Origin of the sequence: Serratia sp. H1w, from assembly GCF_000633355.1 — a bacterium.
Lineage (GTDB): Bacteria > Pseudomonadota > Gammaproteobacteria > Enterobacterales > Enterobacteriaceae > Chania.
Window position 1 is genome coordinate 1 of the sequence record NZ_AYMQ01000050.1, and the last position, 57284, is coordinate 57284.

Here is a 57284-nt window from a genome sequence, read left to right on the forward strand (position 1 = left end):
ACGATGTCCCCGGTCTGTACAGAGAGAGGGCTAGGGTGAGGGGCAATTATTCGGCGTCTTTGACATACTCGATCTCATTGACCGTCCAGTAGGCAATGCCCGCCGGGGTTTCAACCGTCGCCGTATCCCCCACCTCTTTTTTCAGCAAGGCACGTGCCATTGGCGAGTCGATGGAGATGTAGTCTCTGCGGCCAAAGATCTCATCATAGCCAACGATGCGAAAGCGTTTGGTATCGCCATCGTCGTTTTCGATCTCCACCCAGGCACCAAAGAACACCTTGCCCGCCTGCTGTGGCGAATAATCCACAATTTTCAGTTGTTCAAGGCATTTGGTGAGGTAGCGCACCCGGCGATCGATCTCACGTAGCCGCTTTTTATTGTATTGGTAATCGGCGTTTTCACTTCTGTCACCCAGGCTGGCGGCCCAGGTGACATTCTTGGTCACTTCCGGGCGGTCTTCACGCCACAGGAAATCCAGTTCTTTTTTGAGCTTGTTGTAACCCTCACGGGTGATCAGCAATGTTTTCATCGTTATCCATCATCAAATCACAGGAAGTGGGCGATTCTCGCATAAAGCGGTCACGATATCCGGTGGCGTTTTTTTTATAAACCTGAGGTACACTGCCAATTCGCCAGCATTGCGGTTTTCTGCCAAGAGTGTACATCATACCCAGTGGGAAGTTTTTTACCGATCGGCGACCCTGATTTAAGTGAAAATTGTTGATATTTGGGCAAAAGAATAAGCTTTGTAACAATTTCGTCTAGAATATATACCATTAAACGCTGTCAGTAATGATGGAGTTTTTGAACAATACAGGCTGTTGCCAAATAACCGCCAGCGGTAGCGATGCATAAGTGCGGGCCACAGTCTAGAATCAGGCAATAAAGCCTTTGGGAGTCAGACAATGCAAGAGAATCACAAGATTCTGGTCGTCGATGATGACATGCGCCTGCGTGCGCTTTTAGAGCGTTACTTAACCGAACAGGGCTTCCAGGTTCGCAGCGTGGCCAACGCTGAGCAAATGGATCGTTTGCTGACGCGTGAGTCTTTCCATCTGATGGTCTTAGACCTGATGTTGCCGGGCGAAGACGGGCTGTCTATTTGCCGTCGTCTGCGCAGCCAAAGCAACCCGATGCCGATCATCATGGTGACCGCCAAGGGTGAAGAAGTGGATCGTATCGTCGGGCTGGAAATCGGTGCCGATGACTATATCCCTAAACCGTTCAACCCACGTGAACTGCTGGCCCGTATCCGTGCGGTGTTGCGCCGTCAGGCCAACGAGCTGCCGGGTGCGCCTTCGCAAGAAGAGGCGGTAATCGCCTTCGGTAAATTTAAACTGAACCTCGGCACGCGCGAGATGTTCCGTGAAGATGAACCTATGCCATTAACCAGCGGTGAGTTCGCCGTGCTGAAAGCCTTGGTCAGCCATCCACGCGAACCGTTGTCGCGCGATAAGCTGATGAACCTGGCCCGTGGCCGCGAATACAGTGCGATGGAGCGTTCCATCGACGTGCAGATCTCGCGCCTGCGCCGCATGGTTGAAGAAGATCCGGCACATCCACGCTATATCCAGACCGTTTGGGGTCTTGGCTACGTCTTTGTCCCGGACGGCAGTAAGGCATGAGGAGATTACGCTTTTCACCGCGTAGCTCGTTTGCCCGAACTTTGCTGTTGATCGTCACCTTGCTGTTCGTCAGCCTAGTGACGACCTATCTGGTGGTGCTTAACTTCGCCATCCTGCCCAGCCTGCAGCAGTTCAATAAGGTGTTGGCATACGAAGTTCGTATGCTGATGACCGATCGGCTGCAACTGGAGGACGGCACCTTGCTTGAGGTGCCGCCAGCGTTCCGCCGCGAGATTTACCGCGAGCTGGGCATCTCTCTCTACACCAATGCGGCTGCGGAAGAGAGCGGCCTGCGCTGGGCACAACACTACCAATTCCTCAGTCAGCAGATGGCCCAGCAACTGGGAGGCCCGACCGACGTCCGCGTCGAGGTGAATAAAAACTCCCCGGTGGTCTGGCTGAAAACCTGGTTGCAGCCGGATATCTGGGTGCGCGTCCCGCTGACCGAAATCCATCAAGGCGATTTCTCGCCGCTGTTCCGCTATACCCTGGCGATTATGTTGCTGGCGATAGGCGGGGCCTGGCTGTTTATCCGCATTCAGAACCGCCCCCTGGTGGAGCTGGAGCATGCCGCCTTGCAGGTAGGCAAAGGCATTATTCCGCCGCCGCTACGAGAGTATGGTGCCTCTGAGGTGCGCTCCGTGACCCGGGCCTTCAACCAGATGGCCTCCGGGGTGAAACTGCTGGCTGACGACCGCACATTGCTGATGGCAGGGGTCAGTCACGATTTGCGCACGCCGTTGACGCGTATTCGGCTGGCAACGGAAATGATGAGTGAGCAAGACGGCTATCTGGCGGAGTCGATCAATAAAGATATCGAAGAATGTAACGCCATCATCGAACAGTTTATTGATTACCTGCGTACCGGCCAGGAGATGCAGACCGAAATTTGCGATCTGAATTCTATTCTGGGCGAAGTGGTGGCCGCAGAGAGCGGCTACGAGCGGGTAATTGAAACCGACATCCTACCGGGTGAGCTGATGGTGGATGTGCATCCGCTATCGATCAAACGTGCGGTAGTTAACATGGTGGTAAACGCGGCGCGCTATGGCAACGGCTGGATCAAAGTCAGCAGCGGGCGTGAACTGCAACGCGGCTGGTTCCAGGTGGAAGATGATGGCCCTGGTATCAAACCGGAAGAGTTGAAGCACCTGTTCCAACCCTTTGTGCGTGGTGACAGTGCGCGTAGCACCAGCGGCACCGGGTTAGGGCTGGCGATCGTGCAGCGTATTATCGATGCTCATGCCGGTGTGCTGGATATCGGCACCAGCGAGCGCGGTGGGCTGCGTATCCGGGCTTATCTCCCATTACCGATCGAAAAGAAAGAAGCTGCCAGCGGCAATCCGCCTGCCAAAGAAAACGCCTGATATCCTGACTTATGGTCGCAGCACTGTGGCCAGGTCAGGGCTTCTCGTTCTCATCATTTTCATCGCTAAAGGTGGCAATGCGCGCTAGATCCTCATCGCGCGGTGGGATATCCAGCTCAACGCCGCCGAATTCTGCAAAGTGTTGATGCAACCAGGTTCCTAATCCATAACGTGGCGGCTTCTTCATTAACGCCTGTTTTAAGTCCATATGTACCTCCTCCGGTTTTTAACGGGCGCAGCATGCAGCGCCCCTACAAATCAGCCTTAAGTGCAAATTAGCCGCTGCAAATAGAAAAGGCGCGGAGTTCGCGCCTTGGCTTAGGGGGTAATTAACGCTATTACAGTTTCGGACCGGAGCTGACCAGTGCAGCGCCTGCCGGGGTATCGGTGTACTTGTCGAAGTTGGTGATAAAGCGGTTCGCCAGATCGTGCGCCTTCTCTTCCCATTGTTCCAGGTTGGCATAGGTGGCACGTGGGTCGAGGATCGCCGGATCAACGCCTGGCAGGGCGGTTGGCATCGACAGATCGAAGATTGGCAGCGTAATGGTTTCTGCCTTATCGATTTCACCGTTGAGGATGGCGTCGATAATGCCGCGTGTATCTTTGATCGAGATACGTTTACCGGTACCGTTCCAGCCGGTATTCACCAGGTAAGCCTGCGCTCCGGCCGCCTGCATACGCTTGACCAGCACTTCGGCATACTGGGTTGGGTGCAGCGACAGGAAGGCAGCACCGAAGCAGGCAGAGAAGGTTGGCGTGGGTTCGGTAACGCCGCGCTCGGTGCCGGCCAGCTTGGCGGTGAAGCCGGACAGGAAGTGGTACTGGGTCTGGTTGGCCGTCAGGCGTGATACCGGCGGCAGTACGCCGAAGGCGTCCGCAGTCAGGAAGATCACCTTGGTGGCATGGCCCGCTTTGGACACCGGCTTGACGATGTTCTGGATGTGGTAGATCGGATAGGAAACGCGGGTGTTCTCGGTTTTCGAACCGTCATTGAAGTCCACGGTGCCGTCGGCCAATACGGTGACGTTTTCCAGCAGCGCATCACGCTTGATGGCGTGATAGATATCTGGCTCGGCCTCTTCCGACAGCTTGATGGTTTTGGCGTAGCAGCCACCTTCGAAGTTGAACACGCCATCGTCGTCCCAGCCGTGTTCGTCATCGCCGATCAGTTGGCGTTTCGGATCGGTGGACAGCGTGGTTTTACCGGTGCCGGACAGGCCGAAGAATACCGCCACGTCGCCTTTCTCGCCCACGTTGGCCGAGCAGTGCATAGAAGCGATGCCTTTCAGTGGCAGCAGGTAGTTCATGATGGAGAACATACCCTTCTTCATTTCGCCGCCGTACCAGGTGCCGCCGATCAGCTGCATGCGTTCGGTCAGGTTGAATGCCACGAAGTTTTCCGAGTTCATTCCCTGCTGCTGCCAGTTCGGGTTGGTGCACTTGGCGCCGTTCATCACCACGAAGTCAGGCTCAAAACCTTGCAGTTCTTCATCGCTCGGGCGGATAAACATGTTTTTGACGAAGTGCGCCTGCCATGCCACTTCTGTGATAAAGCGGACTTTCAGGCGGGAGTCTGCGTTGGCGCCGCAGAAGGTATCGACCACGAACAGGCGCTTGCCGGAGAGCTGTTCGGTGACCAGTTTTTTCAGATCTGCCCAGACTTCAGGGCTGAGAGGTTTGTTGTCGTTCTTGCCTTTACCCTGATCGGCCCACCAGACGGTGTCCCGGGTAATATCGTCACGAACGATGTACTTATCTTTTGGCGAACGGCCAGTAAAGATGCCGGTATCGACGGCAACGGCACCCAGATTGGTGACTACACCACGCTCAAACCCTTGCAGAGAAGGGTCCGTTTCTTCCTTAAACAGTAATTCATAACTCGGATTGTGAACGATTTCACCAACGTTATGAATTCCATAAGCGGCTAGATCCTGGTGGGTTATACCATTAACACGCATGTCACTACTCCTTGATCACAGAATTTCTGGCGACAATTGTAGGGATCCATGGCGATGTAACCGCGATAGGTATCAAATATTTAACGTATTAAACGTTTTTTAGTTACGTTATGAGATGTAGACCACGGAATAAAGCAAGCCTGCAAACGGCGGAGGCTGACGTACGTCACAACTCGACGCACGTCACAGTGCGGTATTGATTAGTGCAGCTGGGTGTTACCGTCGGCATTGCCGCTATGAAGGGCGGCGATATCTAGCGAGTCGAATACATAATGATTACCACAGTAATCACAGTGCATATCGATGTTGCCATCCTGTGCCAGCATATCGGCCACTTCTTCCGCTGGCAGGGTAATCAGCGCATCGGCACAGCGCTGGCGCGAACAGGTGCAGCGGAAAATCACATCCTGAGGCTCGTACAGCGTGACCTCTTCCTGATGGTAAAGGCGATACAGCACTTCGTTAGCCGGCAGGGTGAACAGCTCCTGATCCTTGATGGTGGCGGTCAATTGCACCAGATGATCGAAATCATCGGCATTGCCATCCTGAGCTGGCAGTACCTGCAGCAGCATGCCAGCGGCCGCTGGTTTGCCTTCGGCTTCGCCAGTTCGGATAAACAGGCGCGTTGGCAACTGTTCGGACTGACGGAAATACCCTTCCAGACACTCGGCCAGCGTTTCGCCTTCCAGACCTACCACGCCCTGATAGCGTTCACCTTCAGATGGGGTGATGGTGATCACCATAATGCCGTTACCCAGCATCTGGTGCAGAGTGCTATCGGCCGCAATTTCGCTTTCTACACGGGCTACGCCACGCATTTCCTGGCGATTGTTGCCGTTGATCACTGCCAGCTTCAGCGGGCCGTCACCTTGCACCTGAACGGTAATGTCACCGTCGAACTTCAACGTGGCGGTCAGCAGGCTGGTGGCGACCAACAGCTCGCCCAGCAGCTTTTGCACCGGGGCCGGATAGTCGTGGTTGGTCAGGATGTGCTGATGAGTTTCGCTGACGGTAACCAGCTCACCGCGCACCGCGTAGTTCTCAAACAGGTAACGGTGTAATTGGTCATGGTTGGACATAGTTTTCTCTCTGTGCAGCGAGGGATTATTCCTGCTCGCCAAATTTAAATTTGATCAAATCGCGCCGCTCTTTCTTGTCCGGGCGACGATCCGGATGCGGCATGGTCAGCGCATTCATCTTGCGTGCCAGCGCCACTTTCTCGCGGTTGGCAATGCTGGCCTCGGTTTCCTGATACATCAGCTGCGCCTCGTCGGCCCCGCGCCGCTGGCTGTTGAGGGCCAGCACGATGACGGTACGCTCGTCATTCCCCTGGCGCAGCTTGATTTCGGCGTTGAGCTCAACGGCTTTACTAGGCTTGCCGCGCTGCCCGTTGTAGTGCACCTTGCCGCCGTCGATCATGTCGCGGGCCAGTGCGCGGGTTTTATAAAAACGGGCGGCCCATAGCCATTTATCCAGGCGGACGGTCTCATCCGGTGTTGCTTTGGCTTTCATTGCTCCCTCCGCTCCAACGCCGGTATCAACTGGCGGTAGTCGCTCATTGACGGATAACGCTGGAAAGTTTTACTCGCCATGCTGGAATCCGGGTTCTGTACGCCAAGGCAGTAGCGGATGCCAAACTTGCGGGCGGCATCCAGAATGGGTTCACCATCATCCACAAACAGCGTGCGCTGCGGATCAAAACCGGTTTGCTGCTGTACGGCCTGCCACAGACGCTGATCTTCCTTCGGATAACCAAATGTGTGGGTGGAAAGTAATAAATCAAGGTGTCGATCCAAACCCGTGTGCTCAACCTTCACGGCCAGACTGTGTGGATGCGCGTTGGTTAGCAGGATGGTGCGCTGCCCGGCATCGCGTAGCGCCTGCAAAAACGGTTGGGTATCTTCACGTAGCCGAGCACGGTTGCCGACTTCGCTGGTCATCTGGTAGATATCCAGATCCAGCCGTTCGCACCAGTAATCGAAGCAGTACCAGTTCATGGTGTGCTGTACGGCCAGGTATTCGTCGTTAATAATTTTGCTGGCCACGTCGAAGGGGATCGAACGCTGTTCACTCAGTGCCTGCGGCACCAGCTTGAGCCAAAAATGGCTGTCGAATTCCAGATCCAGCAGGGTGCCATCCATATCCAGCAGTACGGTATCAATATCGTGCCAGTCAAACTCGGGAACCATGTAAAAACTCCATAGCTGGGGCCGTGGCAGCCCACAGATGATAAAACATACAGAGCCTAGTATAAGCGGTTGGCGGGATGGAGGCTACGCCGTCGGGCGTATGGATAGCGGAGTGAGCTGCGGGTTGAAGCAGCTTTCATAGTAGCGCTGGATATCGGCGAGGCGGTGTTGGTTTTTGCGTCTGCGCTGCACCAACTGCCAGGAGTTGTAACCCAGCACAACGACCAACACTAGCAACAGCAGGCTGGTGCCAAGATAGCGCCACAGGGTCACGATATCCGGCTCACTGTGCAGGGCGATATGCCGGGTGCCGTTGGCATCGACAAAGATATTGGTGATCACCCCGTTGGCCTTGAACGGCGTATGCAGCAACAGGCTGCTAAGGCGCTGGAGTTCGTTCCATTGATCGAGTGCGTTGTATTCGTTCAGCGGCTGCGCGGGCAGGGGATAGTCCACCAATTGCTTGCCTTCGTCACTGGTGATCAGAAAACCGCCCGGCGGCGGGCTGTTGAGGGCGGCGGCGGCCTGGCGGGTTTCCCGCACCACAAAGGCAGAGGTGGCCGCGTTGCTCAGGTTTTCCAGCGATTCGGCACTGACCGGCCGCAGCAGGACGTTAACGCCTTCCAGCGCCCCGGATTTGGCCCGTTTCACCAGGCTGGCCCAGTTCTTGACGTTACCCAGGTTGACCAATGCGTTCTTCAAGCGCACACAGTCGGCCTGCGTGCCACACAGATCCTGCGTTTTCAACACGATATCCGCAAAGTCGTCCAGCAGGATCATGCCCGATTTTTCAATCGCACTGGCCAACTGCGGGTTCACTTTCTGCTCGGCACCGCTTGGGTGCAGTTGCCGGTTGATGTTGGCCATCAGCGCAGCGGCTTTATCGATCACTTCCGACTCGGGCTGTGGCAGCGGGGTGGCGGTATTCCAGTAGATCCCCGAACAGTCGAAAGGCATAAAGCTTGGCGCGGTGGCGTTGTTGTTACCAGAAGGGACGTAGCACATCCCATTGCCCTGGATTTTCAGCCTGTCGCCGATATGCAGTGGGATGGCCTCCAGTGCCTGAACGCTGGTGACTTCCGTTTTCTGGGCCCCTTGCAGCCACGCGGTGCTCAGTTTAGCCGGCAGGCTGAGTGGAATGTAGATTAACAGTAACAACAGCACCACGAGCGAACTGGCCGCCAACACGGCGTTCTTGCCCCATTGTTGCAGGGGGAAGTTCTTCACTTCGTCATGCAAAGAGAGATAATGCCCCTGACGTACCACCTGCCGGTTGAGGTAAATATCCACATTGGTGGTCTTCCCCAGATCCGCGCTCAGGTAAGGCAGCCAGTGCGGGGGATAGATCAGATCGATGATCCCCAACGAGATATTATTGATTTGCCCTTGATTGGACTCGCCGAATAGCCCCCAGCGCTTTGGCGTACCGCGCAGGCAGTGCACCTCTTTCAGCTCTTTTTCGGTCGGGCGGCGCAGCAACTGCCAGCAACCCCAGGCGATCATCAGCACCGCCACCAGAATGATCCAGGGGATCACCACCACCGGGCTGATCAGGCTGAAGAACAGCAGCAGCAGGGCAGTAGAGATGAGGGTGGCTTCTTTGATGCCATTCGGCCGGTTGAGTGCATGTTCCTCGCGCGTTTCCTTGCGAATGTTCATCAACTCAATATGTTCGCTCTCTTCCTTGCGGATGGAGGCGTTTCTGGTTGGGGCTGCGGTCACGACCGGCGAAGGCGGGCTGTCGTGGATATGATCCAGCAGCGAATGGCCGTTGAGTGAGATCACTAGCGGCAGCGTCTGAGTCTTGATCACTTCGACGTGGTTATCGGCGCTGATGTACTGCTCCCAGAACGGGGGGAGATGAACTTCCTCCGAGTCGAGATAGTAGCGCCAGTTGTTGGGTTCATCGCTAGCCAGGCCATAGCGGGTGATGGCATGGGTGATCGGGTAGACGTTGTCGCTCTGGGCGGTCAGCGCCAGCCTGACAGAAGGCAGCGAAAGCGAAGAGGAGCCTGGCAGCAGCTTGTTGCCCAAACGGTTCTGTTGGTTGAGGTAATATTCAATCGCCGCCCGCTCTTGAGCGGTCAGCTTGCGGTGGGTAGGTTTAACAAACGGCAGGATACCTGCCAAGACTGGCCGCGGGCGGAATTTAAACCACAAATAGAGGCCAGCAGCGATCAGGCAGGCTAGCGCTAAGGCCAATATCAACGCTATTGTGCTCATGCTATTCTCATCCTACGCCCATGAAACCGCCAGTCTTAACCACAAAGCCAATCATTATACGGAGTTAACCGCCCAGAGATAGAATGACCCGCCGTTAAATTGTTATCCGGCTCTCATTCGGGGTTATCGTTCGGCGTTCGCCGCACGATGCTTTACCTGTGTGAGCATAGCAACCCTGATATTGGCTGGGTATCGGGTTTATCCTATTTGCCGCTGCGCGTTTAATCGATCGGAGGGTGACTGGCCAGGTTTGTTAAAAAAAAGTAAATTACAGGCTAAGCTCGTTGCGGTAATGGTTCCCATTAACGCACAATGTGATCAAGATCGAGTTTAGCCAGCGGATGATCGCCAAGCTGTCTGGCACAACGCGCATATTATTATCCTGGTTATTGGCCTGAGGATGCTGATTATTCAGCGTGTCAGGCGGTTAACCTAGTTGAGGCAATCATGGATAAACACCTGCAAAAACCTAAAATTCTGAAAGTCGAAACGGTCGCGCGTTCGCGTTTATTTAACGTTGAGTCGGTCGATCTGGAGTTCAGTAACGGTGTACGGCGGGTCTATGAGCGTATGCGCCCTTCGGAACGTGAAGCGGTGATGATTGTCCCGGTGATCGGCGATGATTTGCTGTTGATCCGTGAATATGCGGTCGGCACCGAATCCTATGAGCTGGGATTCCCCAAAGGGCTGATCGATCCAGGTGAAGGGGTATTGGAAGCGGCTAACCGCGAACTGATGGAAGAAGTCGGTTTTGGGGCCAGGCGTTTCGATTTTCTCAGCAAGTTGACGATGGCACCTTCCTATTTTTCCAGCCAGATGAATATCGTGCTGGCGCACGATCTCTATGCGCAAAGCCTGGAAGGAGATGAGCCAGAGCCGCTGCCACAGGTGCGTTGGCCGATAGCCAACATGATGGCACTGCTGGCGGAACCGGACTTTCGTGAGGCGCGTAACGTCAGCGCACTGTTCCTGACAGAGGCGTTCCTGCGCGGTTCACGTTAACCCGCATGAGATAAAAAATGGCCAGATTGCTCTGGCCATTGTCGTTTTTAGAACAGCTCGTGGCTTTCGCCACCAGGGTCTGTCAGGGTGGTTCCGGCATCGTGTACCGAGTATTCCGTAGGCTGAGTGCCTTCGATAAAGTACTCGGAACGGCTACCCCCGCCCCCGTTGGACAGTTTGCCCGTGCTCTTGTCGATAGTGACGCTGACAATCCCCGGCGGTGGTGTGACTTTCTGCTCTGGAATGCCTTCCAACGCCACTTTCATAAAGTCATCCCAAGCCGGCTGGGCACTCTTCGCGCCGCCTTCACCGCCGGAAATCTGATCCGGAATGGCACCCGAAGCGCTGGCACGGCCGAGGTTGCGGCGGTGATCGTCGAAACCGATCCACACCGATGTCACGGTCTCTGGGCCATAACCGGAGAACCAGGCATCTTTGGAGCTGTTGGTGGTACCGGTTTTGCCGCCGATATCATGGCGTTTCAGATCGCGGCCTGCACGCCAGCCGGTCCCCATCCAACCCGGTTCGCCGAAGATGTTGGAGTTCAGCGCATCGCGGATCAGGAACGACAGCGGGGTACTGATCACATGTGGTGCATATTGCTGGTCGTTATCCTGCTGTACCTGTGCCGGGGTGACCTGCTCAAGCTGTGGCATTGGCACGTTGGCATTGTTGCCTTCCTGCGATACCGCAACGTTCTCAACGTTATCGTCGGAAAGCATGGCTGAACGACGCGTATCGCCGTAGATCACCGGCAGATTGCAGCTTTCACACACCACTTTCGGTTTGGCTTCAAACACGGTCTGACCGGCATAGTCTTCAATCTTGGTGATGAAGTAAGGGTCGATCAGATAACCGCCATTGGCCAATACTGCATAGCCTCGAGCTACCTGCATTGGAGTGAACGAAGCCGAACCCAGCGCCAGCGATTCCGAATGCACGATGTTTTGTGCCGGGAAGCCAAAGCGTTGCAGATATTCGGCGGCGTAGTCCACGCCCATGGCACGCATGGCACGTACCATCACCACGTTCTTCGATTGGCCAAGACCTTGGCGCAGCCGGATTGGGCCGTCATAGGTTGGCGGTGAGTTTTTCGGCCGCCAGTCGGTACCGGCACCGGCATCCCAACGGGTAATCGGTAGATCGTTGAGGATAGTGGCCAGCGTCAGGCCTTTATCCATCGCCGCGGTGTACAGGAAAGGTTTGATGTTGGAACCTGCCTGGCGCAGCGCCTGGGTGGCGCGGTTGAACTTGCTCTGGTTGAAGTCGAAGCCGCCGACCAACGCCTTGACGGCACCGGTGTTAGGATCGAGCGACACCAGCGCCGAGTTCACGTCCGGTACCTGTGACAGCCACCAGTTCTCGTTAACCTTGCGAACCCAAATCTGCTGGCCGGACTGCACCACATCGGTGACGCGCTTCGGCGTAGGGCCTTGCACCGTGTCGCTCTTGAACGGACGAGCCCAACGCATACCGGACATCGGTAGCGCAATGCGGCTGCCATCGGACAACATGGCGGTAGCCTGTTCGGCATCCGCCTGGAGGATCACCGCAGGCGACAGCGGGCCGTAGGTCGGCAGGTTCTTCAGGGAATCGACTATCTGTTTCTGATCCCAGGCTGGCTCACCCACTTTCCACAGCACGTTTGATGGTCCGCGATAGCCGTGGCGCATGTCGTAGTTGAGGATGTTGTTACGTACCGCCTCCTGCGCACCCTGTTGCAGCCTCTTGGTGATGGTGGTGTAGACCTTGTAACCGTCGGTATAGGCGTTTTCACCGTACTGCTTGATCATCTCCTGACGCACCAGCTCTGAAAGATAAGGAGCGGAGAAGCTGATTTCCGGCGCATGGTAATTGGCGACCAAAGGCTCACTGCGGGCCTGATCGTACTGCGCCTGGGTGATATAGCGCTCATCCAGCATGCGCGATAGCACCACGTTACGACGCGCTACGGAGCGATCGTGGGAGTACAGCGGGTTAAAGGTGGACGGTGCCTTGGGTAACCCGGCAATGGTAGCCATCTCGCTCAGCGTCAGTTGGCTGACATCTTTGCCAAAATAGACGTGCGCGGCGGCACCCACGCCATAAGCGCGGTAACCCAGATAGATTTTGTTCAGATACAGCTCAAGAATTTCGTCTTTGCTCAGCATCTGTTCAATGCGGATCGCCAGGAAGGCTTCCTTGATTTTGCGCATCAAGGTGCGTTCTGGGCTCAAGAAGAAGTTTCTGGCCAACTGCTGGGTGATGGTACTGGCGCCCTGCGAAGCATGGCCGGAAACCAGCGCGACCGACGCAGCACGGAAGATACCAACGGGATCGACCCCGTGATGATCATAGAAACGGCTGTCCTCCGTAGCGATAAAGGCATGCACCATCACCGGTGGAATTTGGTCCAGCTTGAGAGGAATACGGCGTTTTTCACCGTATTGGGCGATCAGTTCGCCCTCAGCGCTGTAAACCTGCATCGGGATTTGTAGCCGCACGTCTTTCAGCGTAGCGACATCGGGCAGCTGTGGCTCGACATATTTGTACAAGCCAAAAATCGAGGCTGCTCCCAGCACGATGCAAAACACTGCAAGGATTAAAAGATACTTTACGAACTTCACCTGAGATTTCCCATTTCATGTCAATTGGGCAGTTTATAAACAACCGCGCGGTAGTATAAAGGCAAGCCTGCAACATGGATATGTTCTTTTGTTATCTGAGGGGTCAGAGGCGGGGTGAAATATGTTTTCTCAAACGTGGCAGGTGGGGTTGGATATCCAGGATCACTGTGTCCAGGCATTGGCAGCACAACGCCGTCGCAACGGTTGGCAATTGCGCCACTGGTGGCAGCAGGCTTTGCCAGATTCGGCCTTGCGGGAAGGGTATCTGGAAAGTTCTGAAACTTTGGTGGCGGTGTTAAAGCAGTGGCGTAGCCGGTTACCAAGACATATTTCCTTACGCATTGCCTTACCCGCGCAGCGGGTTTTACAACAGACGCTACCTTTGCCGGATCTCCGCTTGCAGGAGCCGGTTCGTCATGACTACATCACCACGCAGGGCCTGAAACAGTTCCCGCTAGATAGCTTGACGCTAGCGATGGATTACCGCCAGGCGCAACCCAATACCCACCAATTGTTGCTCACCGCAGCTCGCCAACAGGAATTGCAACAATGGCTGCATTGCCTGCAACGGGCGGATCTTCACCCCCTGGTGATCGATATCGCGCCTAATGCGCTCAGTATGATGGCCGCGTTTGCTGGCTTGGCAGCCGATGCCGGGTTACTGCATCGCCTGGAGTCGGAATGGCTATGGGTAGCACCGCGAGCCATGCCCTTTACCTATGGAGTTTTACCGGCGGGGGAGGTTGCCAGCGTCGAGCAGGCGTTGGCGGCCATGCGCTCAGCCTGCCCTGCCTTGGGGTCTAAAGAGGTGTATTACAGCAGCGTATTGGATGAAACCGCACCGGAAGGCACCATGCCCTGGTCACCGTTCACGGCTTTCAGCCGCTTATATCCGCCGTTGCCCGCCCAGCCGATGGCGTTTGTATTGGCTGGCGGGTTGGCGCTGCGCCGCGAGGATGCCTGATGTATCAGGTCAATTTGCTACCCTGGCGCCTCAGACTCCAGCGGCAACGCTACACCTTCTGGCTACGCTGCTTTGCTGCTCAATTGCTGCTGGTACTGGCTTTGCTGGCGGCAACTTACTGTTGGCTACGTTACCAACAGGCCAGACAGCATTCGCTGCTACTGGGCCTGACGCAGCAACACACCGAGCTGACAGAGCGCATTCAGCAGACACAGAAAATGATGGCTGAAGTGGCCCGTTTGGATACAGAAGACGCCCGTTACCAGCACAATCGCGCGCAAAACCGGCGTTATCTGTCGCTATTGCAACAACTTTCGCTAACGCTGCCTGACACGCTATGGCTGACGAGTTTTGAAGAGAATGCCAAGGGGATCTCGTTGCGGGGGCAAGGTGGGCCGTATGCGGCGATCGTCACCTTTGAACGGCGGTTGGCTGTGCTGCCTTTGTTGCAGGGCTGCCACCTGGTTGAAGTCACGCAGCGCAAGGAGGGTGGGCTGGCGTTCACACTCACGGCACGTTGGGGGCAGGATGGATAAACCCCTGGCGGACTGGCTGATCCCCTGGCTCGCTCGGCCTGGTTGGCAACTGCTGGCGGTGCAATGGCTGGTTTTAATCGGGATTGGGCTGTTGGCCAGCAGCGGGTTGATCGCTGGGGAATGGCAACAGTGGGAAAAGCTGGATGGGCAACGTCAGCAGCAGGAACGCCAGATTGCAGAGCGCCAACAGCAGCTAAGCCGGTTACCGCCGTTGGCCGATCTTGAACAGCGTTTGGGGCAGCGCGCATTGAGCGTACCTGCTGAAACAAGGGATTTTGGCAGCCATCTCTATCAGCTTGGGGGGCGGCTACTGCGTTTGCAACAGCAGGAAAAGCCGGCCCAGCAAACGATCGGCTTACAGCTGGATTTCGGTGGTTTGTTGCGCTTGCTGGAGGAACTGCCAGCCACACAAAGGATCGGGCAAATGAAAATCGAGAGGCAGCCCGAGGGGCTGATTACCCAATTGACGCTGATGAGTTCTGCCGAGGCGGTGGATGAATAAGGCGTGGTTTTGGCTGCTGTTTTCGGCTCCGCTGTGGGCCGGGCAGTATCGCGATCCGTTCCAACCCCCCTCAACGGCGATTTGCGCCGATCCTGGCGTTTCACCGGTGGGTTGGCAGTTGAAAGGGGTTATCGGCACGCCAGACTTGCGTTATGGCTGGGTGGTGACTCCGCAGGGGCAGTGGCTGGGGTTATTGCCCCGGCAACGGGTACTGGATGGGGATTGGCAAGTGATGCAGATCCTGCCCCGCCAGCTTGAACTCGCTGCGCAGGAGATGGCAGAGGCATGTCGGCCACATACGGGCAATGTGGTGTTGACGTTGGGTAACAAACCTAAGGAAAGGCAATGAAGGGATATCAGTGGCTGTTGGTGTGGTGGTTGGCTCTCCCCTTGACGGTGATGGCGAGCGTGCAGCAGGAAAAACCGGTATCGCTAGCGTTCCATGACGCCCCGGTCAGCCTGATTTTACAAGCGCTGGCGGAATATCAAGACTTGAACCTGGTTGCAGCCGAGGGCGTCGATACCAACCTGACGCTGCGGTTGGACAATGTTCCTTGGCAGCAGGCGTTGGCGATAGTGTTACGCATGGGCAAACTGACGATGACGCTGGAGGGCAATGTGATGATGGTTTTCCCGCAGCCGGAGGAACAGGAGTTATTACGTCAGCAACGGGCGCTGGCGCAGCGGGAGCCGTTGCACAATCTGACGATCACGCTGCAAAACGCGGAGGCCAGTGAGATCGCGCAGAGCCTGGAGAGCCAACGCGGCAAAATATTGACCGAGCGTGGCAGCGTGGTGGTGGATAAACGCACCAATGCGCTGCTGCTGCGTGACACCCAACAGGCGCTGGCTCAGTTGAAAACCTGGGTAGCCGAGATGGATACCCCATTGGAACAGGTCCAATTGGCTGCTCATATTGTCACTATCAGCAGCGAGAACCTGCGGGAGCTTGGCGTACGTTGGGGGCTGGCGGCAGAAGAGCGGCCAGCCAAAACGCTGCGGATAGACAATTTCAGCGTTGGCCTGCCGGTGGAAAATAGTGCCATAACGGCCGGTTTTCACCTGGCACGTATCAGCGGGCGTATTCTGGGTCTGGAGCTGTCGGCGTTGGAACAGGAAAATCAGGTAGAGATTATCGCCAGCCCGCGCCTGCTGACCGCACATCTGCAAACCGCCAGCATCAAACAGGGCACGGAAATCCCCTACGAAGTGTCGAGTGGTTCCAGCGGAGCCACCTCGATCGAGTTCAAGGACGCGGTGCTGGGCATGGAAGTGACGCCAAAGATTTTGCCTAACGGACGTATCACCCTGACGTTGCAGATCAGCCAGAATATGCCGGGGCGTTCGATCAAACAGGGGGAAGGAGAGGCGTTGGCGATCGACAAGCAGGAAATTAAAACGCAAGTGACGGTGAAGAATGGGGAAACCATCGTCCTGGGGGGCATTTTCCAGCGCCAGAGCACCCAGGCGGCCGATAAAGTCCCGGGCGTGGGCGATGTCCCCTTGCTAGGTACATTGTTCAAACGCAGCAGCAAACAGCATAAGCGGCGTGAACTGGTGATTTTCATCACTCCGACGCTGATCAAGGTGTAAATCATGAGGCTGCTGACAAGCCCGCGTCGATCTCACCATACTGCGCCCGTGCAAAGATTGAACAGCAGACAAACTTTTTTCCTGACTCAAGGTTTTTAGCGTGCTGACGGCATCGACATCAAATGAAGCAAACTGACAAAAGTTGCAGTTAATCTGTCAGATCACGACATCCCGCCATGTTTTCAGATAAACTCCACGCGGAGATCTCGCGCTGATGCTCTGTTCATGAGGTATGAGTGCAAAATCCTAGCCGTTGAAAACGCTTAAAAGTTGGCAACTAAATGCACTTTTTTTCGCGCCTTACAGGCATCTGAGTTTGACGCTGCGGCAGATTTAGCTTACAAGGGTTACCGAATTGAGCACCGAGGTTTTTTTGTTAATGCGATACCCGTCGTCTTCCAGGCTGAAACCTGGGATCCACAGGGTATAAGACGCCGTTAAAAACGTATGGTTTCCCTCCTGCGGCGTGGATAGTGATTTATTCGGTTGCCAAACTACCAAGAGTGTTGAGATAATTTTTCGTCTGATCTCGCACTATCGCTCATGAGGTTTCAGTTTAGGTCCCGCCGCTAATTTGATTGGCGGGGCGGGTTATCATTAACGAATTGTCTTAGTAATACCGAAAAACATGGCAGAGAAACGCAATATCTTTCTGGTTGGGCCTATGGGTGCCGGCAAAAGCACTATTGGCCGTCAGTTAGCTCAGCAACTCAATATGGAGTTTTTCGACTCCGATCAAGAAATTGAGCGACGTACCGGAGCTGACGTGGGCTGGGTATTCGACGTGGAAGGGGAAGAAGGTTTCCGCGATCGTGAAGAAAAAGTCATTAATGAACTGACGGAAAAGCAAGGGATTGTGCTGGCTACCGGCGGGGGCTCGGTTAAGTCGCGTGAAACGCGTAACCGCCTGTCGGCGCGTGGTGTCGTGGTCTATTTGGAAACCACTATCGAGAAGCAGTTGGCCCGTACTCAGCGCGACAAAAAGCGTCCGCTGCTACAGGTAGACTCTCCTCCGCGTGAGGTGCTGGAAGCGCTGGCTCGAGAGCGCAATCCGTTGTACGAAGAAATTGCAGATGTCACTATCCGCACCGACGATCAAAGCGCTAAAGTGGTTGCCAACCAGATTATCAACATGCTGGAAAGTAACTGATAGCGGTTTCCGTGTTGGCCACGGGCAAATGCGGAAATTCTGATTGTGTTCCCCGCGTTGGCGGGGATAAACCACACCGAGAACTGAGCGCGACATGGAGAGAATTACCGTAACGCTTGGGGAGCGTAGCTACCCGATTACCATAGCCGCCGGATTGTTTGACGATCCGGCTTCTTTTATGCCGCTCAAGGCGGGTGAACAGGTGATGCTGGTCACCAACCAGACTTTGGCACCGTTGTATCTGGAGCGTATCCGAACGGTGCTGGAGCAGGGCGGCGTAGTGGTGGATCAGGTGATACTTCCTGATGGCGAACAGTATAAATCTCTGGCCGTACTCGAGCAGGTGTTCTCGGCGCTGCTGGAAAAGCCACACGGTCGCGACACCACGCTCATCGCCCTCGGCGGTGGCGTGGTTGGCGATCTGACCGGCTTTGCCGCGGCGTGCTATCAACGCGGTGTGCGTTTTATCCAGGTTCCTACCACGCTGCTCTCGCAGGTGGACTCCTCCGTTGGCGGCAAAACCGCCGTCAATCATCCGCTCGGTAAAAACATGATCGGTGCCTTCTACCAACCGGCTTCGGTGGTGGTAGATCTGGACTGTCTGCGTACTTTACCGGCGCGTGAACTCTCCTCTGGTCTGGCAGAAGTGATCAAGTACGGGATCATTCTCGATGGTGATTTCTTCGTCTGGCTGGAAAATAATATTGACGCGCTGGTTGCGCTGGATATGGACGCGTTAGCGTACTGCATCCGCCGCTGTTGCGAATTGAAGGCCGAGGTGGTGGCTGCCGATGAACGTGAAAACGGTCTGCGGGCGTTGCTCAATCTGGGCCATACCTACGGCCACGCCATCGAAGCCGAAATGGGCTACGGTGTCTGGCTGCACGGTGAAGCCGTGGCGGCTGGCATGGTGATGGCGGCTGAAACGGCGCGTCGTCTGGGCCAGTTCTCGGTTGACGATATCGAACGGATCAAGACGCTGCTATTGCGCGCCGGGTTGCCGATTTGCGGGCCGCAGGAGATGACGCCTGAAGCCTATCTGCCACACATGCTGCGTGATAAAAAAGTGTTGGCAGGGGCGTTGCGTTTGGTATTGCCGAAGAGCATCGGTGAAGCAGAAGTTCGTGGCGGTATCGACCATGAGCTGGTGCTGGCATCGATCGCCGATTGTTTGCCAACACAGCGCGCGTAACTCGGTTACACTCAATAGCGTTAACGCTTCGCCTGGTCGATATGCAGCCGTTACTCTGTTGCTATCAGGGCTGTACCTTGCCCGCCGGGTAATTCCATGGACGGCGTAATTTGACGCAGGTCGGCAGTGCTTGAGCTTGCGGGCTACTACAGTGGCTTGGCTGCTGTTAGACTCTATATTAATAGTGCGCAGAGCGAGACAGATGTCGCTTTGCCATCATCGGGTTAATAGTCTCGAACCATGCCGGGTCCTGGATGGCGAGATTTTGCCTCTAGTTGGAGGGTTTCAGATGGATGAGTTTAAACCAGAAGACGATCTCAGGCCTGACACCAGCGATCGCCGTCCTGCGCGTTCACGTCGGCCAGCCGCAACTGGGCCGCGTTTCGCCGTTTCACGTCAGCATATGATGATTGGCATTGGTATTTTGGTGCTGTTGTTGCTGATCATCGGTATCGGTTCGGCGCTGAAGGCCCCAACCAAGCACGAGGCTGCGCAGCAAGGGGCAACCCGCGACATCAACCTGTCTGGCTCATCGTCGCTGACTACCAGCAACAACGGCGTTGCGGGTGGGACTACCGATACCAACGATAACAACGGCGTGAGCACCTCTCAGCCTCAGACTGTTAACGTTCCACCTATCTCCAGTACGCCGACTGAAGCGCAGCCTGTAGCCCCACAGGGCGGTGCGGGTGAGCGTGTGGATCTGCCAGGCAACATGGCCGATGCCTTGTCATCACAGCAAGGCCAGGTTGATGCAGCCGCTGCGCAGAGCATCAATGCCCCGGTTTCCTCTTTGCCCACCGCTCCGGCAACCGTGATGAACGGTGCTGCCGCGCGTGAAGCAGCGCGTCAGGCAGCGCATGGCAACAACGCCACCGCTGCGACGCCATCGCATAATACGCCAGCTAAAACCGCTGCCACCAAGCCAGCAGCTACGACTAAACCGGCAACATCGGCCAAACACTCTACGACTTCCACCACGGTTTACACCCCACCAGCCAGCGGCAAGAGTGGCGCGGTAACCGGCAGCGCAGGCTCACTGAAAACCGCACCAGGTAGCCATTACACGCTGCAACTGAGCAGTGCGTCACGTTCCGATACGTTGAATGCCTTTGCCAAACAACAGAATTTGCCACACTACATGGTGTACGAGACCAAGCGTGATGGTAAACCCTGGTTTGTGTTAGTGAGCGGCAATTACGCTTCTTCGGCGGAAGCCAAACGTGCCATCGCCACGCTTCCGGCGGAAGTTCAAGCGAAAAAACCATGGGTCCGTCCTGTACAGCAAGTGCAGCAAGACCTGAAAAAATAATCATTAATTTTGTGCGCTGATGTGCTGTCTGAAGCAGAGTACATATCCGCCGCTCTGAATTGTAATAAGTAGCTAACTGACGGCATGAAGAAAAACCGCGCTTTTTTAAAATGGGCTGGTGGAAAATACCCGCTGATAGACGAGATCCGTCGTCATTTACCAGAGGGTGACTGCTTAATCGAGCCTTTCGTGGGCGCGGGTTCAGTCTTCCTGAACACAGAGTATGAGGCTTATATTCTCGCGGATATCAACAGCGACCTTATCAGCCTGTATAACATCGTTAAGCTGCGCACGGATGATTTCGTGCGCGACGCTCGCATGCTTTTCACCGATGAGTTCAATAACTCAGACCAGTACTACCTGCTGCGTGAAGAGTTCAACACCACTACCGATGAGTATCGGCGTGCGCTGCTGTTCCTGTATCTGAACCGTCACTGTTATAACGGCCTGTGCCGCTATAACCTGAGTGGTGAGTTCAATGTGCCGTTTGGGCGTTACAAGAAACCCTACTTCCCGGAAGAAGAGCTGTATTGGTTTGCTGAAAAATCGCGCAATGCCACTTTTGTCTGCGAGCACTATCACGATACCATGGTGAAGGCGACCCAGGGGGCCGTGGTCTATTGCGATCCGCCTTATGCCCCTCTGTCAGCCACGGCGAATTTTACCGCTTATCACACCAACAGCTTTAGCCTGGCCGATCAACAAGGGCTGGCGCGTATTGCGCATCAGTTGTCGGTCGAAAACCAGGTGCCGGTGTTGATTTCCAACCATGACACCGAGCTGACGCGTGACTGGTACCAGCATGCTTCGCTGCATGTGGTGAAGGCTCGTCGCACCATCAGCCGCAATATTTTAGGCCGTAGTAAAGTGAACGAACTGCTGGCGCTGTACAAAATAAGCTGAATAACTCGAACCCTACGTTTGGAGAAGCGGATGAAAAAGTTTTTGATTGCCCCGTCCATTCTGTCTGCAGATTTTGCCCGCCTGGGTGAAGATACTGCCAAGGTGTTGGCCGATGGTGCCGACGTGGTGCATTTTGACGTGATGGATAACCACTACGTGCCTAATCTGACGATTGGGCCGATGGTGTGCGAGGCCTTACGCAATTACGGCATTACCGCACCGATTGACGTCCATCTGATGGTAAAACCGGTCGATCGTATCGTGCCGGACTTTGCCAAGGCTGGGGCAACCTATATCTCTTTCCATCCTGAAGCCTCCGAGCACGTTGACCGTACCATCCAACTGATCAAAGAGAACGGCTGCAAGGCTGGCCTGGTGTTTAACCCAGCCACCCCGTTGAGCTATCTCGATTACGTGATGGACAAGATCGACGTGATCCTGCTGATGTCGGTCAACCCCGGTTTTGGTGGCCAATCCTTTATCCACGGTACGTTAGACAAGCTGCGTCAGGTCCGTAAACTGATCGACGAAAGCGGCCGCGATATCCGTCTGGAAGTGGACGGCGGCGTAAAGGTCGACAACATTGCCGAGATCGCCGCAGCGGGCGCGGATATGTTTGTGGCAGGCTCGGCCATCTTTGGCAAGCCGGATTACCGCGCGGTGATCGGCCAAATGCGCAGTGAACTGGCAAAGGTGAGTCATGGCTGATTTTAGCGCGATCCGCGGCCTGGCCTTCGATCTCGATGGTACGCTGGTAGATAGTGCACCAGGTTTGGCGGCAGCGATCGATCTGGCGTTGGTGGAAATGGGTTTACCGCAGGCTGGTGAGGCTTTGGTCAGCACCTGGATTGGTAACGGTGCCGATGTGCTGGTACAGCGAGCGCTGCGCTGGGCAGAGGTCGAAGCCACGCCGGAGCAGTGCCTGCAAATGCGCCAACGCTTCGACCATTTCTATGCGCAAACCGTAGCAAGCGGCAGCCGCCTGTTCCCACAGGTGACAGAGACGCTGGCCCAGTTGGCCAAGCTTGGCTACCCGCTGGCGCTGGTCACCAACAAGCCGACCCCCTTTGTTGCCCCTTTGCTGGCGGCGCTCGGTATTAACAACTTTTTCTCGCTGATCATCGGCGGTGACGACGTGGTGGAGAAAAAACCCCACCCAACTCCGTTGTATCTGGTGTTCGGCAAGCTTGGCCTGCGGGCCAGTGAAGTGCTGTTCGTCGGGGATTCGCGCAATGATATTCAGGCGGCGCAGGCGGCAGGTTGCCCGAGCGTCGGTCTGACCTACGGATATAACTACGGTGAAGCGATCGCCCTGAGCTACCCCGACCGCGTGTTGGAGCGCTTCGCCGATTTGTTGCCCGCACTTGGGCTGTCATCTTTAGAAGATCGGGAAATTTAACTATGAGTAAGCCCATCGTTTTCAGCGGCGCGCAGCCGTCCGGTGAACTGACTATCGGCAACTACATGGGGGCGCTGCGCCAGTGGGTGCAGTTGCAGGACGAGTTTGATTGCATCTACTGCATCGTCGATCTGCACGCCATCACCGTGCGTCAGGATGCACAGCAGCTGCGTAAAGCCACGCTGGATACGCTGGCGCTGTACCTGGCCTGTGGTATCGATCCAGAGAAAAGTACCATCTTCGTACAGTCTCACGTGCCGGAACATACTCAACTGAGCTGGGTGCTGAACTGCTACACCTACTTCGGTGAGCTGAGCCGCATGACTCAGTTCAAAGACAAGTCATCACGCTATGCGGAAAACATCAACGCCGGTCTGTTCAGCTATCCGGTACTGATGGCGGCGGACATCTTGCTGTACCAGACCAATCAGGTGCCGGTCGGTGAAGATCAGAAGCAGCATCTGGAACTGAGCCGTGACGTCGGCCAGCGCTTCAACGCACTGTACGGTGACGTGTTCAAAGTGCCGGAGCCGTTTATTCCGAAATCCGGTGCACGCGTCATGTCACTGCAAGAGCCGACCAAGAAGATGTCCAAGTCGGACGATAACCGTAACAACGTGATTGGCCTGTTGGAAGATCCGAAAGCGGTGACCAAGAAGATCAAACGCGCGATGACCGATTCCCAGGATCCACCGGTGATCCGTTATGACATTGCCAATAAAGCGGGGGTTTCCAACCTGTTGGATATTCTTTCCGGCGTGACCGGCAAGAGCATTACCCAGCTGGAAGCCGAGTTTGAAGGCCAGATGTATGGTCACCTGAAGGGTGCCGTGGCAGAGGCCGTTTCAGGCATGCTGGTTGAGCTGCAAGAGCGCTATCACCGTTTCCGTAACGATGAGGCTCTGTTACAGCAGGTGATGCGCGATGGCGCGGCGAAAGCCCGTGTCCGTGCGCAGGAAACCTTGGCTAAAGTGTATGAAGCCGTAGGTTTTGTACCGCATCCGTAACGACCAGTAACCATAAAGCGACCAGCCGATGGTCGCTTTATGGCTGAGTTATCCTGCCAAAGGAGGCTTACTGCGTATTAGCCCGCCACGTGGCATGACTGATATGTTCAAGCTTTTTAATCCTGTCGACCAGCGCATCAAGCTCCCGAGCGTCCGCTTCCGTACTGATGAGCGTTATCTCAATCTCTACATTAGCGCCGTCGTTTATCACGGTTTCAATATCTGCCGCCGGATAACGGTGCTCTTCCAGAAACTCCTGCAATACATCGCGCACTTCTCCTGAGAACTGTCGGGGGACCGTGGCAAAAATAACATATTCCGCCTCAACGCTATCCGTATCTGCTTGGTTAATCAGCTTAACCAACGGGCGAAGCAGGGTGTTACCCGCAAGGATGAAAGCGGTTAATAGCGCGGCTTCGGGAATTCGGTCCACCCCGACGCAGGCACCCACGGCAGCTGAGCACCAGAGTGTCGCCGCTGTATTGAGTCCGCTGACGTTCGCGCCCTCTTTCATGATGACACCGGCCCCGAGAAAACCTATGCCGGATACGACATAGGAGATCACCCTGACGGCTTCTATGTGGCCTGCAATAGTGTCGGCCAGATCAACGAATCCCGCGGCCCCTACCGCTACGAGGACGTTCGTCCGTAACCCGGCGGTTCGCTGGCGAAACTGTCGTTCGGCCCCGATCAGAGCACCAAAGATAAAAGCAAAAAAATAGCTCAGGAAGGTATTGGCTAGTGCGGAGGGATCAAAATGTTCAACGAAGTGCATGTGAACTCCATCGCTGACGAGGTGATTTCGGCAGCTTATCACAAGTTTTATCGCAATCCCTCCCCGGCAGGAAGGGATTTGCCTTTATTCTGCTGATTTACCGGATTGCAGAACCGAACGGAGCCTACGGAAAAGGGCGTGAGTTACACAATAACGCGGCGTGCGGTGGTGTAACGTTTCTTCCAGTAGTCATTATTCAGACTGGAAATCATCACGCCCTGGCTGGTTGAGGCATGCACGAACTGTGTATCGCCGATGTACACACCCACATGGCGCTCTGCGGGCGTTATACGGAAGAACACCAGATCGCCAGGGCGGAGGTCGGCACGCGTTGTACCTACGCCGTGGCCGATCTGCCGGGCTGTGGTTCTCGGCAGGCGCTCATTGAGCGTATCTGCAAAGGCAGAATGATAGATTTCCTGCATCAACGATGAACAGTCGATCCCTTTTTTCGATGCCCCGCCAAGCTTGTATTTCACGCCTTCCCACTGGGCGAATTCGGAAAGGATCCTGTCCCGCATTTCCTTCTCATCCGGCAAAGACGTTTTTGTTGCTGCGGTGTTCCCGCCTGTGAAGGGGGCTGCAAAGACCGGGCTAGCCAGCAGGATTGTGAAGGTAAATAGGCAAGAGGTAGCGAAAAATTTCAATGTCATAACAATAGTCGTGATTAAATGATGAACAAAAAGAGGGTGAAAAATAACCACATCACCTGAGCGGTTCAAGATCTAAATTGATGCCGATATGTTAATAAATTGTCTTTTTTTCGAGTTTATCATTGCACGTCAGTACGTTTTATGACCTTTTTGTGTTTTACCCACAGGGCCAGTAACGGGTAATTGTTTAACTGACGTTTAGATTCACAACGCTGACCAGCTCCCTCTCCCAGTTGGAGAGGGCTGGAGTGAGAGGGGATTCATGCCATCTTGCTGAGATCAGCGGGTGCTTCCCGGCTGGCAAACCAGTTCAGCTTGCTGCGCAGGCTGACGACGCTGCCAACGATAATCAGGCTCGGGCTGGCGGCCTGTTTGGCTAAGTCGCCCAGTTGCGCCAGTTCGCCTTCGATCACCCGCTGACGAGTTGAGGTGCCGTTTTCGACCAGGGCGACGGGTACAGAGGCGTCCATACCATGGGCGATTAACTGCTGTTGGATCTCCGCCGCCTGAGTTAGCCCCATATAGAACACCAACGTCTGCTGCTTGGCGGCCAACTGCGCCCAATCCAAGCCACCGTCGGCCTTGGCATGCCCCGTCACCAGACGCACGCTTTGCGCGTGATCGCGGTGGGTGAGGGGAATGCCGCTGTAAGCCGAACAGCCCGAAGCGGCCGTAATCCCTGGTACTACCGAGAAGGGAATATCCGCCTCGGCGAGCGTTTCCAGCTCCTCGCCGCCTCGGCCAAAGATAAAGGGATCGCCGCCTTTCAGCCTGACAACGCGTAGACCTCGCCTGGCCTGCTCCACCAGGATCTGGTTGATTTGCTCCTGTGGCACGCAGTGGTGTCCGGCACGCTTGCCGACAAATATGCGCTCGGCATCGCGGCGTACCAGAGCCATAATTTCTTCAGAGACCAACCGATCGTAAACGACCACGTCAGCCTGCTGGATCTGTTGCAGGCCTTTCAGCGTCAGTAAGCCTGCATCACCTGGCCCTGCGCCCACCAGCACAACCTCGCCCTGTTCTTCAGGTCGATCGGCAAACAGCTGTTCGATTTGTTGCTCAGCCTGTGGGCTATCGCCGTTGGCCAGAGTCTGCGCCAGCCTGTCGTGTGCGAACAGTTTTTCCCAGAAGCGGCGACGAGCACTGATGTTGCCAAACTGCTGCTTCACCCGCTGGCGTAATGATCCGGCCAACTGAGCCAACTGACCAAGATGCTGCGGTAAAATAGCCTCCAGTTTTTCTCGTAACAGACGTGCCAGCACCGGGGCTTTGCCCCCGGAAGAAACGGCAACCATAATCGGTGAGCGATCGATAATCGAAGGCATGATAAAGCTGGCGCGTTTGGGGTCGTCCACCACGTTGCAGAACACCCGCTGTTGGTTGGCACACTGATAGACCAGTGCGTTTACTTCCAGCCGATCGGTAGCGGCAATCACCAACCATTTTTCTGCCAACAGGTCTGCTGAAAACTCACCTTCGGCCAATGTCACCTGGCCTTGCTCGGCCCAGATCAGGAATTGTTCGCTGAACCGGATTGAGTTGACGGTGAGCTGCGCACCCGCTTCAAGCAGCAGGCGAGCTTTACGTTCGGCGACTTCCCCGCCCCCCACCAGCAGGCAGGCTTTGTGTTGCAGTTGGCAGAAAATGGGTAAGTAATCCATCGGCAATCCTCGGGGAAGTGGCTAATGGGGGCGAATATTCACCCCCAAATTGATTATGCGGTCTGGCGTGCGGCGGCTTTTTCTACCTGCGGGCGCTGGGCACGCGGTGTGGCATACCAGTAGCCCAGGCCCATAAAGACGGCACCAGAAACCATGTTGCCCAGCGTGACCCACAGCAGGTTATGACCGATACCGCTCAGGGTATAGGCTTCACTGTGATGGCCGAACCAGGACAGGGCAAACAACGTCATGTTGGCTACCGAGTGTTCGTAACCGGAAGCGATAAACGCCAGCAAACACCACCAGATAGCGATGAACTTGGCCGCACCTTCAACGCGCAATGCCATCCAGATCGCCAGGCAAACCAACCAGTTACACAGCACGCCTTTGAAGAACAGCACTTCTGCCGGTGCGGTGGTTTTCGCCAGCGCCACGGTATGCACCAGGCTGGTATCTATCGGCAGCAGGCTACCGCCGCCGTAATAATACATCAGCGCTACCAGAACGGAACCCAGCAGATTACCCAACCAGGTTTGTGGCAGTACGGCCCACATCTGGCTCTGCTTGATGGTACCGGCCTTGACGCCCAGCATCAGAAACATGGTGTGGCCGGTGAACAGCTCTGAACCGGCGATGATCACCAGCGTCAGTGCGATACCGAAGGTGGCACCCATGACCAACGGACGGATGGACGGATCCACCAGGTTGCCGAGGGTAAAGATCAGAATGATGCCAAGGCCGACGTAGGCTCCGGCCATGGCGGAACTGATCCAGAAGCCGAGTGGACTCTCTTTGGCCAGTTTGACGATACGGGCCGCATTGGCCGCGCATTTGTTGATGGTCTCGGTGAACATAGATTTCCCTGGAAATTAAAAATAAAAAGTTTGCGTGTCATTAGGGGGGCCGGTCAGTTAAGCCAACAGAAACGCCCTCACCCTAACCCTCTCCCCCAGGAGAGGGGACCGAACGTGCCACAATGTGCCTTTCGCATCTGGACTTAACACGGGCGCGGCATGCAGCGCCCCTACGCCGCTACCTGAACCAGGCCGTCGACTATCCGGCTGTCGAAGCTGGCCACGGAACGGCTCTCATCTTCCAGACAGAAGCCATCGCGCAGGCGGAAGTGCTGTTTCTTTAATGGGCTGGCGACCCACAGCTCACCTTGATGCTCGGCAATCAGGCCGCGAGAAAGTACGCTGGCCTGGGCAAACGGATCGATATTGCTGATGGCAAACAGCCGCTCATCGGCATAGGGGCGGAATATTGCCACCTGCTGGTTGCCGATCAGCGCACACACGCCGGTAGCTGGCAGGATGTCGGCGATGGGGCAAACGGTGATCCACTGGCTCATGCGTTGTTCTCCTCGGTTGCCAACAAGGTGACCGGAATGCGTTCATCCGGGCGCGCTGGGCGATGTTGTTCGCGCTCGCTCACGACCTGAACGTTAGGATCGCGCTGGCTGTTGTTAATAAAGTGGGCGAAACGTACCTGTGCGGCAGGGTTTTCGACGGTGGCTTTCCATTCGCAGATCACCGCTTCACGCAGGCGAGCAATTTCGGCTTCCAACTGCACGTTGATGCCCAGCTTGTCGTCGATAATCACCTTGCGCAGATAATCGATGCCGCCTTCCAGGCTTTCCAGCCAGACTGAAGTACGCTGCAACTTATCGCCGGTGCGGATGTAGAACATCATGAAACGGTCGAGGTAACGCATCAGCGTTTCGTTGTCGAGATCGGCAGCCAGCAGGTCGGCATGACGCGGTTTCATCCCGCCGTTGCCGCAGACATACAGGTTCCAGCCGTTTTCGGTGGCAATAATACCCACGTCTTTACCCTGCGCCTCGGCACATTCACGGGTACAGCCGGAGACGCCAAACTTCATCTTGTGCGGGGTACGGATGCCTTTGTAACGGTGTTCAAGCTGTACGCCGAAGCCAACGCTGTCGCCGACGCCATAGCGGCACCAGGTGCTGCCGACGCAGGTTTTTGCCATCCGCAGCGCTTTGGCGTAAGCGTGGCCAGTTTCGAAACCGGCGGCGATCAGCTTGCTCCAGATGGCCGGGAGATCGTCTTTCTGTGCGCCGAACATGCCGATACGCATTGAGCCGGTCATCTTGGTGTACAGGTTATATTCTTTGGCGATCTGGCCAACGGCGATCAGTCCTTCCGGAGTGATTTCACCACCGGCAGAGCGTGGGATCACCGAATAGGTGCCGTCTTTCTGGATGTTGCCCAGGAAGTTGTCGTTGGTGTCTTGCAACGGGGTGTGCTGTGGTTTGAGCACATACTCGTTCCAGCAGGAGGCCAGCAGTGAACCTACGGTGGGTTTACACACTTCACAGCCGTAACCTTTGCCGTATTTCGCCAGCAGCTCGTCGAAGGTTTTGATGCCTTCAACCCGGATCAGGTGGTACAACTCCTGGCGAGAGTAGGCAAAGTGCTCGCACAGGTGATGATTAACTTCGATACCCTGTTTGCTCAGCTCGGCGTTCAGCACTTGGGTTATCAGGGGAATACAGCCGCCGCAGCCGGTACCGGCCTTGGTTTCGGACTTGATCGCTGCCACGGTATGGCAACCCATATTCACCGCTTTGATGATATCGCCTTTGCTGACATCGAAGCAGGAACAGATCTGAGCGGTTTCCGGCAGTGAATCTACGCCGATGGCCGGTTTACTGCCGGCATGGGCTGGCAGGATCAGGCTGTCCGGGTTTTCCGGCAGCTCGATATTATTCAGTGCCAGCTGCAGCAGGTTGCCGTAGTCGCTGGTATCACCGACCAATACTGCACCGAGCAGCGTTTTGTTGTCCGCGCTGACGACCAGGCGCTTATACACTTCTTTGCTTTCATCCAGATAGACGTAGCTGCGGGCGCCTTCGGTACGCGCATGCGCATCCCCAATGCCGCCAACATCGACCCCCAGCAGCTTCAGTTTGGCGCTCATATCGGCACCCTGGAAGCTGTTTTCACGGTTCATCAGATGGTCGGCAGTCACTTGGGCCATCTTGTAGCCCGGGGCCACTAGGCCGAAGGTGCGCTGCTGCCAGGAGGCGCATTCGCCAATGGCGTACACGTCTGGATCGGAGGTCTGGCAGTTATCGTTAATGGCAATACCACCGCGTGGAGCCGTTGCCAGCCCGCATTGGTGAGCAAGTTTGTCCTGCGGGCGGATACCGGTGGAGAAGACGATGAAATCGACTTCCAGCTCGCTGCCATCGGCAAAGTGCATAGTCTTACGTGCGCTTTTGCCCCCGTTGACGATCTCGGTGGTGTTTTTGCCCGTGTGGACTTTAACGCCCATACGTTCGATCTTGCGGCGCAGCTGATCGCCACCCATCGGATCGAGCTGCTCTGCCATCAGCATCGGTGCAAACTCAATCACGTGGGTTTCTACGCCCAGGCTTTTCAGTGCGCCAGCCGCTTCCAGGCCTAGCAGGCCACCGCCCACCACCGCGCCACGTTTACTGCGGCGGGCGCAGGATTCGATGGCGTTGAGGTCTTCTATGGTGCGGTAAACGAAGCAGTCCTGGGTTTCTGAGCCTTTGATTGGCGGGATCCACGGATAGGAGCCGGTTGCCATAATCAGCTTGTCGTAATACACCGTGCGGCCGGTATTGGAGTGGATCACTTTCTCTGCGCGATTAATGGTGATGGCGCGTTCCCCTACCAGCACTTTTACGCCCTGTTTTTCGTAGAAGCCTTCGCGGACCAGCGAAAGCTCTTCGGCAGTGTGGTGTGAGAAATAGGAGGAGAGATGCACGCGGTCATAGGCGATGCGCGGCTCTTCGCAAAAGATGGTGATCTCAAACTGATCTTTGTCTGCCTTTTCCAGCAGATCTTCGATAAAGCGGTGGCCGACCATACCATTGCCGATGACCGCGAGTTGGACTCTGCTCATTATTGCCTCAAAATTCTGATTTCCTGCCTGTACCTTATTCCTCCCGGAAGGCAGTTTATTGATACAGGTCAAGCTAGCCCTTATATACCTCTAAGGTGGTATGCTTATGATTTTTATCGATATTTGATAAGTTGCGGTTTTTACTCAACTTTAGCTGAATCGAGACAGTTAATGAAAAAATGACGCCTTGCGGAGTAGCGAGAGGGAGGAAAGCCGAGCGGTGGCTTTGTCTGCCCAGCGTTGCCCAGTATGATGAACAAAATGGTGAGCCGAGCAGAGGTAAAGAAATGGCGAACAATCCGGTCAAGTTTATCGATAACCTGCGCCTGAGCGGGCATGAAGGGCTATGGCAGATGGCCATCGAACAGGGGCGGATCGCGCATCTTATCCCACAGCCTGAGGGGCTGGAGTGGCGCAGCGACGTGTTGGATGCCGAGGGTGGGCTGGCGCTGCCGCCGTTTATCGAGCCGCATATCCACCTGGATACCACGCAAACCGCTGGACAACCCGCCTGGAACCAGTCTGGCACGCTGTTTGAAGGCATTGAACGCTGGGCAGAGCGCAAGGCACTGCTGACCCATGAAGATGTGAAGCAACGCGCCTGGCAGACGCTGAAATGGCAAATCGCCAACGGCGTCCAACATGTGCGCACCCACGTCGACGTATCCGATCCCACGCTGACGGCGCTGCGCGCCATGCTGGAGGTCAAGCAGGAGGTGGCTCCCTGGATCACGCTACAGATTGTGGCCTTCCCGCAGGAAGGGATTATGTCTTATCCCAATGGGGAAGCTTTGTTGGAGGAGGCGTTACGGCTCGGTGCTGATGTGGTCGGGGCCATCCCTCACTTTGAGTTCACCCGCGAATACGGCGTGGAATCGTTACACAAGGCTTTTGCCTTGGCGCAGAAATATGACCGGCTGGTGGATGTTCACTGCGATGAGATTGACGATGAGCAGTCCCGCTTTGTAGAAACCGTGGCCGCATTGGCGCTGAAGCTGGAGATGGGCGCCAAGGTCACCGCTAGCCACACCACCGCGATGCACTCCTACAACGGGGCCTATACTTCGCGGCTGTTCCGCCTGCTGAAAATGTCCGGTATCAACTTCGTCGCCAACCCGTTGGTGAATATTCACCTGCAAGGGCGCTTCGATACCTACCCTAAACGGCGCGGTATCACCCGGGTGAAGGAGATGCTGGAGGCGGACATTAACGTCTGTTTCGGCCATGACGATGTGTTCGACCCTTGGTATCCGCTGGGCACCGCCAATATGTTGCAGGTACTGCATATGGGGCTTCATGTCTGCCAACTGATGGGCTATGGCCAGATTGATGACGGCTTGAAACTGATCACCACCCACAGTGCACGAACCCTGAACCTGACGGATTACGGATTACGCGCAGGCAATAGCGCCGATCTGGTCATTCTACCGGCGGACAGTGGTTTTGATGCAGTGCGCCGCCAGACGCCGGTGCGTTACTCTATCCGGGCTGGTGCGGTTATCGCTGCTACCCAACCAGCACAAACCACGCTGTATCTGGAGCAGGAAGAGCGGGTCGACTTCCGGCGCTAGGCATAAAAAAAGGGTTCTGCGTTGGCAGAACCCTGATGTCTGACTGATTGAAAATTAATGCGTTGTATGACCGTGGTTGCGGTGCTTGGTCACAAAACCGAGCAGCAGACACATCACGAATACCGCCAGATACAGGCCGTTGGCTGTACTCAGCGCGGCATGGACTCCGCTGTTAGCCACGATCGGGCCGGTGACCACGAAGGTCAGCATGGTACCGATAGTGCCGCAGGTCAGGATAAAGTTGACCAGCTTCGGTGAGGAAACCTTGGTCTGCTGCGAGCCGAGTGTGATCAGCGTGGTGTAGATCGCGCTGGAAACGAAGCCCAGAGCCATGATGTAGTAGCTCAGCAGCGCCGGGTTCTTGGTGCTGATAAACAGATACATGGCGACGGTTGCCAGCGCGGCCAGCACGGTGACGATGCGTTGCAGGTCAAAGAAACGCAGCACGAAGCTGAACACCCACATGCCGATCATGTATGAAGTCCAGAAGTTACTGACTACGCTGCCCGCCTGATCGATATTCATGCCGAAGGTTTTGGTGGCGTATTCCGGCACCCATTGGATAAAGCCCAACTGGCCAAGGATGTAGCACAGTGCGGCGATAGCCAGGAACAGTACGCCGATACCCCATTTCTCCTTCACTACTGGCTCTTTGCTTTCTTCCCCTTTTTTGCCCAATACCGGGAATTCGGAGCACAGCGTCAGCACGAAGATAGCCAGGTACAGCACTCCGATACAGGCGTAAACCCAGTACCAGCCAATGCTGCGCGCCAGCAGCATTGCTGCGACGATCGGGAAAATCATCCCGGCCATGCTGAAGAAGGAGTCGGTAAACAGCAGGCGTGAACCACGTTGGCGGCCAGCGTACATATGGGTGATCAGGAAGGTACCGATCGACATGGTGATACCGCTGACCACGCCGAGCACAAACATGCACAACGAGAACAGGGTCAGGCTTTTGCCCACCATCAGCCCGGCGATCGCCAGCAGCATCAGGATAAAGCCAAAGATCAACTGACGTTTCAGCGGAATGATTTCCATCAGCCAGGCGTTGAGGAAAATTGAAATCAAAATACCCGCGTTAAGGAAGGTAAAGGTATTACTCATACTGGAAACCGGCAGATTGAAATACTCTGCGATGTTCCCCATCACCATCCCTGTGACGATCACTAATGCGCCGGTCAGCGCATAAGAGAAGAAGCTGATCCAGGTTAGCCGGATGCGGTTGCTGTCATTCATGTATAAGGCCTGATTATCGTCGTTGTGGTTTTTACCCGTGGGATCCAGGCCGAAACCTGAATAGCCGTAGGGTTTAAAGTTGGCATAAGGCCGCCGATCTTTCCTGTTAACAAAATGGAAAAATCCTGTTCAGGCCACCAGGAGGCGGATCCTAGCATAGACAACGGGAGTTTTTGTGATTTGCATCTATATTTTGATGCAAGGAGTGAGAGGTTGTTAGATTTTATGTGATCAGTTACCAAGTGTGGCGATCGAATCGCGTTGGACGATGACCGGTACAAAGCTCTCCGGAGGGGTAAGCGGATCGATGAGCAAACGGGCAGCATATTGCGCCATTTCGGTAATGGGGAAATGCACGCTGGTGAGTGCAGGGCGGACAAAAGGCGCCCGCTCGCCGCTGTCGTAACAGATCAAGGAGATATCCTGCGGTACGCGTAGATGACGTTCATTAATCGCCAGCAAGGCACCAATCGCCATTTCTTCGTTACAGCAGTAAATTGCCGTAGGCAGCGCTTCATTGCTCAGCAGTTGGTCTGCGCACTGATAACCACTTTCCAGGTCATAAACGCCTTCCGGGCAGCCGACCGGTTGCAGGTTGGCGGCCTGCATGGCATTGAGGAATCCTTGTAATCGCAGTTGGCTGGAGGCTCGCTGGGTTGGCCCGCTGATACAGGCAATGCGCCGATGGCCGGCATCGATTAACCGCTGGGTGGCGAGCTGGCTGGCGTAGACGTGATCGAAGATGACGCAGCGATCTTCCAGACCGGAGACCAGGCGATCCAGCAGCACAAAGGGGCGCTGTTCGGCGGCCAACTGGCGTAGGCGATCGTCGCTGAGGCAGCGCACGTGCAGGATCAAACCGTCGCAACGCAGGCTGAACAGGCGCTGGATGGCTAATAGCTCATTCTCCGCGCTGTTACGGCCTTGGGTCACCAGCAGCTGTTTACCGTTGGACTCGGCTTCGGTTTGGATGCAATCCATCAGGGCGCCGAAGAAGCCGCCACGGTACGAGGTAGTGACCAGGCCCAAGGTGTTGCTTTGGCTGGATGCCAATGCCCTGGCCGCCGGGTTGGGGGTGTAGCCCAGTTCGGCCACTGCCTGTTTGACCTTCTCGCGAGTGGCCGCTTTGACCTTATTGTCGCCGTTGACCACGCGTGACACAGTCGCGCGGGATACGCCCGCTATGGCCGCAACATCTTCCAGTGTCACCATTTTCCTGCTCCTTATTCCGGGCCGATCCCCAAACTTGCCCAGATTACAGGGAATAAGTGGGTCCGGCGAGTCGAACCCGGTGATCAGTTAAGTTGTGGCAAATAATGCGTGATCGGCTTGGCAAAAATTAGCACGGGGATCATACTGACGGCAGGAAAAAGCCGGGCGTAGTAAGAAACGTCCGGCAATTGAGTAAATATAGGTAAATGGCTGGCGCTACCGGGCACAGCTCTTTAGAATCAAAGCGCTTTCCGTTGTTTGTATCTCAAAGAAAGGACCCGTTCATGTTCAAACGTACTTTAGTGACCTTTGTTGCGCTGTGTTCCCTGACAGCCATGGCACCCGCCGCATTAGCCGCCGGTGAAACCCACGTCATGCTGACCACCTCGGCAGGGAATATCGAGTTGGCGCTCGACAGTCAGAAGGCACCGGTCTCAACCAAGAACTTTATTGACTACGTGAACAGCGGTTACTACAACAACACCGTTTTCCACCGTGTGATCCCAGGTTTCATGGTTCAGGGCGGCGGTTTCACTGCGGACATGCAGCAGAAAACCACCAATACACCGATCAAGAACGAAGCCGATAACGGCCTGCGTAACCTGCGTGGCACCATTTCCATGGCCCGTACCGCCGATAAAGACAGCGCCACCAGCCAGTTCTTCCTGAACGTGGCGGACAATGCGTTCCTCGATCACGGCCAACGTGATTTTGGCTACGCGGTATTCGGCAAGATCGTCAAAGGAATGGACGTGGTAGATAAAATCTCCCAGGTACCTACCGGCAACGTCGGTCCTTACCAGAATGTCCCGAGCAAACCGATCGTGATCCTGTCAGCCAAAGTGCTGCCTTAAGGCGATCGAGCCGGTCCCTGCCTGGGGGCCGGTCTGCTTTTCCCTCTCGAAGCTTTGCCTGCATCACTGTTTTTTTCGCCCCCACGTGATTTAATTGCCCGCCTATAACCAGACCGGATACCCGGCATCTTTTTTGATTGCTCCGTTGTTCAGGATGAGCTGCTGTTATGTACGAATTTAACCAGGTGTTACTGCTGCTACAGCAGATGTGCGTGTATCTCGTCATTGCCTATCTGCTGAGCAAAACGCCGCTGTTTATCCCGCTGATGCAGGTGACTATCCGCCTGCCGCACAAGCTGTTGTGCTACGTCATTTTCTCGGTGTTCTGCATCATGGGCACCTACTTTGGCCTGCATATTCAAGATTCCATTGCCAATACCCGCGCTATCGGTGCCGTGTTGGGTGGGCTGCTGGGTGGCCCTTCCGTCGGTTTCCTGGTTGGCCTGACGGGGGGCCTGCATCGATATACCCTGGGTGGCATGACTGATGTGGCCTGCGCGATCTCAACGGTAGCTGAGGGGCTGGTTGGAGGCATCGTGCATAGCATTGCCATGCGGCGTGGGCGTATCGATCTGCTGTTCAATCCGCTGTTTGTCGCCGGCATTGCGTTGGTGGCAGAAGTGCTGCAAATGGCGATTATCCTGATCGTCGCACGCCCGTTCCCTGAAGCGGTATTGCTGGTAGAGCATATCGTCCTGCCAATGCTGATAGCCAATACCATTGGGGCCGCGATGTTTATGCAGATCCTGTTGGATCGGCGGGCAATGTTTGAGAAATACACCAGCGCCTTCTCCTCCAAGGCGTTGAAGATCGCCGAACGCACCGAAGGTATCCTGCGCCAGGGGTTTGACCAGGAAAACAGCATGAAGGTGGCGCGGGTGATCTATCAGGAACTGGGCATTGGTGCCGTGGCGATCACCGACCGCGACAAACTGCTGGCCTTTATCGGCATCGGAGATGACCACCATCTGCCGGGCACGCCGATTTCCTCAGTCCACTCCCATCGCGCCATTGATAACAACGAGGTGGTATACGCCGATGGTAATGAGCTTTCTTACTGTTGCTCCATTAATGGCAACTGCAAGCTGGGTTCCACGTTGGTGATCTCCCTGCGCGGTGAGAATCAGCGCGTGATCGGCACCATCAAGCTGTACGAACCCAAGACCAAGCTGTTTAGCACCATCAACCGCACGCTGGGAGAAGGGATCGCCAGTCTGCTGTCGGCGCAAATCATGGCCGGGCAATATGAGCGCCATAAACAGCTGCTGGCACAGTCGGAAATCAAACTACTACATGCTCAGGTGAATCCGCATTTCCTGTTTAATGCCCTGAATACGTTGGTGGCGGTGATCCGCCGCGATGGCGACCGGGCCTGCGAACTGGTGCAGTATCTGTCGACCTTTTTCCGTAAAAACCTCAAGCGCTCCGACGATGAAGTGAGCCTGGCCGATGAGATCGAGCACGTGAACGCCTATCTGCAAATCGAAAAGGCCCGCTTTGCCGATCGGTTGGAGATTACGGTTTCACTGCCGGAAGAGTTGCTGGCGGTGCGTTTACCCGCTTTCTCATTACAACCTATTGTGGAAAATGCGATCAAGCACGGCACTTCCCATCTGTTGGGCATTGGCCGTGTCGATATTGGGGCGCGGCTGGAGGGCGATCATTTGCTGTTGCAGGTGACGGATAACGCCGGGCTGTTCCGCCAGCAAACCGGTGGTAGCGGGTTGGGGATGAACCTGGTCGATCGACGTATCCGCGTGCGCTACGGTGATGATTATGGCGTGCAGGTGACCTGTGAGCCTGAAACCTATACCTGTATCACCCTGAATGTTCCCTTGGCGAGGGCCGCCTGATGTTGAACGTACTGATTGTCGATGACGAACCCTTTGCCCGCGATAACCTGCGCCACCTGTTGGAAGAGGAGGAGGGCATCACCATTATCGGTGAATGTGCCAATGCCATTGAGGCCATCAGCCAAATCCACCGCCTGCAACCGGACGTGGTGTTTCTGGATATCCAGATGCCGCGCATCAGCGGGTTGGAGATGGTCGGTATGCTTGACCCGAACCGGATGCCCTACATCGTGTTTCTGACGGCTTATGACGAATACGCGGTGCAGGCCTTCGAGCAGCATGCGTTCGATTATCTGCTGAAACCGGCCGAGCCAAACCGGCTGAATAAAACCCTGCAACGCCTGCATCAGCGTCGTGCCCCGCAGAATATTGCGGCCTTGGAAGAAAGTGCGGGCTACCTGAAATACATCCCCTGTACCGGCCATAGCCGGATTTATCTGCTGCGCTTTGATGAGGTAATCGCCATTCGCTCACGCTCGACCGGGGTGTATGTCGTGCGCAATGATGGCATGGAGTGCTTTACCGAGCTGACGCTGCGTACGCTGGAAAGCCGTACCCCGCTGGTGCGCTGCCACCGGCAATATCTGGTCAATCTGGAACAGGTCAAAGAGATCCGCTTTGAAGAAAGTGGTACGGCGGAAATGATTATGTCGGTGGGCGAACCGGTGCCGGTCAGCCGCCGTTATCTGAAATCGTTGAAAGAAGAGCTGGGGCTACGCGGTTAACGTTATGCGTCACGGTCAATATGAGGGCACCTGAATGGTGCCCTTTTTGTTTATCCTTGACGGGCTTTCATGGCGCTTATAGCCTTGTTGATATCAACGGGCGCATTCGCGCCGTACAGGGTCATAGGAACTCAGATGAGCGAAGCACGGATTATTGCCAAAGCGATGAAAGACGGGAAACCGGTGCAGGATCTGGTTATTTTGCCTGCCTTGGCTAACCGCCACGGTTTGATCACCGGGGCAACCGGTACGGGTAAAACGGTTACCCTGCAAAAGATGGCGGAGCAGTTCTCGCGCATCGGCGTTCCGGTATTCCTGGCAGACGTTAAAGGCGACCTGTCGGGCATTGCAGCCGAAGGGGTTCCTTCCGAGAAATTGCAGGCCCGGCTAGCTGCCATTGGCGTTACCGACTGGCAACCTCAGGCCTGTTCCATGATCCCCTGGGATATTTTTGGCGAAAAAGGTCATCCCATTCGCGCCACCATTTCCGATCTCGGGCCGCTGCTGCTTGGCCGCCTGCTGGACTTGAATGAAGTCCAGAGCGGCGTGCTGCAATTGGTGTTCAAAATCGCCGATGACAACGCGTTGCTGCTGTTGGATATGAAAGACCTGCGGGCGATGGTGCAGTACGTAGGGGACAACGCCAAACAGTTTCAAACCCAGTACGGCAACATCTCCTCAGCTTCTGTCGGGGCGATCCAGCGTGGTTTACTGACGCTGGAACAGCAGGGTGCCAACCAATTCTTTGGCGAGCCGATGTTGGATATCAACGACTTGATGAAAACCGACGCTAACGGGCATGGCATCATCAACCTGCTGGCGGCGGATAAGCTGATCAATCAGCCGAAGCTGTATGCGGTATTTTTGCTGTGGTTGCTGGCGGAGTTGTTTGAACACCTGCCGGAGGTCGGCGACCCGGAACAGCCCAAGCTGGTGTTTTTCTTCGACGAGGCGCATCTGTTGTTTAACGACGCTCCACCGGCTTTGCTGACCAAAATTGAACAGGTAGTACGCCTGATCCGTTCCAAAGGGGTGGGCATCTACTTTGTTACTCAGAACCCATTGGACATTCCTGACAGTGTTCTGGGCCAACTGGGCAACCGTGTCCAGCACGCGCTGCGGGCCTTTACGCCACGCGATCAGAAAGCGGTGAAGGCAGCGGCTCAGACTATGCGCGCCAATCCCGAGTTTGATGCGGAAACGGCAATCACCGAATTAGGTGTGGGCGAAGCGCTGGTTTCCTTCCTCGATGAGAAAGGACGGCCGAACGTGGTAGAGCGTGCGATGGTGATCGCACCGGAATCGAAAATGGGCATGTTGGGTGCCGAAGGGCTGAATAGCGCTATCAATAAATCGCCGCTCTATGGCCGCTATGAAGATATGGTGGACCGTGAGTCTGCCTATGAAAAGTTGGCCGCAGGGGGTTTTGCTACCGTGGGGACGCCACAGCCTGGGCAACCGGCTCAGAAACCGGCCGCAGGGCAAGAGAGCGGCGGCGGCGGTTTGATGGGGGGATTGAACGAGATCCTGTTCGGCTCCACCGGCCCGCGCGGTGGCAAGCACGACGGCATTGTACAGACCGCAGCCAAGAGCATGGCTCGCGACCTGGGCCGCCAGATCCTGCGTGGCGTTTTAGGCTCGATCATGGGTGGCCGCAAGAAGTAGGTCTGAAATCCATCATGTGGGGCGCTGCATACAGCGCCCGTTTACATTGGCAATGAGTTTGCGCGGGCCTACCTCTGTCAGCTTTTTTAAATCATCTTCTAATGACATTTTCAATATAAGCGCTTATATAGACACGATATTCATCGTTCATATTATCGGGTAGCGCGCTCAAGCTAAAAAAACAGAGTGCCTTGCTTTCATCATCATTAATGACAACCTCGCCACTCCCCTCCTTCAAGTCTGCATGGTAGACCGCGGTGATAACATTAATTTGGTCTTCGTTAGCCAGCGTGAACGTATACTCAGCCCCAGAGAAAACATCAACGAACGTCATGTCTGAAAACAGCACCCCACACTCTTCCTGTGTTTCTCGAATGGCGCATTGCAAAAGCGACTCCCCAGGTTCAAGCAAGCCACCAGGTAGCCCATAAGTACCATCGCGGCGCAGTTGGAGAAGAATGCTTCCATCATCCCGAGTTATGACGACATTAGCACCGGCAAGCAACAGCAAATCATGGCCTATCTTTTTTCTGATGGTTTCAACGTAACTCTGATGGTCCTTCTCTAGGGCCCCCTTGGCACTGCTGACATAGGCCTGATCGAAGCTGCGTATTGCCTCCTGCGAGATTGCATCGTCGTTGCATAATCCAGAAGCTGCATCATGGATGGCTTCACATGCAAGAGACGTAAATTTACTTTTTTCGTTCATAGAAACCTCCAAACTTTTGGGGTTAATTTGTATCTCGATTATGCACGCTATGAAATAGCGTTGAGCTCGTTTCTGAATTATCCTCGTGGAACCGTCGTGCTAACCTGGCAACCGCCCCTCACCCCAGCCCTCTCCCACTGTAAAGACTGGAGTTCTCATGGACATCTGTTTGGGGGAGAGGGAGCGAGTCCAGAGCCGAAGTCGGGGACTGGGCATAACATGTAGCACGGTATATTCCCTCTCCTAGGGGAGAGGGTTAGGGTGAGGGGGATTGCTGTGCGTTTTGCTATGTATTTTATCGCTGAACTCAAGATCCTGGCTCTTGTGTGATAGCTCGTACATATCGCTATTTTAATAAGATCAATATATTAGGTTTGTCATGCTGCTGCTGATCGATAACTACGACTCCTTTACCTATAACCTCTATCAGTACTTCTGCGAACTGGGTGCGGAAGTGTTGGTGAAGCGCAACGATGAACTGCAACTGGCCGATATCGAGCGGCTGGCACCGCAGCATCTGGTGATCTCCCCTGGCCCCTGTACGCCGAACGAGGCGGGTATCTCATTGGCCGCTATTCGCCATTTTGCTGGCAAGCTGCCGATCCTTGGGGTCTGCCTGGGACATCAGGCGTTGGGTCAGGCGTTTGGTGCCGACGTGGTTCGCGCCCGCGAGGTGATGCACGGCAAAACCTCCGCCATTCGCCATAATAATCTTGGCGTGTTCAATGGATTGAATAATCCGCTGACCGTCACCCGCTATCATTCCCTGATCCTGGATGCAGCGACTTTGCCGGATTGCTTTGAGGTCACCGCCTGGAGCGAACGTGACGGCAAGCGCGATGAGATCATGGGTATCCGCCACCGGACGCTGGCGCTGGAAGGCGTGCAGTTCCACCCGGAAAGCATTCTCAGCGAACAAGGGCATCAGCTGCTGGATAATTTCCTGCAAAGTTAGCCGTTAGCGGCTATTTAGGCTTGCTCTTGATTGGTTTTTTATGCATATTTTGTGATTATATTTTCACTCGATAGCTAGCCGTCTGGAGCCACTAATGACCGAAAAAACCGCAGTTACCCGCAGCACCTTTGATCAGGTGATCCTGCCTGTCTATGCACCCGCCCAGTTTGTGCCGGTGAAGGGCAAGGGCAGCCGCGTATGGGATCAGCAAGGGAAAGAGTACATCGACTTCTCGGGTGGTATCGCGGTGACGGCGTTGGGGCACTGCCATCCGGCGCTGGTCGAGGCGCTAAAGCAGCAGGGTGAAACCTTATGGCATACCAGCAATGTGTTCACCAATGAGCCCGCGCTCCGTTTGGCCAGCAAACTGATCGACGCCACCTTCGCTGACCGGGTGTTTTTTGCCAACTCGGGTGCGGAAGCCAACGAAGCGGCTTTCAAGCTGGCTCGTCATTACGCTATCACTCGTCATAGCCCGTATAAAACCAAGATCATCGCGTTTAATAACGCCTTCCATGGCCGCACCTTGTTCACCGTTTCCGTGGGTGGGCAGCCAAAATACTCCGACGGCTTTGGGCCGAAACCGGCTGACATCGTACATGTTCCCTTCAACGATCTGGCCGCGGTGAAAGCAGTTATGGACGATCACACCTGTGCGGTGGTGATGGAACCTATTCAGGGAGAAGGGGGCATTACCGCCGCCGATCCTACTTTCCTCAAAGGCGTACGTGAACTCTGTGATCAACATCAGGCGCTGCTGGTGTTTGATGAAGTGCAAAGCGGCATGGGCCGCAGCGGCAAGCTGTTTGCCTATATGCATTACGGCATTACGCCAGACATCCTCACCACAGCCAAAGCGTTGGGCGGCGGTTTCCCGGTGAGTGCCATGCTGACTACCGAAGAGATCGCTTCAGTGATGCAGGTCGGCACTCACGGCACCACTTACGGTGGCAACCCACTGGCCTGTGCGGTGGCAGAGGCGGCGTTGGACGTGATCAATACGCCGGAGGTGCTAAGCGGTATTGAGCAGCGACGCGGTCTGTTTGTTCAGGCTTTGCAGGTAATCGGTCAGAAATACGATGTTTTCAGCGATATTCGCGGCATGGGGCTGCTGATTGGTGCGGAACTCAAGGCCGATTATCACGGCAAAGCGCGTGATTTCCTCACTGCCGCCGCCGCGCGTGGTTTGATGATCCTCAACGCCGGGCCGAACGTGATCCGCTTTGCCCCTTCACTGGTGGTGGAGTTGAAAGATATCGAAGAGGGGATGGCGTTGTTCGAGCTGGCCGTACAGGACGTGATTAACGGCTAATCAGGCTGGCGGGGCTGCGGCCCTGCCAACCGTCAGCTATCCCGCAGTTTGCGTTTGAGCCAGATACCGTGATGCGGGCGCTGGCGCCAGGCCAGTGACGAGATGGTATGCATCACCGTCAGATGGGAAAGGATACGCCGCAGGTGGCGCTCCATCTCGGTGACTGGCATATCCGGATGCAGGTCCGGCGGCTGCATGATGCTGTTACTGGTACTTGGGCCATCATATTCCAACCGCTGTTGGCAGCTCTGCAAGGCGATTTCACAGGTTTGCAGATACTCCTGAGCCAGCTTCGGCGTCAGCATATAGTGCTCACGCGCCAGAATGGTCATCGCGTTCAGGTGTTCAACTACAAACTGGTTGTGGGTGATCCATAGCCGCATATCCGCCAGATAATTCGATTCAAACCCCGGTTCCTGCATTGCCTGATTGAGCGAGGTAAACAGGGCGTTATGCGCCTGATTGACCTGCATACGGGCATAGGCCAGTTCGCTGGGGTCTGGTTCCTGCTCTTCCAGCAGTAAACGCAGTGCCGTCTGATCGTTCTCCAGCGCCTGATGAGCGTTTTTACGCAGCAGGCCACTCTGCCATTGCGGCCATAGCCAGATCGTGCCGCCAAACACCAGTACGCAGCCAATCAGGGTATCGATCAGGCGCGGGACCAGGAAATGGGTGCCATTCAGCGCCAGAAGCTGCAAAGTGTAGACGGCCGTCACGGTAAAGCCCATCACTGCCAGCCCGTAGTTTTTGCGTAGGATCAGATAAGCCGCCAGGGTAATTACCAGCATGATGCTCAACGTCACGTTCTCTGGCATCTGGAGTTGCAACAGCCCGGCAGCAATCACCAACCCCGCCAACGTGCCAAGGGCACGGTGCTGGATCCGCACCCGCGTAGCGTTATAGCCGTTCTGGCTGACCAGCATGATGGTCAACAAGATCCAATAGGGTTTTGGCAGGTTGAACAACATCCCGAGGCTGCTGCCTGCCGCCAAAATGACGCCCAATCTGGCGGCGTTGCGAAGGGCGTTGGACTTGAACGACAGATAGCTGACTACCGCTGGCCAGAACGGCAGCCGAGACTGGTTGGCCATCAAATTACGGCGGTACAGCGGGTGCTGGGTACGCAGCAGGCGTGCGATGCGGCTGAAGTGGTAATAACAGAACTGACCAACCGGGTTATCGGCATGCTGGGAGGCGACTTTTTCCAGCGCTGCCAGCTCATTCTTCATGCTGAAACGTGCAGAGTGCCGATGATAGAGAATATCGTCGGCCACCACCTGCAGGCGTGTGGCGATCACCTGAGCGTTGCGGCGGATAATCGCTTCGGCCTGGCTTTGCTCAACCAGCTTCTGCACTTCTTCCGGTAAATGCAGGCTGACGGTGATGTGCTCCTGTAGGTCGAGTGCTACCTGAAAGGTGCGTTGCAGGCGCTTTTGCTCCAGGTTATTGGCATGGGGCAGGAAATTCAGCTGTTGGTATAGCAGGCTGATCAGATCCATCACTTTCTGCTGGCGTTGCAACAGCGGCGGCAGGGCGGTTTCTGGATCGGTATGCTGAGTCAGTAGGGTGTATTTGGCTTCAAAATAGTCGGCCAACTGCATATACAACTGGCTCAGGGATTCGCGCATCGGCTGTTCTTTCCACAGCTTGAACCAGGCCCAGGTAAACAGCCCGTACCAGGCGGTGCCGACGATATACAGCAAAGGAGCATGCCAGATGGGCACGGTGCCAACCATGCTGAGGGAAAAGATGGCGGCCACCAGTGCGGCTGGCAGCAGGCGCGCATGTAGCGGGCTGATCTCACCGCTAACGCCAAGCAACAGCGCCATCCCCAGCATCAGCAGGGGTAACGGCAGATCCCACAGCAGGGCTTGTTGCAGCAGCAGGCTGCTGAGGGCAAATAGGGAACCGCCCACGACCAGGCGTTTGAAGAAGCGTTTGTGTGGCGTATCCAGCCCGGCGATATTGCAGCAGGCGGGGACCAACGAGAACAGCATACCGAGTTGCAGGTTGCCAATCAGCAGGCCAAACGCCACCGGCAGGCACAACACCAGCGTTTGCCGCAGTGCGTAGTTGACTTCCGGGTGGTAGATCAGGCGGCGCCACATGATGGTTGGCTGTTCAGCAGGTAAAGAAACGGCGCATGGCTGCGCCGTTTCTTAGGGGATTAACGCGTACCGTACACGACAATGGTTTTGCCGTGCGCGGAGATCAAATTCTGATCTTCGAGCATTTTCAAAATACGACCGACGGTTTCACGTGAGCAACCGACGATTTGGCCAATTTCCTGGCGGGTGATTTTGATCTGCATGCCGTCAGGGTGAGTCATGGCATCAGGCTGTTTTGCCAGGTTCAGCAAGGTCTGTGCAATGCGGCCGGTAACGTCAAGGAAGGCGAGGTTACCCACTTTCTCTGAGGTGACTTGCAGGCGGTTGGCCATCTGTGCGGACAGGCGCATCAGGATATCCGGGTTAACCTGGATCAACTGGCGGAATTTCTTGTAGGAAATTTCAGCCACTTCACAGGCCGTTTTGGCCCGAACCCAGGCGCTACGCTCCTGGCCTTCTTCAAATAATCCAAGCTCGCCGATGAAATCCCCCTGGTTAAGGTAGGACAGGATCATCTCTTTGCCTTCTTCATCTTTAATCAGCACCGCGACGGAGCCTTTAACGATGTAGTAAAGCGTTTCGGCCTTTTCACCTTGGTGAATCAGCGTACTCTTCGATGGATATTTGTGGATATGGCAATGAGACAGGAACCATTCGAGAGTCGGGTCTGTTTGCGGTTTGCCGAGAACCATTCGCTATTATCCTCTGTTGTTATCGCTGCCTTGTATCACAGGGGTCAGAGTTCCCTGTAAAACGTGCTTATAGCCTGGTGTTTTAATTGTGGCTATCAACAGGTTTTGAGGCGTGTTATAGAAATACGCTTGTGCTCTAGCATATTAACTTGCGGGGAGTGCTGCAAGCTACATTCTGTTAACATACCAATATAGGGGCCTTTCCTTGGACGTATCCCTGAAATCGGTGACCTGGAAAGAGTTATTGCGGCTCTGTTTGTAGCACAGAGTGAGGCGGGTGTCTTGTGTTGTCTCGCTTCAGCATGATTAGCGTCAGGTTCCGTTGCCAGAATGTATGCGAAAGCGTACCCTGTTTTTAAGAAATTAACCGGAGTATGTAAAATGCAGGCAAGAGTTAAGTGGGTAGAAGGGCTGACTTTCCTGGGTGAGTCTGCGTCCGGCCATCAGGTGTTGATGGATGGCAATGCGGGCGATAAAGCACCAAGCCCGATGGAAATGGTGTTGATGTCCGTCGGCGGCTGTAGCGCCATCGATGTGGTGTCGATCCTGCAAAAAGGGCGTAACGATGTGCGTGATTGCGAGGTGAAATTAACCTCGGAGCGCCGTGAAGAAGCACCACGTCTGTTTACCCACATCAACCTGCATTTTATCGTCACCGGCAAAGGGCTGACCGATAAGATCGTGGAACGCGCGGTGGATCTTTCTGCCGAGAAATACTGCTCCGTCTCCCTGATGCTGAGCAAGGCTGCCAGCGTCACCCACAGCTTTGAAATCCGCGAAGTCGCCTGATCCTACCAAGGGTAGCGCAGGCAGTGGGCACGCAACAGATCAAGAAATCGCCGCGCCGTCACGGTTAGCGGCGATTTTTGCGAATACAGCACGCAATATTGCGCCTGCGGCAGCGTGTCGATAGGCAATGACACCAGCTTATGCTGCAAGTGGAATGGCGCACTCATCGCCCGTGCCACGATAGTCAGATAATCCGCTTCCAGTACCATATTCAAGCCACAGGTCACCGAATCCGAGCGAATGGGCGAGCGGCTCAATTGCTGATAGAAGGTGCCCAACACCGCGCGCAACTGCTGGTAATAACCCATATCCGTTTCCGGTAATAACCATTTGGCTTCGCGCAGGTCGTCCAGCGACGTCGCCTGTGCCAATGGGTGTCCCTGGCGCGCAATAATGCAAAAAGAGGCGCTGAACAGCGGCTCACGCACCAAATCTTCCAGCGGTAGTTCCGGGCTGACGGTGCCTACGGCAAAATCCAGGCGGCCTTCGCGTAAGGCTGGCAGCAGGGTAGAAAGCTGTGCCTCGCGGATCAGCAGGTTGGCCTGTGGAAACGGCTGTTTAAAGGCTTCGACCAGTTCGGGTAATACCGTCAGTGCCAGTAGTGAAGAGCAGCCAATGGCGACGTTGCCTTGCGAATGCTGATTCAACTGCTGGATCTCGTCGGCAGCGCGCTGCAACTCTTCCAGGATCAACTGCATGCGCAGAGCGAAGGTGCGGCCGGTTTCAGTCAGCGTCATCCCCTGGCTGCTGCGAATGATCAACTGGGTTTCCAGGATCTGCTCCAGTTCGCGGATGGTACGGCTCACCGCCGGTTGAGACTGTTCCAGAGCACGTGCAGCCCCACGAATACTGCCGCTGCGGATCACCTGCTGGAAGACCTTTAGCTGTTGTAGCTTCGGTAAATAGCGCATCCCTACCCCTATCAGTAAAAAGTATCACCCCTTACAAAATTGTATCTTATGCCGCCCGGCAAAAGGCGATAATTTCAGCATGTTGTTATAAGTGACTGTTATTAAAACTATAAAGTGACCTGGATCACATTATTAAATTACGCCTGCCAGGTGGGTAGGCAACCTGGGTGATAACTTAAAGGAATATCAGCGATGAAAAATCGTTCACTAATGATTTTTTTGCTGTTTGTGGGCTATGTCGTGGTGTACATCGATAAAACCGTGATGGGTTTTGCGCTGCTGCCTATCGAACGCGAATTCAATCTCCAGCCGGAACAACTGGGCTACATTACCGGGATGTTTTTCCTGGCGTATTCTCTGTTCCAGATACCTGCGGGTTGGCTCAACGACCGCTTTGGGTTCAAGAAAGTCTTGTGCAGTTCGTTACTGCTGCTGGGGGGATTTGCCCTGTGCTTCGGCATTCTGGGGTTCGGCCTGGGCCTGCTGGTGACGTTCCGCTTCCTGTCCGGTATTGGCCACTCGGGCTATCCGTGTTCCTGTGCCAAAGCAGTAGTGGCGAACTTCCCGCTGGAGCAACGCACCTTCGCACAGTCAATTCTGCTGTCTTCCGCCGGGTTGGCGATGACCGTCGGACCGCTGGTCGCGGTTTATTGCCTGGATCACATCGGCTGGCGTGGTTCCTTCTCTGCGCTTGGTCTGTTGGCATTCGTGATTGCCGCCTGCATCTTGTGGCTGGTGCCCAATCCGCCACAGGCGGCGCCCGCTAAAGCCGGGGCAGCCGCGGCGAACTATAAGGCCCTGCTGAAGAACCCGATCGTGCTGCTGCTGTTTGTGGCGATTTTTTGCATCAATATCCCGTCGTACGGCCTGATGGCCTGGCTGCCGAAATTCCTGGTGCAGCAGCGGGGGATGCCGATTGACGTTTCCAGCATGGTGGTCGCCGCAGGCGGGCTGGGTATCTGGATCTCCTCACTCGGTACCGGCTGGCTGGTGGGGCGCTACCTGCAAGGGCGTGAGCCGTTGGTGATTTTCTTTAGCTCCCTGCTTAGCGCCCTGTGCATCTGGCTGGTGTTTACCAGCGAATCGGCGCTGACCGCCAGCCTGTTTCTGTTCCTCGGCTACATTTTCCTGATGGCCTCGTTCGTCACGGTGTTTACCCTGCCGATGAAGCGCCTGCCTACGGAAGTGATGGGCGCAGCGATGGGGTTGATTAACACTGGCGGCACCTTGGGTGGCTTTGTGGCCCCTATCGCCATGGGGTATCTGATCACTATCAGCCACGACTACATGACGACGTTTATCTTTTTGGCACTGGCTATGGTGGTTTCCGGGCTGGTGATCCTGCCATTGGCGGGCAAAGCACGCCAACCGGCACTGAATTAAGGAGTAGAAAATGAACATTGAACAGCTGATTGCCGGCGTGGAACAACAGGTCTTGCAGTGGCGCCGCCATTTGCATGCCAATCCAGAGTTGTCATTTCAAGAAGCGCAGACGGCAGACTACATCGCCTCACAACTGGCTAACCTTGGCCCATTAACGATTTCCCGCCCTACGCCAAATAGCGTTGTCGCCGATTTGCAGGGGGCAGCGCCGGGGCCGTGCTACGCATTGCGTGCCGATATCGATGCCTTGCCTATTCAGGAAGAAAGCGACGAACCTTTCTGTTCGACCCGGCCAGGGGTGATGCATGCCTGCGGTCATGATGCCCACAGCGCGATGCTGTTGGGGGCCACCAGCGTGCTGTGCCAGCTTCAGGCGCAGTTGCAGGGCTCCGTACGTTTTATCTTCCAGCATGCCGAAGAAGTGCCACCGGGCGGTGCCCAGCAGTTGGTCGATCTGGGTGTTCTGGACGGCGTGAAGATGATCTTTGGCCTGCATGTCATGCCCAACTTCCCTACCGGCGAGGTGGGGATGAAACAAGGGGTGTTCAGCGGCTCCAGCGATAACTTCGACATTGTGTTGCAAGGCAAGGGTGGGCACGGTTCGATGCCGCATTTGTGCATCGATCCCGTACCGATTGGTGCAGAGATTGTGAGTGCATTGCAGCAGGTGGTCGCGCGTAAACTGGATCCGTTAAATGCCCCGGTACTGACGGTAGCTACCTTCCAGGCGGGCGACAGCTATAACGTCATCCCAGACAGCGCGCGGTTGGCGGGAACGCTGCGTACTCATAATCAGGAAGTCCGCGAGCGGGTACCGCTACTGGTGGAGCAAACCGTTGCGGGGATCAGCCAGGCGCATGGTGCCAGCTATAAGGTTGACTGGACGCGTGGCTATACCATTGGCAATAACCATTCCGATGCTTGCGCCATTGCGCGTGAAGTCGTGGCCGAGACCGTGGGGCCACAGGCGCTGCGTGAGTTGACCAGCGCGATGTTTGGCAGCGAGGATTTCTCTTCCTATCAGGAGAAGGTGCCGGGGTGCTTCCTGTTTATCGGCAGCGGTAACGAGGCGATCGGTGCCACCTATGGCGTGCATAACCCTCGCTTTAAACTGGATGAGGCGGCAATGCAGATCGGGGTGAAACTGCACGTTGGTTTTATCCGCCACCTGTTGATGCGCTAACCCATACCGGGCGCAGTTGATTGCCGCGCCCAATCGCTTTACTCGATTTTCTTGCCTTCCATCAGCCGCTGTACCAGCGGTGCCATGATCAGCTCCATCGCCAGCCCCATTTTGCCGCCCGGCACGACCAGCGTATTGATATGCGAGATAAACGATCCTTGGAGCATCGCCAGTAGGTAGGGGAAATCGATTTGATCCAGACCACGGAAGTGGATCACCACCAGGCTTTCGTCCAGCGAGGGGATCGCCTTGGCGGCAAACGGATTGGAGGTGTCCACTGTCGGGACGCGCTGGAAGTTGATATGGGTACGCGAGAACTGCGGCGTGATGTAGCTGATGTAGTCCTCCATCGAACGCACCACCGAGTCCATCACCGCCTCGCGGGAATGTCCACGCTCGCCGGTATCGCGAACCAGCTTCTGGATCCACTCCAGGTTGACGATCGGCACCACGCCAACCAGTAGATCGACATGTTTGGCCACATCGATCTGGTCAGCTACGACGCCGCCGTGCAGCCCTTCGTAAAACAGCACGTCCGTGGGGGCAGGCAGTGGCTCCCAAGGCGTGAACGTGCCCGGTACCTGGTTGTAAGGTACCGCTTCGTCGTAAGTATGCAGATATTTACGCGAGCGACCGGTGCCGTTTTTACCGTACTCGATAAAGCTTTGTTCCAGTAGACCGAAATCGTTGGCCTCAGGACCGAAGTAGCTGATATGGCGGCCCATATCGCGAGCCTTACGGATTGCCGCATCCATTTCCGGCCGGGTATAGCGGTGGAAGCTGTCGCCTTCCAACTGGGCCGCACGCAGGTTCAACTGCTGAAAAATCTTGCGGAATGCCAGGCTGGTGGTGGTGGTGCCGGCTCCACTGGAACCGGTCACCGCGATAACGGGATGTTTGGCTGACATGATCGAGGGTCACTCCGTATTAAATGCGCAGGCTCAGAGTATGATTTTTAGTGTGACTGATGTCCTTTCGCTCTAGGCGAATTTGTGCGCGTTGGTTTGCAATACTGCATTGTTACCTGATTTTTTCCCTCAGTCATAGCGTCAAATAATACTAAATTTCTTCCTGCCCGGCGCGGATCTGCCCGCGTGGCATGATGTTGACGGTTTCATGTAACTCTGACCACACCAACACCACTTCGCCGCTTTTCAACTGGCGGCGCACGTCGTCGACCTTCTGTTCCAGCGAACGTTCGTGCTCGCCGTAGTCGGTGCCTTCACGTAACACAAAGGATTCGATCAGGCTGTTGAGGGTCTCTTGTTCAATGTCTTGCCAGGGAATAATCACTTGGTGGGTTCCAAAAAAGGAGAAAGCCAGGCTGGGATACGTTGCTCCAGCCACATTTGTGGTTTTTTCAACGTGCCACCGACAAAGCCGACGTGGCCACCGCACTCTGTCAGCTGGTATTCGATATTGGGTGGCAGGCTGTTGAGATCGGGGATCACCGCGTCGGTCATAAACGGATCGTCTTTGGCGTGAATGATCAGCAACGGCGTCGTGATCTGCGGCAACAGCGGCAGGGCGCTGCAACGGCGGTAGTAATCGACCGCATCGCTGAAGCCGTGAATACGCGAGGTGATCACATCGTCAAATTCGCGGATACGCCGCAGCTTGCTCAATTGCGAGAGCTCCAAGGGCAGGGTGCCTGGGTAGTGCAGCAGCTTGCGTGTGGCATTTTGCTTCAGTTGGCCTAGCAGATAGTGCTGATAAACACGTGAGAAGCCCTGTTCCATACGCAGCGAGCAAGGCTCCAGCATCAACGGGGCGGAAACGACCACCGCCGCCTGTAGCAGGCTGTCATTGCCCTGTTGGGCTAGATAATAGGCCAACATGTTGCCGCCAAGGGAAACCCCGACTGCCGCCGTTGGCACTTCACCAAAACTGTCACGCAGCCAGCGCAGGAAGAAGCGGGCATCTTCCGTTTCGCCGGAGTGGTAGATGCGCTGCTTGCGGTTGGGCACGCCGCTGCAACCCCGGAAATGCATCACTACGCCTAACCAGCCTTGCTCGCGCCAGGCATTGAGCAACCCATGTGCATAAGGGCTGTAGAAATTGCCTTCTAACCCATGGAACAGCACCACGCGGGGTTTCTCGCGCGCCAGTTGCGGATCTTCACTCCAGGCCAGATCGACGAAATCGCCATCGGGCAACTCCAGCCGTTGCCAATGTGGCTGTACCCGCACGCGGCGGCGCACCAGCCGTGGCAGCAGGGTTTGCAGGTGTGGATTGCTGGCCCCGGTCAGGGGGCGAAAGGATTCATACATAGTGAATAAAATTCTTGTTGGCGGCTATTGTGTGATCGGAACCGCACTGTTAGCTTCAAACTCATGTATTAGCAATCATACTGCAAAAACGTCATTTGGGTGAGGAGCACCCGCTTCATGGAACTGAGTTTATTTCTTTCGATGTTAGGCTTCCTGTGGGTAGCCGCGATCACTCCCGGGCCAAACAACATGCTGCTCACCACTTCCGGTGCCAATTTTGGCTTTATGCGCTCATTGTGGCTGATGATCGGCATTATGCTGGGGATGCAGAGTATCTTGGTGCTGGTGGCGTTTGGCGTGGGTGGGTTGATCCTGATTTATCCTTCCCTGCACCTGATCCTGAAAATCCTCGGTAGCCTTTATCTGCTGTGGTTGGCGTGGAAAGTGGCGACGGCAGCCTATGAAAAGCTGGAAACCGACGCGCCGCCGCCGAAGCCGGTACGTCTGCATCAGGGCTGGCTGTTGCAGTTCCTCAACCCCAAGGCCTGGTTGATGGCGCTGGGGGCAGTGGCGAGCTTTAGTCTGGCGGGGGATAAATACAACCACTCCATTCTGGCTATCGCCTTCGGTATCTTTGCCGTCAATATTGTTGCCGGGATCATCTGGTTGGGTTTTGGTACGGTGATTGGTCGTCTGCTGCGTAGCAAGCGGGCCTGGATTATCTTTAACGTCTCGATGGGGCTGTTAACCGCAGCCTGCGTATTACTGATTTGGCATTGAGGGAGCTTTGATGGCCGAAAACTACTTTCATGTTGATGCCTTTATCGGCGAAGGACTGCGGGGCAATCCGGCAGGTGTCTGCCTATTGCAGCAACCGTTGGCAACGGCGGAGATGCAGGCTATCGCCAACGAACTCTACCTGCCGGAAACCAGCTTTGTCTGGCAGGATGGTGATATGTACGCGATCCGCTGGTTTACGCCAACGCGGGAGGTGGATCTCTGCGGGCATGCCACCCTGGCCACGGCGCACGTGCTGCTCAACGTGGTCAACCCGGCCCTGAGCGATATCCGTTTTCGTTCCGCCAGCGGCGAGCTGTATGTCAAACGCGATGCGGCCGATGGTGAACGGCTGATCCTGGATTTCCCTGCTCGGCCAGCGCAGCAAATTGCCGAACCGGCGCAACTGGCCGCTTTGCTCGGTGTGCAACCGCTGGAAGTATGGCAGGCTCAGTCGTTGATGGTGGTATTGGCAGATGAAGCGCAGGTGAGGACAGTGCAGCCAGCGATTGCCGAGCTGATCGATCACCTTGGTTACGGCGTGATCGTCACGGCTCCGGGTGATGATGTGGATTTTGTCTCGCGCTACTTCTCTCTGGATCGCAGCGAAGATCCGGTAACCGGCTCGACTCATTGCATTCTGATGCCTTACTGGACGGCACGTCTTGGCCGCCAGGCGCTACATGCCAAACAGCTGTCATCACGCGGTGGCGAGCTGTTCTGCGAGCTACAAGGGGAACGCACGTTGCTGGGGGGCTACGCACGTATCTTCTTGCGCGGCACTCTTTCAGGTTGAGCTCCGTTCCAGCAGTTGCCAATCCAGCACGTCGTGGCAAGGGGGCAACTGCTGGCCCTGAATTTTCTCCAGCAGCAATTGCACGCTACGCACACCAAACTGATGCATCGGCTGAACGATGGTGGTCAGTGGGGGCGTGGTGATGCTGCCAAACGGCACGCCGTCAAACCCCATTACCGCGATATCTGCTGGAATGCGCAGACCTTGCTGGTGCAAGGTGCTCATCGCGCCTCCGGCGATCACGTCCGAAATGGCAAATACCGCATCGGGCTGTGCCCCTGCGGCCAACAGATTGCTCATGGCCTGCGCGCCAGCGGCATAGTCCAGTCCTTCGACGTATTCCACCTTGCAATACTCCAACCCCAAATCGGCCAGCGCCTGCCGGTAGCCCTGTTCACGTTGTTGTGAGTACAGATAACGCATGTCGCCGTTAATCAGCGCGATGCGTTGGCGGCCCTTGGCGGCCAGATGATGCACGCCAGCCATGGCAGCCTGATGGTTATCGATGGTAACGGAAGAGGCGCGGAATTCGGTATCGCCTTCGCCGCATTGCACCCAGGGAAAATCACCGATCATGGCGGTCAACCCCGGTAAGCAACTGATGGCATCCATAGTGATCACTCCATCAACCACTTTGCCACTCAGCAGGCTGAGGTAGGCGGATTCGCGGGTCGGGTTAGATTCCGAGTTGCACAACAGAATATGGTAGCCGTGGCGTTCGGCTTCTTCTTCAATGCCGCGGACCACCATGGAGCAGAAAGGGTTGGTGATATTGGACACCAACACCAGCAGCATCCCACTGCGGGCAGTACGCAACTGACGAGCCAGCAGGTTGGGTTGATAGTCACAGGCGCGGATCGCCGCCAGGACTTTATCGCGAGTGGCTGGTTTGACGATCTGTTGGTCATTTAATACCCGTGAAACGGTGGCCGCTGAGACGCCAGCGATCTTTGCCACCTTTGCTATCGACATGGTTTGCTTTTCCTTCTGCTCGTTTGCCTTGCCGTAGGGGCGCTGCATGCTGCGCCCGTTTAACCGTATAGGGTGTATTAGCGTAGGTTGAACATGTTTGACCCCGGCACATTTAGCATCATAACCAATTTGGCATCAATTTGATCCCTGCGGGAAATGTGTGACGCCGATTACAAATTCATCTTCTGCCTGCTTTTATCTACCTTAATCCGGTTGCCGAAAAAAAGAAATCGATTACATTTTATTCATTGCTGTAATGTAATCGATTTCATTTTGCTTTTTCACGGAAATCCTCAACTAGCGATGTGATAGGAGGTGGCAGATGGAGATACAACTTCAAGTAGCGCAAGCGCAGGATCGCAGCGAGATTGCCGCCCTGATCCATAGCTCAACCAATGCCTGGTATCGGCAGCACGGAATGGGGGACATCTTCTCCGCCGGCGCGGAAAGCTGTGGCCTGTTTGTCGATGTTTACCAGCAGTTGGATGCCGGCCACCACTGGATTGCTCGTGATGCACAAGGGGCGATCTGCGGCTCCTGCTTTTTCCACCCGCGTGAAACCCATCTGGGGCTGGGCATCATGAATGTGCATCCCGATTATTTTGGCCGGGGGATTGCCCGCCGTCTGTTGGCCAAGGCCGACGAACTGGCTGGCGATTTACCGGTTCGATTGCTGTCCAGTGCACTGAATCTGGATTCCTATTCGCTCTACCAGCGTGGGGGATTTACCCCGTATGCCCTCTATCAGGATATGGCGATCCCGGTGCCAAGCCAGGGATTGGCTTTGCCACGTCTGACGCGCGGTCAAGTGCGAGCCGCCCGGTTCGACGATCTGCCCGCCATCCTACAACTGGAACGCGAGTTGCTGGGCATCGAACGCCAACGCGATATCGCTTATTTCCTCAATGACGTCAGTGGACTGTGGCAGGTGGCCGTCTGGGAGTTGGACGGTCGCATCGGCGGCTATCTGGCCTCGGTGGCACATCCGGCTTCCCGCATGCTGGGGCCGGGTTGTTGCCATAGCGAGGAGATCGCCCTTGAGCTGCTCGGCTGGATGCTGGATTGCCATCATCGGGGCACAACTCCGGTGGTATTGGTACCCGCACAGCGCCCTGCGCTTAGTCAGGTTTTGCTGCGCTGGGGGGGCCGAATTTGTGAATTACATATCGCGCAGGTGAAAGGCCAGGCGCAACAACCCGGCGGCGTAGTGATGCCGTCCTTTTTGCCGGAAAGCGGTTAGCACCGGCGTCGTTGCTGTATCAAACCACCAACACCGATGGGGGAGTTATGCAAACAGATAGCCTGGCCCTGGGGGCCAAAAGCACCACGTTCAAATGGGTGGTGCCGCGGCTGGCACTGATGATGTTCCTGCAATTTTTTGTCTGGGGAGCCTGGTACGTCACGCTTGGGGTGGTGATGGGCAAATATGGCCTGACCGCGATTATTGGCGATGCCTATTCCACCGGGCCAATCGCCTCCATCCTGTCGCCATTTGTATTGGGGATGGTGGTCGACCGCTTCTTTGCCTCGCAAAAGGTGCTGGCCGTGTTGCACCTGGTTGGGGCCGGCCTGCTGTGGATGATGCCAGGCTTCTTTGCCGAGGGGCAGGGCAGCGGGCTGCTGTGGATCATCTTCGGTTATATGCTGTGCTACATGCCCACCATTGCCCTGAGCAACAACGTGGCATTTTACAGCCTGAGCAATAGTGAGAAAGCCTTCCCGATCGTGCGGGCGTTCGGCACCTTTGGCTGGATTGTCGCTGGACTGATCGTCGGCAGCACTGGCATGTCGGACAGTACCGATATCTTCACCCTGGCGGCGGTGGCTTCGTTGGTATTGGCGGTTTACAGCTTTACGTTGCCACATACCCCGGCGCCGGAACGCGGCAAGCCAGTGAAAATGCGCGATCTGCTGTGTGCCGACGCCTTCGCGATGCTCAAGCAGCGCCATTTCCTGGTGTTTATCATCTGCGCGATGCTGATCTCGATCCCGCTGGCGGCTTATTACGCCTATGCCGCGCCGTTCGTTGCCGCAGCCGGTTTTACCAACGTGGGTGGCGTGATGTCGCTGGGGCAAATGTCAGAGCTGTTCTTCATGCTGCTGATCCCGTTCCTGTTTGCCCGCCTGGGAATCAAGTACATGCTGATGATCGGCATGCTTTCCTGGTTCCTGCGTTACGTGATGTTCGCGCTGGGCATTACCGAAGAAATGCGCTGGATGATCTACCTTGGCATCATCCTGCATGGCATGTGTTACGACTTCTTCTTCGTCATCGGCTTTATCTATACCGATAAGGTGGCGGGCGACAAGGTGAAAGGCCAGGCCCAGAGCCTGCTGGTGCTGTTCACCTACGGCATAGGGATGCTGATTGGTTCACAAATCAGCGGTGCGCTGTTTAACCAGATGGTGACAGGGGAAGGGGCTGCGGCGTTGCCGCAATGGCAGCACTTCTGGTGGTACCCGGCGTTCGGTGCATTAGCGATCGCCGCGCTGTTCTTCTTCACCTTCAACTACCGGGATACGCCAGCAGGGGAGAAACGTGATGGCTGATTTACGCGTGCTGGTGGTGGGCTGCGGCAATATGGGGGCGTCCCATGCCGAGGCTTACCACGCGATGGAAGGGGTAGAAATTTGTGGGCTGGTAGCACGAGGGGAGTCGCGTGAGGTGCTTAATCAACGCTTGGGTGGCGGTTATCCCACCTTCAGCGATTTTGAGTTGGCGCTGGCGCAAACCCGGCCAGATGCCGTCTGCCTGACCACTTATCCCGATACCCACGAAGCTTATGCCTTGGCTGCTTTGGCTGCGGGGTGTCACCTGTTTATCGAAAAACCGCTTGCTACCACGGTAGCA

The 57284-nt window shown here is 55.6% G+C and carries 53 protein-coding genes and 1 pseudogene (1 of these 54 running past the window's edge); 30 read left to right on the forward strand and 24 right to left on the reverse strand.

Annotation, left to right across the window (positions count from 1 at the left end; translation table 11 throughout):
* Positions 1–46 precede the first annotated feature (46 nt).
* Positions 47–529 (reverse strand): transcription elongation factor GreB, encoded by a 483-nt coding sequence (gene greB / locus U869_RS0110690; RefSeq protein ID WP_025122398.1) that lies wholly within the window; start codon positions 527–529, stop codon positions 47–49.
* A gap of 376 nt (positions 530–905) precedes the next feature.
* Between greB and ompR the strand changes: the two genes are divergently transcribed.
* Complete coding sequence (gene ompR / locus U869_RS0110695) at positions 906–1625, forward strand: two-component system response regulator OmpR (RefSeq protein ID WP_004709363.1); 720 nt, start codon at positions 906–908, stop codon at positions 1623–1625.
* Complete coding sequence (envZ, locus tag U869_RS0110700; protein WP_025122397.1) at positions 1622–2992, forward strand: two-component system sensor histidine kinase EnvZ; 1371 nt, start codon at positions 1622–1624, stop codon at positions 2990–2992. The genes ompR and envZ overlap by 4 nt, the downstream gene beginning before the upstream one ends.
* Before the next feature lie 34 nt (positions 2993–3026).
* Here envZ and U869_RS0110705 read toward each other — a convergent pair.
* From U869_RS0110705 to U869_RS0110730, 6 genes and pseudogenes are all read right to left on the reverse strand, one after another.
* Positions 3027–3212 (reverse strand): annotated as a pseudogene (locus U869_RS0110705) (plasmid stabilization protein); the annotation flags it as partial.
* A gap of 118 nt (positions 3213–3330) precedes the next feature.
* The gene (gene pckA, locus U869_RS0110710; RefSeq protein ID WP_025122396.1) at positions 3331–4950 is read right to left on the reverse strand and encodes a phosphoenolpyruvate carboxykinase (ATP); all 1620 of its coding nucleotides are present in this window, start codon (positions 4948–4950) and stop codon (positions 3331–3333) included.
* A gap of 200 nt (positions 4951–5150) precedes the next feature.
* Positions 5151–6029 (reverse strand): Hsp33 family molecular chaperone HslO, encoded by an 879-nt coding sequence (hslO, locus tag U869_RS0110715; RefSeq protein WP_025122395.1) that lies wholly within the window; start codon positions 6027–6029, stop codon positions 5151–5153.
* A 25-nt stretch (positions 6030–6054) separates the two neighbouring features.
* Positions 6055–6462 carry a ribosome-associated heat shock protein Hsp15 gene (gene hslR, locus U869_RS0110720; RefSeq protein ID WP_025122394.1) on the reverse strand — a complete coding sequence of 136 codons (408 nt, stop codon included), beginning with the start codon at positions 6460–6462 and terminating at the stop codon, positions 6055–6057.
* Entirely contained in the window at positions 6459–7139 is a 681-nt protein-coding gene (gene yrfG / locus U869_RS0110725; protein ID WP_025122393.1) for a GMP/IMP nucleotidase, read from the reverse strand. Before yrfG ends, hslR begins: the two co-directional genes overlap by 4 nt.
* A gap of 84 nt (positions 7140–7223) precedes the next feature.
* Entirely contained in the window at positions 7224–9362 is a 2139-nt protein-coding gene (locus U869_RS0110730; RefSeq protein ID WP_025122392.1) for an intracellular growth attenuator family protein, read from the reverse strand.
* A 447-nt stretch (positions 9363–9809) separates the two neighbouring features.
* Here U869_RS0110730 and nudE point away from each other — a divergent pair, with 447 nt between their 5' ends.
* Positions 9810–10364: an ADP compounds hydrolase NudE gene (nudE, locus tag U869_RS0110740; RefSeq protein ID WP_025122391.1), complete on the forward strand. Its 555-nt coding sequence runs from the start codon at positions 9810–9812 to the stop codon at positions 10362–10364.
* Positions 10365–10411: 47 nt separating this feature from the next.
* Here nudE and mrcA read toward each other — a convergent pair whose 3' ends face one another.
* Complete coding sequence (gene mrcA, locus U869_RS0110745; protein WP_025122390.1) at positions 10412–12970, reverse strand: peptidoglycan glycosyltransferase/peptidoglycan DD-transpeptidase MrcA; 2559 nt, start codon at positions 12968–12970, stop codon at positions 10412–10414.
* 121 nt (positions 12971–13091) lie between these two features.
* Here mrcA and pilM point away from each other — a divergent pair, with 121 nt between their 5' ends.
* From pilM to trpS, 12 genes are all read left to right on the forward strand, one after another.
* A complete protein-coding gene (gene pilM, locus U869_RS0110750; protein ID WP_025122389.1) occupies positions 13092–13934 on the forward strand; it encodes a type IV pilus biogenesis protein PilM in 843 nt (280 codons plus the stop codon).
* A complete protein-coding gene (locus tag U869_RS0110755) occupies positions 13934–14470 on the forward strand; it encodes a PilN domain-containing protein (protein WP_025122388.1) in 537 nt (178 codons plus the stop codon). Before pilM ends, U869_RS0110755 begins: the two co-directional genes overlap by 1 nt.
* A complete protein-coding gene (locus tag U869_RS0110760) occupies positions 14463–14972 on the forward strand; it encodes a hypothetical protein (protein WP_025122387.1) in 510 nt (169 codons plus the stop codon). Before U869_RS0110755 ends, U869_RS0110760 begins: the two co-directional genes overlap by 8 nt.
* Positions 14965–15321, forward strand: coding sequence for a DNA utilization family protein (locus U869_RS0110765; RefSeq protein ID WP_025122386.1), 357 nt, complete (start codon positions 14965–14967; stop codon positions 15319–15321). The genes U869_RS0110760 and U869_RS0110765 overlap by 8 nt, the downstream gene beginning before the upstream one ends.
* The gene (hofQ, locus tag U869_RS0110770; RefSeq protein WP_037408889.1) at positions 15318–16565 is read left to right on the forward strand and encodes a DNA uptake porin HofQ; all 1248 of its coding nucleotides are present in this window, start codon (positions 15318–15320) and stop codon (positions 16563–16565) included. The genes U869_RS0110765 and hofQ overlap by 4 nt, the downstream gene beginning before the upstream one ends.
* Positions 16566–17193: 628 nt before the next feature.
* Positions 17194–17715, forward strand: a complete 522-nt coding sequence (aroK, locus tag U869_RS0110775) for a shikimate kinase AroK (RefSeq protein ID WP_005271698.1) — start codon at positions 17194–17196, stop codon at positions 17713–17715.
* 94 nt (positions 17716–17809) lie between these two features.
* Positions 17810–18907 (forward strand): 3-dehydroquinate synthase, encoded by a 1098-nt coding sequence (gene aroB / locus U869_RS0110780; RefSeq protein WP_025122384.1) that lies wholly within the window; start codon positions 17810–17812, stop codon positions 18905–18907.
* A gap of 289 nt (positions 18908–19196) precedes the next feature.
* Positions 19197–20219 (forward strand): SPOR domain-containing protein, encoded by a 1023-nt coding sequence (locus U869_RS0110785; protein ID WP_025122383.1) that lies wholly within the window; start codon positions 19197–19199, stop codon positions 20217–20219.
* An 84-nt stretch (positions 20220–20303) separates the two neighbouring features.
* Positions 20304–21122 carry an adenine-specific DNA-methyltransferase gene (dam, locus tag U869_RS0110790; protein WP_025122382.1) on the forward strand — a complete coding sequence of 273 codons (819 nt, stop codon included), beginning with the start codon at positions 20304–20306 and terminating at the stop codon, positions 21120–21122.
* Positions 21123–21152: 30 nt separating this feature from the next.
* Positions 21153–21830, forward strand: coding sequence for a ribulose-phosphate 3-epimerase (rpe, locus tag U869_RS0110795; protein WP_025122381.1), 678 nt, complete (start codon positions 21153–21155; stop codon positions 21828–21830).
* Complete coding sequence (locus U869_RS0110800) at positions 21823–22521, forward strand: phosphoglycolate phosphatase (protein WP_025122380.1); 699 nt, start codon at positions 21823–21825, stop codon at positions 22519–22521. Before rpe ends, U869_RS0110800 begins: the two co-directional genes overlap by 8 nt.
* Positions 22522–22523: 2 nt before the next feature.
* Positions 22524–23528: a tryptophan--tRNA ligase gene (gene trpS / locus U869_RS0110805; RefSeq protein WP_025122379.1), complete on the forward strand. Its 1005-nt coding sequence runs from the start codon at positions 22524–22526 to the stop codon at positions 23526–23528.
* Between the two features lie 67 nt (positions 23529–23595).
* On the opposite strand, the gene U869_RS0110810 is transcribed toward trpS, so the two are convergent.
* The 6 genes from U869_RS0110810 to nirB all read right to left on the reverse strand — a co-directional run bounded on the left by U869_RS0110810 (position 23596) and on the right by nirB (position 30517).
* Entirely contained in the window at positions 23596–24303 is a 708-nt protein-coding gene (locus U869_RS0110810; RefSeq protein ID WP_025122378.1) for an MgtC/SapB family protein, read from the reverse strand.
* Between the two features lie 143 nt (positions 24304–24446).
* Positions 24447–24824, reverse strand: coding sequence for an NlpC/P60 family protein (locus U869_RS0110815; RefSeq protein WP_025122377.1), 378 nt, complete (start codon positions 24822–24824; stop codon positions 24447–24449).
* A 392-nt stretch (positions 24825–25216) separates the two neighbouring features.
* A complete protein-coding gene (cysG, locus tag U869_RS0110820; RefSeq protein ID WP_025122376.1) occupies positions 25217–26620 on the reverse strand; it encodes a siroheme synthase CysG in 1404 nt (467 codons plus the stop codon).
* Between the two features lie 53 nt (positions 26621–26673).
* Positions 26674–27474 (reverse strand): nitrite transporter NirC, encoded by an 801-nt coding sequence (gene nirC, locus U869_RS0110825; protein ID WP_025122375.1) that lies wholly within the window; start codon positions 27472–27474, stop codon positions 26674–26676.
* 170 nt (positions 27475–27644) lie between these two features.
* Positions 27645–27971 carry a nitrite reductase small subunit NirD gene (gene nirD / locus U869_RS0110830; RefSeq protein ID WP_025122374.1) on the reverse strand — a complete coding sequence of 109 codons (327 nt, stop codon included), beginning with the start codon at positions 27969–27971 and terminating at the stop codon, positions 27645–27647.
* Positions 27968–30517 carry a nitrite reductase large subunit NirB gene (nirB, locus tag U869_RS0110835; RefSeq protein WP_025122373.1) on the reverse strand — a complete coding sequence of 850 codons (2550 nt, stop codon included), beginning with the start codon at positions 30515–30517 and terminating at the stop codon, positions 27968–27970. The genes nirD and nirB overlap by 4 nt, the downstream gene beginning before the upstream one ends.
* Before the next feature lie 287 nt (positions 30518–30804).
* Here nirB and U869_RS0110840 point away from each other — a divergent pair, with 287 nt between their 5' ends.
* Complete coding sequence (locus U869_RS0110840) at positions 30805–32088, forward strand: cytosine deaminase (RefSeq protein ID WP_025122372.1); 1284 nt, start codon at positions 30805–30807, stop codon at positions 32086–32088.
* Between the two features lie 54 nt (positions 32089–32142).
* On the opposite strand, the gene tsgA is transcribed toward U869_RS0110840, so the two are convergent.
* Positions 32143–33327 carry an MFS transporter TsgA gene (gene tsgA / locus U869_RS0110845; RefSeq protein ID WP_025122371.1) on the reverse strand — a complete coding sequence of 395 codons (1185 nt, stop codon included), beginning with the start codon at positions 33325–33327 and terminating at the stop codon, positions 32143–32145.
* 231 nt (positions 33328–33558) lie between these two features.
* Positions 33559–34539: a LacI family DNA-binding transcriptional regulator gene (locus U869_RS0110850; protein WP_025122370.1), complete on the reverse strand. Its 981-nt coding sequence runs from the start codon at positions 34537–34539 to the stop codon at positions 33559–33561.
* 284 nt (positions 34540–34823) lie between these two features.
* Here U869_RS0110850 and ppiA point away from each other — a divergent pair, with 284 nt between their 5' ends.
* The 4 genes from ppiA to U869_RS0110870 all read left to right on the forward strand — a co-directional run bounded on the left by ppiA (position 34824) and on the right by U869_RS0110870 (position 39636).
* Positions 34824–35393: a peptidylprolyl isomerase A gene (gene ppiA, locus U869_RS0110855; protein ID WP_025122369.1), complete on the forward strand. Its 570-nt coding sequence runs from the start codon at positions 34824–34826 to the stop codon at positions 35391–35393.
* A 167-nt stretch (positions 35394–35560) separates the two neighbouring features.
* Complete coding sequence (locus tag U869_RS0110860) at positions 35561–37246, forward strand: sensor histidine kinase (protein WP_025122368.1); 1686 nt, start codon at positions 35561–35563, stop codon at positions 37244–37246.
* Complete coding sequence (gene btsR / locus U869_RS0110865; protein ID WP_025122367.1) at positions 37246–37971, forward strand: two-component system response regulator BtsR; 726 nt, start codon at positions 37246–37248, stop codon at positions 37969–37971. The genes U869_RS0110860 and btsR overlap by 1 nt, the downstream gene beginning before the upstream one ends.
* 135 nt (positions 37972–38106) lie before the next feature.
* Complete coding sequence (locus U869_RS0110870) at positions 38107–39636, forward strand: helicase HerA-like domain-containing protein (protein ID WP_025122366.1); 1530 nt, start codon at positions 38107–38109, stop codon at positions 39634–39636.
* Positions 39637–39727: 91 nt separating this feature from the next.
* On the opposite strand, the gene U869_RS0110875 is transcribed toward U869_RS0110870, so the two are convergent.
* The gene (locus U869_RS0110875; RefSeq protein WP_025122365.1) at positions 39728–40345 is read right to left on the reverse strand and encodes an NUDIX hydrolase; all 618 of its coding nucleotides are present in this window, start codon (positions 40343–40345) and stop codon (positions 39728–39730) included.
* 379 nt (positions 40346–40724) lie between these two features.
* Between U869_RS0110875 and U869_RS0110880 the strand changes: the two genes are divergently transcribed.
* Both U869_RS0110880 and U869_RS0110885 read left to right on the forward strand, forming a co-directional pair.
* Positions 40725–41300 (forward strand): aminodeoxychorismate synthase component II, encoded by a 576-nt coding sequence (locus tag U869_RS0110880; protein ID WP_025122364.1) that lies wholly within the window; start codon positions 40725–40727, stop codon positions 41298–41300.
* Positions 41301–41394: 94 nt separating this feature from the next.
* On the forward strand, positions 41395–42612 hold the full coding sequence (locus U869_RS0110885; protein WP_025122363.1) for an aspartate aminotransferase family protein: 1218 nt from the start codon (positions 41395–41397) through the stop codon (positions 42610–42612).
* 32 nt (positions 42613–42644) lie between these two features.
* On the opposite strand, the gene U869_RS0110890 is transcribed toward U869_RS0110885, so the two are convergent.
* Entirely contained in the window at positions 42645–44720 is a 2076-nt protein-coding gene (locus tag U869_RS0110890) for a YccS/YhfK family putative transporter (RefSeq protein WP_025122362.1), read from the reverse strand.
* 59 nt (positions 44721–44779) lie between these two features.
* Entirely contained in the window at positions 44780–45412 is a 633-nt protein-coding gene (crp, locus tag U869_RS0110895; protein ID WP_005969523.1) for a cAMP-activated global transcriptional regulator CRP, read from the reverse strand.
* 381 nt (positions 45413–45793) lie between these two features.
* On the opposite strand from crp, the gene U869_RS0110900 reads away from it, so the two are divergent.
* Entirely contained in the window at positions 45794–46201 is a 408-nt protein-coding gene (locus U869_RS0110900; RefSeq protein WP_025122361.1) for an OsmC family protein, read from the forward strand.
* Positions 46202–46203: 2 nt separating this feature from the next.
* On the opposite strand, the gene U869_RS0110905 is transcribed toward U869_RS0110900, so the two are convergent.
* On the reverse strand, positions 46204–47112 hold the full coding sequence (locus U869_RS0110905; RefSeq protein ID WP_025122360.1) for a LysR substrate-binding domain-containing protein: 909 nt from the start codon (positions 47110–47112) through the stop codon (positions 46204–46206).
* A 192-nt stretch (positions 47113–47304) separates the two neighbouring features.
* Here U869_RS0110905 and U869_RS0110910 point away from each other — a divergent pair, with 192 nt between their 5' ends.
* Positions 47305–48495 carry an MFS transporter gene (locus U869_RS0110910; protein ID WP_025122359.1) on the forward strand — a complete coding sequence of 397 codons (1191 nt, stop codon included), beginning with the start codon at positions 47305–47307 and terminating at the stop codon, positions 48493–48495.
* A 10-nt stretch (positions 48496–48505) separates the two neighbouring features.
* Positions 48506–49678, forward strand: coding sequence for an amidohydrolase (locus tag U869_RS0110915; protein ID WP_025122358.1), 1173 nt, complete (start codon positions 48506–48508; stop codon positions 49676–49678).
* Between the two features lie 38 nt (positions 49679–49716).
* Here U869_RS0110915 and U869_RS0110920 read toward each other — a convergent pair whose 3' ends face one another.
* The 3 genes from U869_RS0110920 to U869_RS0110930 all read right to left on the reverse strand — a co-directional run bounded on the left by U869_RS0110920 (position 49717) and on the right by U869_RS0110930 (position 51948).
* On the reverse strand, positions 49717–50586 hold the full coding sequence (locus U869_RS0110920) for a phosphoribulokinase (RefSeq protein ID WP_025122357.1): 870 nt from the start codon (positions 50584–50586) through the stop codon (positions 49717–49719).
* Positions 50587–50737: 151 nt separating this feature from the next.
* A complete protein-coding gene (locus tag U869_RS0110925) occupies positions 50738–50971 on the reverse strand; it encodes a YheU family protein (RefSeq protein WP_024530813.1) in 234 nt (77 codons plus the stop codon).
* The gene (locus U869_RS0110930) at positions 50968–51948 is read right to left on the reverse strand and encodes a hydrolase (RefSeq protein ID WP_025122356.1); all 981 of its coding nucleotides are present in this window, start codon (positions 51946–51948) and stop codon (positions 50968–50970) included. Before U869_RS0110930 ends, U869_RS0110925 begins: the two co-directional genes overlap by 4 nt.
* Before the next feature lie 117 nt (positions 51949–52065).
* On the opposite strand from U869_RS0110930, the gene U869_RS0110935 reads away from it, so the two are divergent.
* Both U869_RS0110935 and U869_RS0110940 read left to right on the forward strand, forming a co-directional pair.
* Positions 52066–52668 carry a LysE family translocator gene (locus U869_RS0110935; RefSeq protein ID WP_025122355.1) on the forward strand — a complete coding sequence of 201 codons (603 nt, stop codon included), beginning with the start codon at positions 52066–52068 and terminating at the stop codon, positions 52666–52668.
* Between the two features lie 10 nt (positions 52669–52678).
* Positions 52679–53461 (forward strand): PhzF family phenazine biosynthesis protein, encoded by a 783-nt coding sequence (locus U869_RS0110940; protein WP_025122354.1) that lies wholly within the window; start codon positions 52679–52681, stop codon positions 53459–53461.
* On the opposite strand, the gene U869_RS0110945 is transcribed toward U869_RS0110940, so the two are convergent.
* The gene (locus U869_RS0110945; RefSeq protein WP_025122353.1) at positions 53453–54433 is read right to left on the reverse strand and encodes a LacI family DNA-binding transcriptional regulator; all 981 of its coding nucleotides are present in this window, start codon (positions 54431–54433) and stop codon (positions 53453–53455) included. The two genes, U869_RS0110940 and U869_RS0110945, sit on opposite strands and share 9 nt — an antisense overlap.
* Before the next feature lie 322 nt (positions 54434–54755).
* On the opposite strand from U869_RS0110945, the gene U869_RS0110950 reads away from it, so the two are divergent.
* The 3 genes in view from U869_RS0110950 to U869_RS0110960 are tightly spaced (at most 47 nt apart) and all read left to right on the forward strand, a layout consistent with a single transcriptional unit that may run on beyond the window.
* Positions 54756–55673: a GNAT family N-acetyltransferase gene (locus U869_RS0110950; protein WP_025122352.1), complete on the forward strand. Its 918-nt coding sequence runs from the start codon at positions 54756–54758 to the stop codon at positions 55671–55673.
* Between the two features lie 47 nt (positions 55674–55720).
* On the forward strand, positions 55721–56983 hold the full coding sequence (locus U869_RS0110955; protein ID WP_025122351.1) for an MFS transporter: 1263 nt from the start codon (positions 55721–55723) through the stop codon (positions 56981–56983).
* Positions 56976–57284: the 5' portion of a Gfo/Idh/MocA family protein gene (locus U869_RS0110960; RefSeq protein WP_025122350.1), read on the forward strand. The gene runs 768 nt beyond the window's last position; 309 of the gene's 1077 nt are visible here — the first part of the coding sequence; its start codon is at positions 56976–56978; the stop codon falls past the right edge of the window. The genes U869_RS0110955 and U869_RS0110960 overlap by 8 nt, the downstream gene beginning before the upstream one ends.

Excerpts from the sequence above, each read along its gene's own strand:
- greB (WP_025122398.1), bottom strand. The coding sequence starts at position 529 with ATGAAAACATTGCTGATCACCCGTGAGGGTTACAACAAGCTCAAAAAA.
- ompR (WP_004709363.1), top strand. The coding sequence starts at position 906 with ATGCAAGAGAATCACAAGATTCTGGTCGTCGATGATGACATGCGCCTG.
- envZ (WP_025122397.1), top strand. The coding sequence starts at position 1,622 with ATGAGGAGATTACGCTTTTCACCGCGTAGCTCGTTTGCCCGAACTTTG.
- pckA (WP_025122396.1), bottom strand. The coding sequence starts at position 4,950 with ATGCGTGTTAATGGTATAACCCACCAGGATCTAGCCGCTTATGGAATT.
- hslO (WP_025122395.1), bottom strand. The coding sequence starts at position 6,029 with ATGTCCAACCATGACCAATTACACCGTTACCTGTTTGAGAACTACGCG.
- hslR (WP_025122394.1), bottom strand. The coding sequence starts at position 6,462 with ATGAAAGCCAAAGCAACACCGGATGAGACCGTCCGCCTGGATAAATGG.
- yrfG (WP_025122393.1), bottom strand. The coding sequence starts at position 7,139 with ATGGTTCCCGAGTTTGACTGGCACGATATTGATACCGTACTGCTGGAT.
- U869_RS0110730 (WP_025122392.1), bottom strand. The coding sequence starts at position 9,362 with ATGAGCACAATAGCGTTGATATTGGCCTTAGCGCTAGCCTGCCTGATC.
- nudE (WP_025122391.1), top strand. The coding sequence starts at position 9,810 with ATGGATAAACACCTGCAAAAACCTAAAATTCTGAAAGTCGAAACGGTC.
- pilM (WP_025122389.1), top strand. The coding sequence starts at position 13,092 with ATGTTTTCTCAAACGTGGCAGGTGGGGTTGGATATCCAGGATCACTGT.
- U869_RS0110755 (WP_025122388.1), top strand. The coding sequence starts at position 13,934 with ATGTATCAGGTCAATTTGCTACCCTGGCGCCTCAGACTCCAGCGGCAA.
- U869_RS0110760 (WP_025122387.1), top strand. The coding sequence starts at position 14,463 with ATGGATAAACCCCTGGCGGACTGGCTGATCCCCTGGCTCGCTCGGCCT.
- U869_RS0110765 (WP_025122386.1), top strand. The coding sequence starts at position 14,965 with ATGAATAAGGCGTGGTTTTGGCTGCTGTTTTCGGCTCCGCTGTGGGCC.
- hofQ (WP_037408889.1), top strand. The coding sequence starts at position 15,318 with ATGAAGGGATATCAGTGGCTGTTGGTGTGGTGGTTGGCTCTCCCCTTG.
- aroK (WP_005271698.1), top strand. The coding sequence starts at position 17,194 with ATGGCAGAGAAACGCAATATCTTTCTGGTTGGGCCTATGGGTGCCGGC.
- aroB (WP_025122384.1), top strand. The coding sequence starts at position 17,810 with ATGGAGAGAATTACCGTAACGCTTGGGGAGCGTAGCTACCCGATTACC.
- U869_RS0110785 (WP_025122383.1), top strand. The coding sequence starts at position 19,197 with ATGGATGAGTTTAAACCAGAAGACGATCTCAGGCCTGACACCAGCGAT.
- dam (WP_025122382.1), top strand. The coding sequence starts at position 20,304 with ATGAAGAAAAACCGCGCTTTTTTAAAATGGGCTGGTGGAAAATACCCG.
- rpe (WP_025122381.1), top strand. The coding sequence starts at position 21,153 with ATGAAAAAGTTTTTGATTGCCCCGTCCATTCTGTCTGCAGATTTTGCC.
- U869_RS0110800 (WP_025122380.1), top strand. The coding sequence starts at position 21,823 with ATGGCTGATTTTAGCGCGATCCGCGGCCTGGCCTTCGATCTCGATGGT.
- trpS (WP_025122379.1), top strand. The coding sequence starts at position 22,524 with ATGAGTAAGCCCATCGTTTTCAGCGGCGCGCAGCCGTCCGGTGAACTG.
- U869_RS0110810 (WP_025122378.1), bottom strand. The coding sequence starts at position 24,303 with ATGCACTTCGTTGAACATTTTGATCCCTCCGCACTAGCCAATACCTTC.
- U869_RS0110815 (WP_025122377.1), bottom strand. The coding sequence starts at position 24,824 with ATGCGGGACAGGATCCTTTCCGAATTCGCCCAGTGGGAAGGCGTGAAA.
- cysG (WP_025122376.1), bottom strand. The coding sequence starts at position 26,620 with ATGGATTACTTACCCATTTTCTGCCAACTGCAACACAAAGCCTGCCTG.
- nirC (WP_025122375.1), bottom strand. The coding sequence starts at position 27,474 with ATGTTCACCGAGACCATCAACAAATGCGCGGCCAATGCGGCCCGTATC.
- nirD (WP_025122374.1), bottom strand. The coding sequence starts at position 27,971 with ATGAGCCAGTGGATCACCGTTTGCCCCATCGCCGACATCCTGCCAGCT.
- nirB (WP_025122373.1), bottom strand. The coding sequence starts at position 30,517 with ATGAGCAGAGTCCAACTCGCGGTCATCGGCAATGGTATGGTCGGCCAC.
- U869_RS0110840 (WP_025122372.1), top strand. The coding sequence starts at position 30,805 with ATGGCGAACAATCCGGTCAAGTTTATCGATAACCTGCGCCTGAGCGGG.
- tsgA (WP_025122371.1), bottom strand. The coding sequence starts at position 33,327 with ATGAATGACAGCAACCGCATCCGGCTAACCTGGATCAGCTTCTTCTCT.
- U869_RS0110850 (WP_025122370.1), bottom strand. The coding sequence starts at position 34,539 with ATGGTGACACTGGAAGATGTTGCGGCCATAGCGGGCGTATCCCGCGCG.
- ppiA (WP_025122369.1), top strand. The coding sequence starts at position 34,824 with ATGTTCAAACGTACTTTAGTGACCTTTGTTGCGCTGTGTTCCCTGACA.
- U869_RS0110860 (WP_025122368.1), top strand. The coding sequence starts at position 35,561 with ATGTACGAATTTAACCAGGTGTTACTGCTGCTACAGCAGATGTGCGTG.
- btsR (WP_025122367.1), top strand. The coding sequence starts at position 37,246 with ATGTTGAACGTACTGATTGTCGATGACGAACCCTTTGCCCGCGATAAC.
- U869_RS0110870 (WP_025122366.1), top strand. The coding sequence starts at position 38,107 with ATGAGCGAAGCACGGATTATTGCCAAAGCGATGAAAGACGGGAAACCG.
- U869_RS0110875 (WP_025122365.1), bottom strand. The coding sequence starts at position 40,345 with ATGAACGAAAAAAGTAAATTTACGTCTCTTGCATGTGAAGCCATCCAT.
- U869_RS0110880 (WP_025122364.1), top strand. The coding sequence starts at position 40,725 with ATGCTGCTGCTGATCGATAACTACGACTCCTTTACCTATAACCTCTAT.
- U869_RS0110885 (WP_025122363.1), top strand. The coding sequence starts at position 41,395 with ATGACCGAAAAAACCGCAGTTACCCGCAGCACCTTTGATCAGGTGATC.
- U869_RS0110890 (WP_025122362.1), bottom strand. The coding sequence starts at position 44,720 with ATGTGGCGCCGCCTGATCTACCACCCGGAAGTCAACTACGCACTGCGG.
- crp (WP_005969523.1), bottom strand. The coding sequence starts at position 45,412 with ATGGTTCTCGGCAAACCGCAAACAGACCCGACTCTCGAATGGTTCCTG.
- U869_RS0110900 (WP_025122361.1), top strand. The coding sequence starts at position 45,794 with ATGCAGGCAAGAGTTAAGTGGGTAGAAGGGCTGACTTTCCTGGGTGAG.
- U869_RS0110905 (WP_025122360.1), bottom strand. The coding sequence starts at position 47,112 with ATGCGCTATTTACCGAAGCTACAACAGCTAAAGGTCTTCCAGCAGGTG.
- U869_RS0110910 (WP_025122359.1), top strand. The coding sequence starts at position 47,305 with ATGAAAAATCGTTCACTAATGATTTTTTTGCTGTTTGTGGGCTATGTC.
- U869_RS0110915 (WP_025122358.1), top strand. The coding sequence starts at position 48,506 with ATGAACATTGAACAGCTGATTGCCGGCGTGGAACAACAGGTCTTGCAG.
- U869_RS0110920 (WP_025122357.1), bottom strand. The coding sequence starts at position 50,586 with ATGTCAGCCAAACATCCCGTTATCGCGGTGACCGGTTCCAGTGGAGCC.
- U869_RS0110930 (WP_025122356.1), bottom strand. The coding sequence starts at position 51,948 with ATGTATGAATCCTTTCGCCCCCTGACCGGGGCCAGCAATCCACACCTG.
- U869_RS0110935 (WP_025122355.1), top strand. The coding sequence starts at position 52,066 with ATGGAACTGAGTTTATTTCTTTCGATGTTAGGCTTCCTGTGGGTAGCC.
- U869_RS0110940 (WP_025122354.1), top strand. The coding sequence starts at position 52,679 with ATGGCCGAAAACTACTTTCATGTTGATGCCTTTATCGGCGAAGGACTG.
- U869_RS0110945 (WP_025122353.1), bottom strand. The coding sequence starts at position 54,433 with ATGTCGATAGCAAAGGTGGCAAAGATCGCTGGCGTCTCAGCGGCCACC.
- U869_RS0110950 (WP_025122352.1), top strand. The coding sequence starts at position 54,756 with ATGGAGATACAACTTCAAGTAGCGCAAGCGCAGGATCGCAGCGAGATT.
- U869_RS0110955 (WP_025122351.1), top strand. The coding sequence starts at position 55,721 with ATGCAAACAGATAGCCTGGCCCTGGGGGCCAAAAGCACCACGTTCAAA.